The sequence below is a fragment of the Sciscionella sediminilitoris genome, from assembly GCF_000737195.2.
Classification (GTDB): domain Bacteria; phylum Actinomycetota; class Actinomycetes; order Mycobacteriales; family Pseudonocardiaceae; genus Sciscionella; species Sciscionella sediminilitoris.
The window spans coordinates 1-51,565 of the sequence record NZ_JALM01000048.1 but is presented as its reverse complement, the minus strand read 5'-3'; the positions used below and the strand labels follow the sequence as shown (position 1 = coordinate 51,565).

56 protein-coding genes are annotated in these 51,565 nt (G+C 67.8%); 29 read left to right on the top strand and 27 right to left on the bottom strand.

Annotated elements, in window-relative coordinates; genetic code table 11:
- The 6 genes from AD72_RS20315 to AD72_RS20290 all read left to right on the top strand — a co-directional run.
- On the top strand, positions 1–730 hold a 730-nt coding region (locus AD72_RS20315; RefSeq protein ID WP_156365289.1), incomplete at its 5' end, for a xanthine dehydrogenase family protein molybdopterin-binding subunit.
- Positions 712–1,197, top strand: coding sequence for a (2Fe-2S)-binding protein (locus tag AD72_RS20310; RefSeq protein ID WP_031468116.1), 486 nt, complete (start codon positions 712–714; stop codon positions 1,195–1,197). The genes AD72_RS20315 and AD72_RS20310, both read left to right, overlap by 19 nt.
- Positions 1,194–3,461 (top strand): xanthine dehydrogenase family protein molybdopterin-binding subunit, encoded by a 2,268-nt coding sequence (locus AD72_RS20305; protein WP_031468115.1) that lies wholly within the window; start codon positions 1,194–1,196, stop codon positions 3,459–3,461. The genes AD72_RS20310 and AD72_RS20305 overlap by 4 nt, the downstream gene beginning before the upstream one ends.
- On the top strand, positions 3,448–4,821 hold the full coding sequence (locus tag AD72_RS20300) for an MFS transporter (protein ID WP_031468114.1): 1,374 nt from the start codon (positions 3,448–3,450) through the stop codon (positions 4,819–4,821). Before AD72_RS20305 ends, AD72_RS20300 begins: the two co-directional genes overlap by 14 nt.
- Positions 4,822–4,840: 19 nt before the next feature.
- Positions 4,841–5,425 (top strand): GntR family transcriptional regulator, encoded by a 585-nt coding sequence (locus AD72_RS20295; RefSeq protein WP_051898813.1) that lies wholly within the window; start codon positions 4,841–4,843, stop codon positions 5,423–5,425.
- Between the two features lie 81 nt (positions 5,426–5,506).
- A complete protein-coding gene (locus AD72_RS20290; protein WP_031468112.1) occupies positions 5,507–7,561 on the top strand; it encodes an elongation factor G-like protein EF-G2 in 2,055 nt (684 codons plus the stop codon).
- A gap of 154 nt (positions 7,562–7,715) precedes the next feature.
- Here AD72_RS20290 and AD72_RS20285 read toward each other — a convergent pair whose 3' ends face one another.
- Together AD72_RS20285 and AD72_RS20280 are read right to left on the bottom strand one after the other, a co-directional pair.
- Positions 7,716–8,156, bottom strand: coding sequence for a GNAT family N-acetyltransferase (locus tag AD72_RS20285; protein WP_031468111.1), 441 nt, complete (start codon positions 8,154–8,156; stop codon positions 7,716–7,718).
- A gap of 31 nt (positions 8,157–8,187) precedes the next feature.
- Positions 8,188–9,105 (bottom strand): LysR family transcriptional regulator, encoded by a 918-nt coding sequence (locus tag AD72_RS20280; protein WP_051898812.1) that lies wholly within the window; start codon positions 9,103–9,105, stop codon positions 8,188–8,190.
- A gap of 88 nt (positions 9,106–9,193) precedes the next feature.
- On the opposite strand from AD72_RS20280, the gene AD72_RS20275 reads away from it, so the two are divergent.
- Positions 9,194–10,306 carry a diaminopropionate ammonia-lyase gene (locus AD72_RS20275; RefSeq protein WP_231644908.1) on the top strand — a complete coding sequence of 371 codons (1,113 nt, stop codon included), beginning with the start codon at positions 9,194–9,196 and terminating at the stop codon, positions 10,304–10,306.
- Here AD72_RS20275 and AD72_RS20270 read toward each other — a convergent pair.
- The gene (locus AD72_RS20270) at positions 10,303–11,460 is read right to left on the bottom strand and encodes a pyridoxal phosphate-dependent aminotransferase (protein ID WP_031468108.1); all 1,158 of its coding nucleotides are present in this window, start codon (positions 11,458–11,460) and stop codon (positions 10,303–10,305) included. The two genes, AD72_RS20275 and AD72_RS20270, sit on opposite strands and share 4 nt — an antisense overlap.
- A 42-nt stretch (positions 11,461–11,502) precedes the next feature.
- Here AD72_RS20270 and AD72_RS20265 point away from each other — a divergent pair, with 42 nt between their 5' ends.
- Positions 11,503–12,060: a helix-turn-helix domain-containing protein gene (locus AD72_RS20265; protein WP_231644909.1), complete on the top strand. Its 558-nt coding sequence runs from the start codon at positions 11,503–11,505 to the stop codon at positions 12,058–12,060.
- A gap of 61 nt (positions 12,061–12,121) precedes the next feature.
- Positions 12,122–12,550, top strand: a complete 429-nt coding sequence (locus AD72_RS20260; RefSeq protein ID WP_031468106.1) for a cupin domain-containing protein — start codon at positions 12,122–12,124, stop codon at positions 12,548–12,550.
- A 24-nt stretch (positions 12,551–12,574) separates the two neighbouring features.
- Here AD72_RS20260 and rpsR read toward each other — a convergent pair whose 3' ends face one another.
- The gene (gene rpsR, locus AD72_RS20255) at positions 12,575–12,802 is read right to left on the bottom strand and encodes a 30S ribosomal protein S18 (protein ID WP_020494851.1); all 228 of its coding nucleotides are present in this window, start codon (positions 12,800–12,802) and stop codon (positions 12,575–12,577) included.
- Positions 12,803–12,816: 14 nt separating this feature from the next.
- Complete coding sequence (rpsN, locus tag AD72_RS20250) at positions 12,817–13,122, bottom strand: 30S ribosomal protein S14 (RefSeq protein ID WP_031468105.1); 306 nt, start codon at positions 13,120–13,122, stop codon at positions 12,817–12,819.
- 73 nt (positions 13,123–13,195) lie between these two features.
- On the opposite strand from rpsN, the gene AD72_RS20245 reads away from it, so the two are divergent.
- From AD72_RS20245 to AD72_RS20235, 3 genes are read left to right on the top strand one after another with little or no spacing between them, the layout of a single operon-like run.
- Positions 13,196–13,456: a type B 50S ribosomal protein L31 gene (locus AD72_RS20245; RefSeq protein ID WP_020494849.1), complete on the top strand. Its 261-nt coding sequence runs from the start codon at positions 13,196–13,198 to the stop codon at positions 13,454–13,456.
- Positions 13,453–13,575, top strand: a complete 123-nt coding sequence (gene ykgO / locus AD72_RS20240; protein ID WP_020494848.1) for a type B 50S ribosomal protein L36 — start codon at positions 13,453–13,455, stop codon at positions 13,573–13,575. Before AD72_RS20245 ends, ykgO begins: the two co-directional genes overlap by 4 nt.
- A gap of 16 nt (positions 13,576–13,591) precedes the next feature.
- Positions 13,592–14,368 carry an alpha/beta fold hydrolase gene (locus AD72_RS20235; RefSeq protein WP_031468104.1) on the top strand — a complete coding sequence of 259 codons (777 nt, stop codon included), beginning with the start codon at positions 13,592–13,594 and terminating at the stop codon, positions 14,366–14,368.
- Here AD72_RS20235 and AD72_RS20230 read toward each other — a convergent pair.
- The 3 genes from AD72_RS20230 to AD72_RS20220 are packed head-to-tail and all read right to left on the bottom strand — an operon-like array spanning position 14,365 to position 17,414.
- Entirely contained in the window at positions 14,365–15,405 is a 1,041-nt protein-coding gene (locus AD72_RS20230) for a zinc-dependent alcohol dehydrogenase family protein (RefSeq protein ID WP_031468103.1), read from the bottom strand. The genes AD72_RS20235 and AD72_RS20230 overlap by 4 nt on opposite strands.
- Entirely contained in the window at positions 15,402–16,394 is a 993-nt protein-coding gene (locus tag AD72_RS20225; RefSeq protein WP_031468102.1) for a DUF2891 family protein, read from the bottom strand. The genes AD72_RS20230 and AD72_RS20225 overlap by 4 nt, the downstream gene beginning before the upstream one ends.
- Before the next feature lie 33 nt (positions 16,395–16,427).
- Positions 16,428–17,414, bottom strand: coding sequence for an LLM class flavin-dependent oxidoreductase (locus AD72_RS20220; RefSeq protein WP_031468101.1), 987 nt, complete (start codon positions 17,412–17,414; stop codon positions 16,428–16,430).
- A 214-nt stretch (positions 17,415–17,628) separates the two neighbouring features.
- Here AD72_RS20220 and AD72_RS20215 point away from each other — a divergent pair, with 214 nt between their 5' ends.
- The 8 genes from AD72_RS20215 to AD72_RS20180 all read left to right on the top strand — a co-directional run bounded on the left by AD72_RS20215 (position 17,629) and on the right by AD72_RS20180 (position 25,811).
- A complete protein-coding gene (locus AD72_RS20215; protein WP_051898815.1) occupies positions 17,629–18,438 on the top strand; it encodes a TetR/AcrR family transcriptional regulator in 810 nt (269 codons plus the stop codon).
- 70 nt (positions 18,439–18,508) lie between these two features.
- Positions 18,509–19,399, top strand: coding sequence for a beta-keto acid cleavage family enzyme (locus tag AD72_RS20210; RefSeq protein WP_031468099.1), 891 nt, complete (start codon positions 18,509–18,511; stop codon positions 19,397–19,399).
- Positions 19,392–20,336, top strand: a complete 945-nt coding sequence (locus tag AD72_RS20205; RefSeq protein ID WP_031468098.1) for a 3-hydroxyacyl-CoA dehydrogenase NAD-binding domain-containing protein — start codon at positions 19,392–19,394, stop codon at positions 20,334–20,336. The genes AD72_RS20210 and AD72_RS20205 overlap by 8 nt, the downstream gene beginning before the upstream one ends.
- Positions 20,323–20,763 carry a thioesterase family protein gene (locus AD72_RS20200; protein ID WP_031468097.1) on the top strand — a complete coding sequence of 147 codons (441 nt, stop codon included), beginning with the start codon at positions 20,323–20,325 and terminating at the stop codon, positions 20,761–20,763. The genes AD72_RS20205 and AD72_RS20200 overlap by 14 nt, the downstream gene beginning before the upstream one ends.
- Positions 20,764–20,873: 110 nt before the next feature.
- Positions 20,874–22,454, top strand: a complete 1,581-nt coding sequence (locus tag AD72_RS20195; protein ID WP_031468096.1) for an ABC transporter substrate-binding protein — start codon at positions 20,874–20,876, stop codon at positions 22,452–22,454.
- Entirely contained in the window at positions 22,451–23,407 is a 957-nt protein-coding gene (locus AD72_RS20190; RefSeq protein ID WP_031468095.1) for an ABC transporter permease, read from the top strand. Before AD72_RS20195 ends, AD72_RS20190 begins: the two co-directional genes overlap by 4 nt.
- Positions 23,404–24,243: an ABC transporter permease gene (locus tag AD72_RS20185; RefSeq protein ID WP_031468094.1), complete on the top strand. Its 840-nt coding sequence runs from the start codon at positions 23,404–23,406 to the stop codon at positions 24,241–24,243. The genes AD72_RS20190 and AD72_RS20185 overlap by 4 nt, the downstream gene beginning before the upstream one ends.
- Entirely contained in the window at positions 24,240–25,811 is a 1,572-nt protein-coding gene (locus tag AD72_RS20180; RefSeq protein WP_031468093.1) for a dipeptide ABC transporter ATP-binding protein, read from the top strand. The genes AD72_RS20185 and AD72_RS20180 overlap by 4 nt, the downstream gene beginning before the upstream one ends.
- A gap of 21 nt (positions 25,812–25,832) precedes the next feature.
- Here the strand turns inward: AD72_RS20180 and AD72_RS20175 are convergent, their stop codons facing one another.
- The 3 genes from AD72_RS20175 to AD72_RS20165 are packed head-to-tail and all read right to left on the bottom strand — an operon-like array spanning position 25,833 to position 29,792.
- The gene (locus tag AD72_RS20175) at positions 25,833–27,455 is read right to left on the bottom strand and encodes a thiamine pyrophosphate-binding protein (RefSeq protein WP_031468092.1); all 1,623 of its coding nucleotides are present in this window, start codon (positions 27,453–27,455) and stop codon (positions 25,833–25,835) included.
- A complete protein-coding gene (speB, locus tag AD72_RS20170) occupies positions 27,448–28,395 on the bottom strand; it encodes an agmatinase (RefSeq protein WP_031468091.1) in 948 nt (315 codons plus the stop codon). Before speB ends, AD72_RS20175 begins: the two co-directional genes overlap by 8 nt.
- Complete coding sequence (locus tag AD72_RS20165) at positions 28,392–29,792, bottom strand: sodium:solute symporter family transporter (RefSeq protein ID WP_031468090.1); 1,401 nt, start codon at positions 29,790–29,792, stop codon at positions 28,392–28,394. The genes speB and AD72_RS20165 overlap by 4 nt, the downstream gene beginning before the upstream one ends.
- Positions 29,793–29,893: 101 nt before the next feature.
- Between AD72_RS20165 and AD72_RS20160 the strand changes: the two genes are divergently transcribed.
- Entirely contained in the window at positions 29,894–31,315 is a 1,422-nt protein-coding gene (locus tag AD72_RS20160) for a PucR family transcriptional regulator (protein WP_031468089.1), read from the top strand.
- On the opposite strand, the gene AD72_RS20155 is transcribed toward AD72_RS20160, so the two are convergent.
- The 4 genes from AD72_RS20155 to AD72_RS20140 all read right to left on the bottom strand — a co-directional run bounded on the left by AD72_RS20155 (position 31,312) and on the right by AD72_RS20140 (position 35,711).
- Entirely contained in the window at positions 31,312–32,763 is a 1,452-nt protein-coding gene (locus AD72_RS20155) for an amidase (RefSeq protein ID WP_031468088.1), read from the bottom strand. The two genes, AD72_RS20160 and AD72_RS20155, sit on opposite strands and share 4 nt — an antisense overlap.
- A 233-nt stretch (positions 32,764–32,996) precedes the next feature.
- Positions 32,997–33,704 (bottom strand): VOC family protein, encoded by a 708-nt coding sequence (locus tag AD72_RS36710; RefSeq protein WP_156365288.1) that lies wholly within the window; start codon positions 33,702–33,704, stop codon positions 32,997–32,999.
- A gap of 164 nt (positions 33,705–33,868) precedes the next feature.
- The gene (locus tag AD72_RS20145) at positions 33,869–34,648 is read right to left on the bottom strand and encodes an ESX secretion-associated protein EspG (protein WP_031468086.1); all 780 of its coding nucleotides are present in this window, start codon (positions 34,646–34,648) and stop codon (positions 33,869–33,871) included.
- A gap of 7 nt (positions 34,649–34,655) precedes the next feature.
- On the bottom strand, positions 34,656–35,711 hold the full coding sequence (locus tag AD72_RS20140) for a hypothetical protein (protein ID WP_156365287.1): 1,056 nt from the start codon (positions 35,709–35,711) through the stop codon (positions 34,656–34,658).
- Positions 35,712–35,735: 24 nt separating this feature from the next.
- Here AD72_RS20140 and AD72_RS36705 point away from each other — a divergent pair, with 24 nt between their 5' ends.
- Positions 35,736–36,062, top strand: coding sequence for a hypothetical protein (locus tag AD72_RS36705; protein ID WP_156365286.1), 327 nt, complete (start codon positions 35,736–35,738; stop codon positions 36,060–36,062).
- Here the strand turns inward: AD72_RS36705 and AD72_RS35825 are convergent.
- Complete coding sequence (locus AD72_RS35825) at positions 36,035–36,634, bottom strand: DUF3558 family protein (RefSeq protein WP_082469052.1); 600 nt, start codon at positions 36,632–36,634, stop codon at positions 36,035–36,037. The genes AD72_RS36705 and AD72_RS35825 overlap by 28 nt on opposite strands.
- The gene (locus tag AD72_RS36700) at positions 36,631–37,182 is read right to left on the bottom strand and encodes a hypothetical protein (RefSeq protein ID WP_156365285.1); all 552 of its coding nucleotides are present in this window, start codon (positions 37,180–37,182) and stop codon (positions 36,631–36,633) included. The genes AD72_RS35825 and AD72_RS36700 overlap by 4 nt, the downstream gene beginning before the upstream one ends.
- Before the next feature lie 212 nt (positions 37,183–37,394).
- Between AD72_RS36700 and AD72_RS20130 the strand changes: the two genes are divergently transcribed.
- On the top strand, positions 37,395–37,763 hold the full coding sequence (locus tag AD72_RS20130) for a hypothetical protein (RefSeq protein ID WP_156365284.1): 369 nt from the start codon (positions 37,395–37,397) through the stop codon (positions 37,761–37,763).
- Here AD72_RS20130 and AD72_RS20125 read toward each other — a convergent pair whose 3' ends face one another.
- Genes AD72_RS20125 through AD72_RS20115 form a run of 3 tightly spaced genes read right to left on the bottom strand, consistent with a single transcriptional unit; the run spans position 37,764 to position 38,548 of the window.
- Positions 37,764–38,051, bottom strand: coding sequence for a ClpX C4-type zinc finger protein (locus AD72_RS20125; RefSeq protein WP_031468082.1), 288 nt, complete (start codon positions 38,049–38,051; stop codon positions 37,764–37,766). It abuts the gene before it with no gap.
- On the bottom strand, positions 38,038–38,277 hold the full coding sequence (locus AD72_RS20120; RefSeq protein WP_031468081.1) for a hypothetical protein: 240 nt from the start codon (positions 38,275–38,277) through the stop codon (positions 38,038–38,040). Before AD72_RS20120 ends, AD72_RS20125 begins: the two co-directional genes overlap by 14 nt.
- A 1-nt stretch (position 38,278) precedes the next feature.
- On the bottom strand, positions 38,279–38,548 hold the full coding sequence (locus AD72_RS20115; protein ID WP_051898811.1) for a hypothetical protein: 270 nt from the start codon (positions 38,546–38,548) through the stop codon (positions 38,279–38,281).
- Positions 38,549–38,802: 254 nt separating this feature from the next.
- Between AD72_RS20115 and AD72_RS20110 the strand changes: the two genes are divergently transcribed.
- Positions 38,803–40,335, top strand: coding sequence for a helix-turn-helix transcriptional regulator (locus tag AD72_RS20110; protein WP_231644907.1), 1,533 nt, complete (start codon positions 38,803–38,805; stop codon positions 40,333–40,335).
- Here AD72_RS20110 and AD72_RS36695 read toward each other — a convergent pair.
- Complete coding sequence (locus tag AD72_RS36695) at positions 40,313–40,519, bottom strand: hypothetical protein (RefSeq protein WP_156365283.1); 207 nt, start codon at positions 40,517–40,519, stop codon at positions 40,313–40,315. The two genes, AD72_RS20110 and AD72_RS36695, sit on opposite strands and share 23 nt — an antisense overlap.
- 221 nt (positions 40,520–40,740) lie before the next feature.
- On the opposite strand from AD72_RS36695, the gene AD72_RS36690 reads away from it, so the two are divergent.
- Positions 40,741–41,427 (top strand): hypothetical protein, encoded by a 687-nt coding sequence (locus tag AD72_RS36690; RefSeq protein WP_156365282.1) that lies wholly within the window; start codon positions 40,741–40,743, stop codon positions 41,425–41,427.
- A gap of 43 nt (positions 41,428–41,470) precedes the next feature.
- Here the strand turns inward: AD72_RS36690 and AD72_RS35820 are convergent, their stop codons facing one another.
- From AD72_RS35820 to AD72_RS20095, 4 genes are all read right to left on the bottom strand, one after another.
- Positions 41,471–42,199, bottom strand: coding sequence for an SDH family Clp fold serine proteinase (locus AD72_RS35820; RefSeq protein ID WP_231644906.1), 729 nt, complete (start codon positions 42,197–42,199; stop codon positions 41,471–41,473).
- Positions 42,200–42,686: 487 nt separating this feature from the next.
- The gene (locus AD72_RS20105; protein WP_031468078.1) at positions 42,687–43,055 is read right to left on the bottom strand and encodes a hypothetical protein; all 369 of its coding nucleotides are present in this window, start codon (positions 43,053–43,055) and stop codon (positions 42,687–42,689) included.
- On the bottom strand, positions 43,049–44,599 hold the full coding sequence (locus tag AD72_RS20100; RefSeq protein ID WP_031468077.1) for a hypothetical protein: 1,551 nt from the start codon (positions 44,597–44,599) through the stop codon (positions 43,049–43,051). The genes AD72_RS20105 and AD72_RS20100 overlap by 7 nt, the downstream gene beginning before the upstream one ends.
- A gap of 131 nt (positions 44,600–44,730) precedes the next feature.
- On the bottom strand, positions 44,731–45,114 hold the full coding sequence (locus tag AD72_RS20095) for a helix-turn-helix domain-containing protein (RefSeq protein WP_031468076.1): 384 nt from the start codon (positions 45,112–45,114) through the stop codon (positions 44,731–44,733).
- 354 nt (positions 45,115–45,468) lie between these two features.
- Here AD72_RS20095 and AD72_RS20090 point away from each other — a divergent pair, with 354 nt between their 5' ends.
- From AD72_RS20090 to AD72_RS20075, 4 genes are read left to right on the top strand one after another with little or no spacing between them, the layout of a single operon-like run.
- Positions 45,469–45,816, top strand: a complete 348-nt coding sequence (locus tag AD72_RS20090) for a WhiB family transcriptional regulator (RefSeq protein WP_051898810.1) — start codon at positions 45,469–45,471, stop codon at positions 45,814–45,816.
- Positions 45,816–46,160 (top strand): hypothetical protein, encoded by a 345-nt coding sequence (locus AD72_RS20085; protein ID WP_031468074.1) that lies wholly within the window; start codon positions 45,816–45,818, stop codon positions 46,158–46,160. Before AD72_RS20090 ends, AD72_RS20085 begins: the two co-directional genes overlap by 1 nt.
- A complete protein-coding gene (locus AD72_RS20080) occupies positions 46,157–46,810 on the top strand; it encodes a hypothetical protein (RefSeq protein WP_031468073.1) in 654 nt (217 codons plus the stop codon). The genes AD72_RS20085 and AD72_RS20080 overlap by 4 nt, the downstream gene beginning before the upstream one ends.
- A complete protein-coding gene (locus tag AD72_RS20075; protein WP_082469050.1) occupies positions 46,807–49,218 on the top strand; it encodes an FtsK/SpoIIIE domain-containing protein in 2,412 nt (803 codons plus the stop codon). The genes AD72_RS20080 and AD72_RS20075 overlap by 4 nt, the downstream gene beginning before the upstream one ends.
- Positions 49,219–49,667: 449 nt before the next feature.
- Here AD72_RS20075 and AD72_RS20070 read toward each other — a convergent pair whose 3' ends face one another.
- Both AD72_RS20070 and AD72_RS35810 read right to left on the bottom strand, forming a co-directional pair.
- Positions 49,668–51,197: a recombinase family protein gene (locus AD72_RS20070; RefSeq protein WP_082469049.1), complete on the bottom strand. Its 1,530-nt coding sequence runs from the start codon at positions 51,195–51,197 to the stop codon at positions 49,668–49,670.
- Positions 51,190–51,565, bottom strand: a 376-nt coding sequence (locus tag AD72_RS35810; RefSeq protein ID WP_156365281.1) for an HNH endonuclease signature motif containing protein, incomplete at its 5' end; no start/stop codon positions are given. The genes AD72_RS20070 and AD72_RS35810, both read right to left, overlap by 8 nt.

Below are 51,565 nucleotides of genomic sequence, written 5' to 3'. Positions count from 1 at the left end.
CAGCCGCTCGGCGATGATCGGCGGCAGCGCGGTGCGACTGGCCGCGGACCGGCTCGCCGAACGCATCCGGCGGATCGCCGCACACCTGCTCGAGGTCACCGAGGAGGAGATCGAGCTCGATCAGGGAAGCGCCCGGGCTCGCGGTAAGGCCATCACACTCGCCGATCTGGCCCGGTTGAGCCATTTTCAGGCGCACCGCTTGCCCAAGGGCGTGGAGTTCGGCCTCGAGGTGCAGGCCGGTTTCGACGTTTCCGGTTCGGGCACCTTCTCCAATGCCACGCACGGGGTCGTGGTGGAGCTCGATCCGGAGACCGGTGCGGTGCGCATCCCGCGCTATGTGGTGGTCGAGGACTGCGGAACCGTGCTCAATCCATCCATTGTGGACGGTCAGGTGCGCGGCGGGGTGGCGCAGGGGATCGGGGCCGCGCTCTACGAACGGCTGCACTACGAGGAAAACGGTCAGCCGGGGGTGGCGAGCCTGATGGACTACCTCGCCCCGACCGCGCAGGAGATCCCGGACATCGAGATCCACCATCTGGAGACCCCGTGCCTGTTCAACGAGACCGGGGCGAAGGGAATGGGGGAGGGCGGCACGATCGGCGCGCCCGCCGCGGTGCTGAACGCGGTGAACGACGCGCTGTCGCACACCGGGGTGCGGATCACCGAGATCCCCATCCGGGCCGAGACGATCCGGCGAGCACTGGAGGGCGCATGCACGATCCGCACCTGATCACGATCACCGTCAACGGCACCGAGCACGAGGTGCTGGCCGAATCCCGGCGCACCCTCGTCGATCTGCTGCGCGAGCTCGGCTACACCGGCACCCATCTGGGCTGTGAGCACGGCATCTGCGGGGCGTGCACGGTGCTCGTGGACGGTGCGCCCGCGCGCGGCTGCCTGGTGTTCGGCGTGCAGGCGGACGGCCGCGAGGTGCGCACGGTCGAGGGGCTCGCCGATGGCGGGGAACTCTCCGATCTGCAGCGGGCCTTCGCCGAGCACCACGGGCTGCAGTGCGGTTTCTGCACCCCGGGATTCCTGATGCTCGCCGAGGCGTTCCTCGCGGAGAATCCGGCGCCGACCAGAGCCGAGATCCGGGAGGTCGTCGCCTCGAACCTGTGCCGCTGCACCGGATATCAGGGCATCGTGGACGCGATCGAGGACGTGGCCGGGAAACGGGCGGGGTCGGGGCGGCCATGACGGTCACGACGGGAAAGCCGACGGGCATCGGTGCCCGGGCCGGGCGGCACGAGGACACCCGGCTGCTCACCGGGCGCGGCCGGTTCGCCGATGATGTGCGCCGGGCGGGTGCGCTGCACGTGCGCATGGTGCGCGCACCGGTGGCGCACGCGCGGATCGAGGCGATCGATGCCCGCGAAGCGCTCGGCACACCGGGCGTGCACGCGGTACTGACCGGGGCGGACTGCGCGGAGCTCGGTCCGATCCCGATCCGCCTGCCGCGCGGGGACGAGCCCACCGCGGCGCTGCAGCCGGTGCTGCCTGCCGAGTCCGTACGCTATGTCGGCCAGCCGGTCGCCGCGGTGGTCGCCGAGGACGCCTACACCGCGGAGGATGCCGCCGAACTGGTGCGCGTGGAGTACGCGGAGCTGCCCGCGGTACTCGATGCCCGGGAATGCCAGCCGGTCGGCGCGATCGAGATCGGCTACGGCGAGGTGGACGCCGCCTTCGCGGGCGCGGCGCACGTGGTGCGCGCCCGCCTCGATGTGGGGCGGCACGCCGCGGTGCCCCTGGAACCGCGCGGGCTCACCGCCGAATACGAGCCGGGCACCGGGAAGCTCGAGATCTGGGGCGCCACCAAGGTTCCGGTGTTCAACCGGGGCGTGCTCGCGCGCATGCTCGGGCTTCCCGAGGAACGGATCCACCTGCACGCCATGGACACCGGCGGCGGATTCGGTGCGCGCGGGGAGTTCTACCCCGAGGACGCCATCGTCGCGCTGCTGGCCACCCGGCTGCGCGCGCCGGTCACCTGGACCGAGGACCGCGCGGAGAACCTGGTGGCGCTGAACCATTCGCGGCAACAGGAGCACCGGATCGCCGCGGCCTTCGACGCCGAAGGGGTGCTGCTCGCGCTCACCGACGAGGTGTGCCACGACAACGGTGCCTATCTGCGCACGCACGGTTTCATGGTCCCGGAGCTGACCGTGACCATGCTTCCCGGTCCCTATCGCATTCCCGCCTTCCACGCGCGCATCGCGGTCGCGCTGACCAACAAGACCCCGTGCGGCACCTATCGGGGACCGGGCCGCTACGAGGGAACCTTCGCCCGCGAACACCTCTTCGACATCGCCGCGGACCGGATCGGCGTCGACCGCGCCGAACTGCGCAGGCGGAACCTGTTGCATGCCGGGGAGATCCCGCACCGGCGGCCCTATTCCGCGCTGAACACCGAGATGGTGCTGGACGCGGGCGACTACCCGGCCCTGCTGGAGAACGCCCTGGCGCACACCGAGGACTGGCGCGCGGAACGGGACCGGCTGCGCGCCGAGGGCCGGGTCAGCGGCTACGGGTTCGCCTACTTCCTGGAGAAGAGCGGCCTCGGCCCGCACGAGACGGCCGATGTGCTGCTGCATCCCTCCGGCCGGGTCACCGTGCACTCCGGGGCGACCTCGCTCGGCCAGGGGGTGGAGACCGTGCTCGCCCAGATCGCCGCGGAACGGTTGTCGCTGCCGGACACCGTGGTCACGGTGATCAACGGGGACACCGATCTGCAACCCTTCGGACTGGGCTCCTGGGCGAGCCGGTCCACCGTGGTCGCCGGTTCCGCGGTGCGCCTGGCCGCCGATGCGGTCGCCGAGAAGGCGCGCGGGATCGCCGCCACACTGCTCGGCTGCGCGCCGGACGAACTGTGTCTCGATGCGGGAACCCTTGCGGTGCCGGGGTTCCCGGAGCGTTCGGTCACCCTGGCCGAGGTGGCGGCCGAGGCAGGGCGGGACGCGCTCGAGCCGGGGCTGGCCGCGCGCAGGCGGTTCACCGTGGACCACATGACCTATCCGTACGGCATGCACGTGGCGCTGGTGGAGGTGGACACCGGAACCGGTGCGGTGCGGGTGCTGCGCTATCTGGTCGCCTACGAGGTGGGCAGGGCGATCAACCCGGACCTGGTCGAGGGGCAGTTGCTCGGCGGGGTCGCGCAGGGCATCGGCGGGGCGCTGTACGAGCAGTTCCGCTACGACGAGGCGGGCCAGCCGCAGGCGACCACCTTCATGGACTATCTGCTGCCCACCGCCGAGGAGGTGCCGGACCGAGTGCAGACGCTGATCACCGAGGACGCCCCGTCCCCGGACAATCCGCTCGGTGCCAAGGGAGCGGGCGAGGGCGGGATCACCGCGGCGGGCGGGGCGATCGCCAACGCGGTGCGCGATGCCCTCGGGGTGCCGGGCGATCTGGGCGGGCTGCCGCTGACCCCGGGGCGGATCGTGGAGCTGGCCGATGCGCACCGGTGAGCAGGTGGTCGCGGACCTGCCATGGCGCTGGCGGGTGCAGGGCAAGATCTTCCTGCTCGGCGGTCTCGGTTTCGGTTTCGACGCCTGGGATGTCTCGCTCACCGGTTATCTGCTCCCGCTGCTCGAACGGCAGTGGCGGCTCGGGGCGACCGAACTCGGCCTGTTCGCCACCGCCGGGTTCGCGGGTATGGCGATCGGCGCCTTCGGCTGGGGCAGCCTCGCCGACGGGATCGGTCGCAAACGCGCGTTCAGTCTCACCCTGCTCGGTTTCGCGCTGTGCTCCGGGCTGGGCGCGCTCGCCCCGAACTACCCGATCCTGCTGGTGACCCGGTTCCTCGCCGGGCTCGCGCTCGGTGGCTGTGTCCCGGTGGACTACGCGATGGTCGCCGAGTTCACCCCGCGTGCGGTGCGCGGCAGGGTGCTCACCGCGCTGAACCTGTGGTGGCCGATCGGGGCGAGCCTGTGCGGACTGGTCAGCAGCGCCCTGGTCACCGTGGTCAGCTGGCGGGTGCTGCTGGCGCTGATGGTGGTCCCCGCGCTGCTGGTGTTCTTCGTGCGCCGCGGGGTGCCGGAATCCCCGCTGTTCCTGGCGCACAAGGGACGCGCGCGCGAGGCGAGCACGGTGATCGAGGGCCTGGTGCGTGCCACGGGCGCGAACCCCGGTCCATGGCGGGTCGCGCCGAATCCCGGCCGTGCCACGGAAAGCGTGCGCGACCTGCTCGCCCGGTTCACCGCGATCTGGCGGTTCGACTGGAAACTCACCCTCGCCGCCTGGCTGCTGTTCGTCGCGGTGCTGCTGGAGTACTACGGCACGATCACCTGGCTGCCGAGCCTGCTGTCGCGCAACGGGGCGGGCACGGTCGCCGCGTTCCTCGGCGCCACGGCCATGACCGCGGTCGGGATCGCGGGCACCGCGCTGTCCGCCTGGCTGGTGGATGTGCTCGGCCGCAAACCGGTGATCCTGGTCAGCGGGGCGCTCGCGGCCTTCGCACTGGTCGGTTTCGCCGTCGCGTTCACCGCCGAGGGGCCCGCGCTGCCCTGGCTGATCGGCTTCGGCTTCGCGATCGAGTTCACCATCCCCGCGATGCAGTGCTACGTGCCCGAGCTGTACCCGACCAGCCTGCGCGGCACCGGTTTCGGCTGGGCATCCGCGGCGAGCAGGGTGACGGCGGCCGTGGTTCCGCTCGTGTTCGGCAGCCTGCTCTGGCCGGTGCTCGGGCTGACCGTTACCTTCATCGTCACCGGCGCGTTCGTGCTGCTCGCACTCGGCTGGCTGGCCTGCTTCGGGCCGGAGACCAGGGGACGGGTGCTGGACGAGCGGGAAACGGGAGGAAAACGTGCAACCGCAGTACACTTCTAAATCCGAACTGGTCACGAGCATGCTGCGGGAGCTGATCCTGACCGGGGAGCTCACCGCGGGCCAGCCGCTGCGCCAGCGCGACCTGGCCGCGCGGCTGAACGTGAGCCAGACCCCGGTGCGCGAAGCCCTGCGCCGCCTGGAATCCGAGGGACTGGTGCGTTCCGATACGCACCGCGGGGCCACGGTCGCCGAGTCCGCGCTGGACGCCACCGAGGAGAACTACCTGATCCGGGCCGCGCTGGAATCCCTCGGCGCGGAGCTGGCCGCCGAACGGGTCACCGAGGTGGAGCTCGCCGAGATCGAACGGATCAACACCGAGATCGCCGGACTCGCCGACGACGATCCGCGCTACGGCGGGCTCAACCGGGATTTCCACTTCCACATCTACTCCGCGGCGCGCAGCCCGATGCTCACCTCGCTGATGCGGCTGCTGTGGCAGTCCATGCCGGACGGGCCGAAGGTGGTCCGCCCGCACGCCGAATCCGCCGCACAGCACGCCGAGATCCTGGCCGCGCTGCGGGCGCGGGACGGCAAGACCGCGAGCGCGCTGACCTACCGGCACATCGTCGGAAGCGAACACCTGGCCACCGAACGGAGGGGATGAACCGGGCCGGGCACTTGGCCGATCGCCCCGGCGGGAGCACAGTAGTAGTCGCGGACAACGACGTCAGCGAAAGGTGCGGCAATGGGTACGAAGAACGGCGGTGCGGCGGCCGCCCAGTTGGGCGCCGCGGTCGACGATCCGGGGCGGATACGGAACGTGGTGCTCGTCGGTCCCTCAGGGGCGGGCAAGACCACGCTCGTGGAGGCGCTGCTCGCGGCGAAGGGAGCGGTGCCGAGGCTGGGTTCGGTCCCGGATGGGACCACGGTCTGTGACCACGATCCGGCCGCGGTACGCCAGCAGCATTCGGTCGGACTCGCGGTGGCCTCGCTGCACCACGAGGACATCAAGGTCAACCTGATCGATACACCCGGCTATGCCGACTTCACCGGGGAACTGCGCGCCGGGCTGCGGGCCGCGGACGCCGCGCTGTTCGTGGTCGGCGCCGGTGAGGGCTTCGACGAGGCGACGGCGGCGCTGTGGCAGGAATGCGCCGAGGTGGGGATGCCGCGCGCGGTCGTGCTCGCCCGGCTGGACCACCCGCGCGCGGACTTCGCCGGTCAGCTCGAGGCCTGCGCCCGTGCCTTCGGCGGGACGACCGCGCTGCACCTGCTGGACGGGGAGAACCTGGTGGACCTGCTCACCGAGGAGCGCGCGGAATTCGGCGAGGCGCGCGCGGAACTGATCGAGGCGATCATCGAGCAGAGCGAGGACCAGACCCTGATGGACCGGTACCTGGACGGCGCGCCGGTGGATCACGAGCTGCTGGTCGCCGATCTGGAGAAGGCCATCGCGCGTGGTTCCTTCTATCCGGTGCTCGGCGCCTGCGCGGCCACCGGTGCGGGCATCGAGGCCCTGCTCGACCTGCTCACCAGGGGATTCCCCTCTCCGCTCGAGCACCCGCTTCCCGAGGTGACCGATCCGGAAGGTGCGGTGCACCAGCCGGTCGCCGCCGACCCGTCCGGACCACTGACCGCCGAGGTCGTGCACACCACGGTGGACGCCTATGTCGGCCGGGTCTCCCTGGTGCGGGTGTTCTCCGGGACGCTGCGCCCGGACGGCGCGGTGCACGTCTGCGGGCACGGCCTGGCCGAGCGCGGGCATTCCGATCACGATGTCGACGAACGGATCACCCACATCTACAGCCCGTTCGGGGCGCACCTCACCGAGATCCCGTACTGCGTCGCCGGGGACCTGTGCGCGCTGACCAAGGTGGCCAGCGCGGAGACCGGGGACACCGTCTCCGCGCCCGAGGACCCCATCCGCATGGCGCCGTGGCCGATGCCCGAGCCGCTGCTCCCGGTCGCCGTCGCCGCGAAGACGCGCAGCGATGAGGATGCCTTGGCACGCAACCTTTCCCGGCTCGCGGCCAGTGATCCGACGCTGCGCCTGGAACGCAATGCCGAGACCCATCAGCTGGTGCTGTGGTGCATGGGGGAGTCGCACGCGGATGTGGTGCTCGGCAGGCTGCGTTCGGGCGGGGCCGAGGTGGAGACCGAACCGGTGCGGGTGGCCACCAGGGAGACCTTCGCCGCCGCGGCCAGCGGGCACGGCAAGCATGTCAAGCAGTCCGGCGGGCACGGCCAGTACGCGGTCTGCGATATCGAGGTGCAGCCACTGGAACGCGGAGCCGGTTTCGAGTTCCTGGACCGGGTGGTCGGCGGGGCGGTGCCGCGCCAGTTCGTGCCGAGCGTGGAGAAGGGCGTGCGCGCCCAGATGGAGTCCGGGATCGCGGGCTCACCGCTGGTGGACATCCGGGTCACCCTGGTGGACGGCAAGGCGCACAGCGTGGACTCCTCGGACGCGGCCTTCCAGACCGCGGGCGCGCTCGCGCTCAAGGCGGCCGCGGAGACCGCGGGCATCACCGCGCTCGAACCCCTGGACGAGGTGACAATCACCGTCGGCGAGGACTACCTCGGCACGATCCTCGGCGACCTGTCCTCCCGCCGGGCGCGGGTGCTCGGCACCGAACCGGGGGAGTCCGGGCAGACGGTGATCACCGCCGAGATCCCGGCGAGCGAACTGGTGCGGTACGCGACCGAACTGCGCTCCATGACCGCGGGCACCGGGTGGTTCCGCAGGCGCTTCGTCCGTTACGAGACCGCGCCCGAACACGTGCCCGCCCCGCGCGGCGGCTGATCAGGAGCCCGTCACCCGCAGCACCTCGTCGACCGCGCGTTCTCCCGCCGGGCGACAACCTCCGGGGCCGGATCGAGCACCAATCACGGGCATCGGTCGCGCGGTGAGCAGTGCCGCCTCGGCCGCCGTCGCCTTGCCCGCCGCGCCGACCCGGTCAGCAGGGGGACGGCGGGCACTGCCGCGGCCGTTCCCGGTAGGTGCGGTCCGGCTCGGCGAAACCGAACTTCGCGTACAACTCGTGCGCATCGTCGGTGTGCAGCAGCCAGCGGAACCAGTGCCCGGGGCCGCGCTCGATCATCGCGTCCACCAGCGCGACGCCGAGTCCGTTGCCCCGCGCCGGTTTCGCGATGAACACATCGGCCAGATAGGCGAGCGCCACCCCGTCCGAGATCGCGCGGGCGAACCCGACCGTGGCCCCGCTCGCGCGCTCGTAGACGCCGACCACCCGCCAGGCGGCCGTGATCTGCGCGTCCACATCGGCGCGCGAACGCCACCGCGCCCAGTACGCCTCGGTGGAGAGGAACGCCCAGATCGCGTCCCGGTCCAGGCGGGCCGGATCGTCGTCGAGCTCGTATTCGCCGTGTTCGATGCGCATCGGGCGAGTCTGGGGTACCGACCGGCCGGATTCAACCGGTTTGGCCGCCGGGCGTGTGCCGCGCTCGGGGCTGGTTCTCGGCCAGCGCGGCACGGAAGGCGCGCACGGCCGGATGTTCGCCCATTCCCGGCCGGGTCGCGGTGAACAGGGTGCGGGCGTGGCCACCGCCGGGGATCGGGTGCATGGCGAGTTCGGGCGCCGCGTTCGCGGTGAACAGTTCCGGAAGCAGGGCGACGGCGTGCCCGCGTGCGACGAGCTGCGCCTGCACCAGCAGGTCGTCGGTCTCGAAGGGCACATCGGGTTCGAATCCGGCGTCCCGGCACAGCGCCGTCGCCCAGGACCGGGAGGCCGTGCCGCGCGGTTCCATCACCCACGACAGCCCGGCGAGCCGGGACAGCGAGCGCACCCGTTTCGCTCCCGGCGCCCGTGCGAGCAGGATCGGGTCCCTGCGCAGTTCGACCCGTTCCACCTCGGCGCCGCGCGGCTGGGGATGACCGGGGTACTCCTCGGCGAGCACCAGGTCCACATCGTGTGCCAGCAGACCGGGCAGCGCGACCTCGGGTTCGGCCTGGGTGACCTCGACCCGCAGTTCGGGATGGGCGGTGCGTAGCGCGCTCAGTGCCGCCGGGAGCAGGGTCAGGGCCGCGGTCTGGAAGATGGCCACACGCAGGGTGCCGGTCAGATCCTCGAGCGAGCGCGCGATCTCCGCGGCCGCGGTCTCCAGCCGGTCGAGCACGGCCCCGGTGTGCTCGACGAGGATCCGGGCCTGCGCGGTGAGCCGGACCCGCCTGCCGACCTGTTCGAGCAGCGGGACACCCACCTCACTCTCCAGAATGGACAGTTGCTGGGAGACCGTGGACGGGCTGTAGGACAACGCGGCGGCCACCGAGGCGAGCGTGCCCCGGTGACTGAGCTCGCGGAGCAGCCGCAGCCGGTGCAGGTCGAACACGTGCCCACCAATCGTTCGGTTTTCCCCACCAATATACGTCGAAAACCTTCGCTTTACCGAACTGCTGGACATGCGGCACCGTGGAACCATGCCCTCTCCGACGAGCACCGCGAGCCGGTCCTGGTACCGCACCGCCGGGCCATCGACGCTGCACTGCCCGCCCGCGCCGCGGGAGGTGGCCGCGTTCCACGCCGCGCTGCCGCAGTACGCGCCGACACCGCTGACCGAGCTGCCCGCGCTCGCCGCGGAACTCGGGGTGCGCCGGGTGTTCGTCAAGGACGAGTCCGCCCGGCTCGGACTGCCCGCGTTCAAGGCGCTCGGGGCCTTCTATGCGATCCACCGCACGATCGCCGAATGGGTGGGCGAACCGGTCCCGGGCACACCCGAGGGAATGCGGGACCGGCTCACCGGCCGGATTCCGCCGCGGTTGTGCACGGCGACCGACGGCAACCACGGGCGGGCCGTGGCCCGGATGGCAGCGCTGCTCGGGATTCCGGCCGTGGTCTTCGTCCCCGCCACCCTGGACACCGCGGCGATCGCGGCGATCGAGGCCGAGGGCGCGGTGGTGCACACCGTGGCCGCGGAGTACGACGAGGTGGTGCGCGCCGCGGCCGGGTTCGCCGCGGCCGATCCGGGGACCGAACTGGTGCAGGACACCGCGTGGCCCGGATACGAGCGGGTGCCCGGCTGGATCGTGGACGGCTACTCGACCCTGTTCACCGAGGTGGACGAACAGCTCACCGCGGCGGGGGCGAGTCCGGACCTGGTCGCCGTCCCGGTCGGGGTCGGCTCGCTCGCCCAGGCCGCGGTGCGGCACTACCGGGGGACCGCCGCGGCCCGTCCGCGACTGCTCGCCGTGGAACCGGAGACCGCGGCCTGCCTCACCGACAACCTGCATGCCGGGCAGCGGCGCAGCATCCGGCCGGGGCCCACGATCATGGCCGGGCTGCACTGCGGCACCGTTTCGGCGCTGGCCTGGCCGTATCTGCGGGACGGGCTGGACGCCGCGGTCACCGTGACCGACGAGGCCGCGGCGGACGCTTCCGCCGGACTGGCCGCGCTCGGTGTCTCCTCCGGACCCTGTGGCGCCGCGAGCCTGGCCGCCATGCGGTTCCTCGTGGCGGACAACGAGTCCTCGTGCACGTCCGGACCGGAGAGCACGCTCGTGCTGCTGAGCACCGAACACCGGGCCGCGCGCTAGAACGCGGCCGCGAACCGGGAACGCAGATCGCCGAGCCGGTCGAGCGGTTCATTGGCGAACACGAACCGCAGATAACGGTCCCCGCTCGGACCCCAGCCGCGCATCGGGGTGGCCGCGATCCTGCCCCGTTCGAACAGCCGCGCCGAAGCGGTCTCCGGGTCCAGGCCGAGTTGCGCCGTGTCCAGCAACAGCGACCAGCCGCCGTCCGGTGCCACGAGCGGATAATCGCCGAGCTGGTCGAGGATGTGCGCACAGCGGCCGTGCCAGATCTCGGTCGCCCTGGCCACATCCTGATCCGCGTCGGGTGCGTCGAGCGCGGCGGCGACCCCGGCCTGGGCGATGCCGACCTGACAGACCACATTGGCCATGCCGACGAGCCGGATGTCGGCGAGGATCTCGCGCGGAGCGAGCACCCAGCCGACCCGCCAGCCGATCAGGCGCAGTTCCTTGGACGCCGAACCGATGGTGATGGTGCGCTCGGCGAGTCCGGGATGCGCGGCGGGATGGGGCACCGGCAGCTCGTCGAAACGGATGCGTTCCATGGCCGCGTCGTAGAGCAGCCAGGCCCCGGTGCGCTCCAGCACCGGGGCGAGCGCGTCCCAGTGCTCGGTGCCGAGCACCAGTCCGGTGGGCATCGCGGGTCCCATGGCGAGCACCGCGGCGGTCCGTGGCCCGACCGCCTCGGCGAGCCGCTGCGGATCGACCCGCCAGCCGTGCGGACCCGCGGTCGCCGCGACGAACCGGGGCACACCACCGGCGAGCCGGATCCGGTTGACCAGCCCGGCATAGATCGGATCGCAGATCACCACCTCCGCGCCGGGTTCCACGGTGGCCAGCAGCGCGTTGAGCACGCCGTTGAGCCCGCCGGCCACGCTCACGCACTCGGTGTCCGGATCGTAGGTGCGCCCGGCGATCCGGCCGACGTGCGCGGCCGCCGCGGCCCGCAGTCCGCGATGCCCCTGGAAGGGCAGATAGCTGTTCGCGGAGTCCTGGTCCAGCGCCGCGCGGGTGACCTCGACGGCCCGGCTCGGCGGGCGCACATCGGTGTCGAGGTTCTCCAAGCGAAGCAGTTCCGGATCCGCGGCCGCGTCCGCCGCGTCGCCGATGATGTCCACTCCGATACCGGGGATCTCCCGCAGCCGGGATACCGACATGCCGCCACATCCTTCGTCATACTGATACACGGTTCAAGTATGATGGTACGCGTGGATTGGGCACGGATCGTCGGCAGGAACATTCACCGCCTGCGCGGTTCGGCGGGCTTGTCGCTGGCCGAACTCGCCGAGGCGGGCGGAATCAGCAAGACCACCCTGCACGGAATCGAGCAGGGCGCGGGAAATCCGACGCTGTCCACCCTGTGGGCGCTGGCCACCGCGCTGCAGGTGCCGCTCGGTGAACTGCTCGAACAGCACGGCGCCCCGGCCGAGGTGACCCGTGCCGGGCAGGGGCCCCGGGTGGACGGGGACGCGGTGCACGCGCGGCTGCTGCATCGCATCCGGCTGCGCGGCACGGTGGAGGTGTACGACATCGAACTGGACGAGGCGCACCAGCACTCGGCGGCGCACGCGCCCGGGGTCCGGGAATGCCTGGTGCTCACCGAAGGCACGGCGCTGGCCGGTCCGGAGGAATCCGCGGCCGAACTCGCCGCCGGTGACTCGATCCGGTTCGACGCCGACACCCCGCACGTCTACGCCGGGCGCGGGGAACGCAACCGCGCGGTGCTGCTGATGCTGCACGAGGACGCGGGAGGCTAGCCCGCGTTACGCTCGTTCCGCGGTGTTCCCGAACCCGAAGCCGAGCCGGAAGCAGGCGGTCATGACCGAATTCGTCCCGCAAACCGACAACCGACGGCAGATCTTCGATGTGTTCGACGAGCTCGAACAGCTCCCGGAGCGGTCCGATTCGATGCTGGCGGACATCTACTTCAGCGATTTCCCGGAAGCCAGCAGCCGTGTCTTCCGTGTCTACCGCCCGCTGCCGCTGCACTATCACAACGAGTGCGACGAGTTCCTGTATGTCGTGCGCGGCGAGGCGGTCTTCCATCTCGCGGGTTCGGAGAGCTCCGCCCGCCCCGGTGTGTTCCTCCGGTTCGGCCGTGGGCAGGTGCACGGGATTCCGCGCATCACCGAACACCCGTTCGTCGTGCTGTCGGTCGATGTGCCGCGGCGCCGGCCGGACGACATCGTGTTCGTCGATTCCGAAGACGGCGACGCGAAGGATTTCATGGACCGCAACAACGACTAGCAGGGCGGGCGGGCTCCGCCGGTCTCAGCCGCGTGCCGGTCCGGGGTAGGGCAGCAGCGCCATCTCGCGGGCGTTCTTGATCGCCGTGGCGACCTGGTTCTGCTGCTTCGGGGTCAGTCCCGTTACCCGGCGTGCCCGGATCTTGCCTCGGTCCGAGATGAACTTGCGCAGCAGCTCCACATCCTTGTAGTCCACTTCGGACACTCCGCGCTCGGCGAGCAGATTGCGTTTGCGTTTCGGTCGGCCCTGCATGCGGCCCGCTCCCTTCACCAGCTGGACTTCGAGACGCCGGGCAGTTCGCCGCGGTGGGCCATCTCGCGCAACCGCACCCTGGAGAGCCCGAACTTGCGGAAGTGGCCGCGCGGGCGCCCGTCGACCGCGTCCCGATTGCGTACCCGGGTGGGGCTCGCGTCGCGGGGGAGGGCCTGCAGTGCGGATACCGCCTCCGCCTTCTGCTCCGGGCTCGACCGCGGGGAGCGCACCGTCTCCTTGAGCGCGGCGCGCCGGTCCGCGTACTTGGCCACGGTTGCCTTGCGTTTCTCGTTCTTGACGATCTTGGACTTCTTCGCCACGACCCTCTCCAAAGTTGCTAATGATTATCGTTTTCAGTAGACTAGCATGGCCGAAGACGAAGGAGAACGACAGGTGAAACCGAACATCCATCCCGACTACCACCCCGTGGTGTTCCGCGACAACGCGACCGGGGACGCCTTCCTCACCCGGTCCACGATCACCTCGCGGGAGACCGTGGACTGGTCGGACGGGAACACCTATCCGCTCGTGCGCGTGGATGTGAGCGCGTGGTCGCACCCGTTCTGGACGGGAAACCGCCGGATCATGGACACCGAGGGCCAGGTGGAGAAGTTCCGCAGGCGCTACGGGCAGCGCAAGGGGGCGCGGTCATGAAGGTACGGAATTCCTTGCGGGCCTTGAAGAACAAGCCGGGATCCCAGGTGGTCCGGCGCAAGGGCAGGGTGTATGTGATCAACAAGAAGAACCCGAGGCTCAAGGCCCGTCAGGGCTGAATGGTTATCATCGGGCGTGCCTTACGCGCTCGCTTCCGACCAGACCGCCATTCACTACCAGGTGCACGGGGAAGGCGCGCCCACTCTGCTGCTGCTTGCCGGGCAGGCGAATTCCCGGCACTGGTGGGATCCGGTGCTCGAGGACTTCTCCGCGGTCTTCCGCACCGTGACCCTCGACTACCGGGGTACCGGGTGCAGTGCGAAGCCGGACACGGATTCCTACAGCACGAGGGGTTTCGCCGAGGACGTCCGCGCGGTGCTCGATCATCTCGGGGCCGCGCGGGCGCACGTGTACGGCACCTCGATGGGCGGGCGGGTCGCGCAGTGGTTCGCCGTCGACCATCCGGACCGGCTCGACCGGCTGGTGCTCGGCTGCACCTCTCCCGGCGATGCGCACGGTGTGCCACGGGATCCCGCGATCACCGAGCAGCTGACCAGGCCGGGCGGTCTCGCCGAGCTGATGTACAGCCCGGATTGGCTCGCCACGCATCCGGGACCGCACAGCACGCTCGGGGATCCCGGGATGCCCGGCTATGCCCGCCGCAGGCACCGGTTCGCCAGCGCGCGGCACGACAGCTGGGCGGTGCTCGACCAGATCGCCGCGCCGACCCTGATCCTGCACGGCACCGAGGATGTGTTCAACCCAGCCGCGAACGCGAAACTGCTCGCCGAACGGATCCCGCGGGCCAGGCTGGAGCTCATCGAGGGCGCACGGCATGCCTACTTCGAGGAGTTCCGGGCGCGGGCGAGCCGCTTGGTGCTGGACTTCCTCGCGGAATCTCCCGGCATCTAGCCCGCGAGCGAAACCACCGTCATCCCCGCGGTTCCGGGTTCGTCGACCCCGGCAAGGGCAGCGCCCGCCTCGGCGAGCCCGATCACCGAGCCGACGAGCAGTTCCGGGCGCAGGCTGCCTTCGGCGAGCAGCCCGAGCATCGCCGGGTATTCGTGCGCCGCCATCCCGTGCGAGCCGTGGATCTCCAGTTCGTGCGCGATCACCGTGTCCATCGGCAACGGCGGCCGCGCCGCATCCCCGAACAGCAGCCCGACCTGGATGTGGCGTCCGCGCCTGCGCAGGCAGTGCACCGAGGCGGCCGCGGTCGTCGCGGAACCGAGCGCGTCGAGTGACACGTGCGCCCCGCCGCCGGTGAGTTCGTGGATGGCCGCGGCGGTGTCCGGACAGTCACCGGCGTCCACGGTGTGTTCCACGCCGAGTGCCCGTGCTTTCTCCAGTGCCCGCGCGGAAACGTCCACGGCGAGCACCCGGGCACCGAGTGCCACCCCGATCTGCACCGCGGACAGCCCCACCCCGCCGCAGCCGTGCACCGTCAGCCAGTTCCCCTCGCGCACCCGCCCGTGCGCGTGCACGGCGCGGAACGCGGTGGCGAACCGGCAGCCGAGCGAGGCGGCCGCGATATCGTCCACGGAATCGCTCAGCCCGACCAGATTCGTGTCCGCGGCGTGCACCGCGACCCGTTCGGCGAAGGAACCGGGACCGGTGAATCCCGGTTGTGTCTGCTGTGGACAGACCTGCGGATCGCCCGCCGCGCAGTAGGCACAGGTTCCGCAGCCGCACACGAACGGCACCGTGACCCGGTCCCCGGCACGCCACCGCCGCACCCCGGAGCCGGTCTCGCGGATCACCCCGGCGAACTCGTGCCCGGGAATATGGGGCAGGGCAACGGGATCGTGTCCGCGCCAGGCGTGCCAGTCGGAGCGGCACACCCCGGTCGCGGTCACCTCGACGATCACCCCGCCGTCCGGGCAGACCGGTTCGGGTACCTCGGTGAGCGCGGGTGTCCCGCCGTATTCGGTGTACACCACGGCTTTCATGATTGTGCTCCTTCGGCGAGCAGGGCGAACGATACCAGCCAGTGCGTCGCGTGGAAGTTTCCCGCCGTGACGACCGGAAGCGCCGATGCGAACTGGGTGTTCGCGGCGGCCCGGACGCTCGCGGCGCGTTCGGCGGGCAGGTGTGCCGCGAGCGCGCGCAACTGCCAGGCGCGGGACAGCGCGAGGCCGTAGAGGTGGCCCTGCTGACCGTCGGCGGGATCGTCCACCTGGGGCGCGGTGAGCAGTGTGCGGTGGCTTTCCCCGCCGAGCCCGGGGAGGAACCGGTCGAGCCAGGCGGTGCGCTCCCCGGCGGGCAGCACCACGCACATCAGCTCGGCCTCGGTGAGCGCGGGGGAGAGGAACTCGTTCCCGGACGGTTCGAACCGAGTGTCGTATCCGGTGTCCGCGGCGAACAGGCGCAGCGCCGTTTCCCGTGCCGTATCGGCGATTTCGTGGCCCAGCCCGGTGCCCGCGCGGTACAGAGTGGACAGTGCGAAGGCGGTACTGGCGTGCGTGCCGTGCCGGACGGGATAGCGCAACCCGGCGAGCCAGCCACCGAGCAGTTCGGCGACCGTGTCCACCAGCGGACCGGTCACCGCCGCGAATCCGCGGGTCGGCGCGCCGCGCGGCAGTTCGGCACACAGCAGCAGCGCCCACACCAGTCCGTACGGCCGCTCGAACCCCGGATGCGTGCGCAGGTAACGGACCTCGGCGTCCAGATTCTCCGCCCGCAACCGTTCGGCGAGCAGCCACCTGGCCCGGAACGCGGTCTCCCTGTCGAGCCCGCCACGGCCCAGCAAGGTGACCAGGGACCACTGCATGTGCACGCTGGAATGCCAGTCATAGGCGCCGTGGAAGGCCGGATGCAGCCGGGCCGGTTCGATGTCCAGGTCGCCGGGGCCGGTGGCGAGATGTCCGCAGCCGTAGGGATAGCGCGTCTCGAGCACCTCGCAGGCGATGCGTGCCCATTCCTCGTCGTGCTGTGTCACCGGCTCCCCGTCTCGACCGTCGATGCCCCCACTCTAGGGCAGGTCGAGTTCGGCGAGCCGGGTGTAGGAGTCCAGCATCTCGGCGCGGTCGAAGGTGCTCATGGTGATCAGCAGTTCCTCGGCCCCGGTGCGGGCCAGGAGTTCGCGCAGCCGCTCGCCGACTTCGAGCGGGGTGCCGTAGATCTGCTGGCCGAGGGTCTCCTCGATGCTCGCTCGCTGCCGTTCGGACCAGGACCGGGCCAGTACGGTATCGGCCGGTTCGAGCGGGCCGAACACCCCGTGGGTGCGGGAATAGGCGGTCGACCAGGCTTCGGGGAGCAGCAGCCGACGCGCCGCCGCGGTGGTCTCGGCGACCGCTACCGATGTGGACAGAAGTACATAAGGAGCGGACAGTCGCGCGGAGGGCACGAAGGCCGTGCGGTATTCGGCGATCCGCTCGAGCAGCTGCTCGGTTCCCCGCACCGGCGCGATGACCAGGGCGAGCCCGAGCCGGGCCGCGAGCTGTGCCCCGGAGCCGGTGGCCAGCAGGAAGACCGGGGGATGGGCACCCTCCGCGGGGAAGGCGTGCACCCCGGGATAGGGCCCGCTCGCCGCGTCGAAGTAGCCGAGCAGTTCGGTGACCCGCTGTTCGAAGTCCGTGGTGGCCTCGGCCCCGAGTGCCGCGCGCACCCCTCCGGTGAACCCGAGCGAGCGGCCGATGCCGAGGTCGATCCGCCCCGGATGCAGCGCTTCGAGCACCCCGAACTGTTCGGCGACCACCAGCGGACGGTGGTTGGGCAGCATCACCCCGCCGGTGCCGACCCGGATCCGTTCGGTCGCATCGGCGATGGCGGTGGCGAGCACTGTCGGCGCGGAACCGGCCACCCCGGGCACGCTGTGGTGTTCGGAGACCCAGAAGCGTTGGTAGCCAAGCGATTCAGCCTGTCGTGCGAACCGGACCGTGTCCCGGATGGCGGCGGCACGGTCCTGCTCGCCGCGGATGCTCGAGCGGTCGAGTACGGAGAGCGCGATGGAACCCACGAGCGGTACAACGCGGCGGACGGGTATCGAATTCCACACCCTCGGTATTGATCAGTCAGTTAGATCCATAGAAATTCGCAGGTCAGAACATTAAATTGCGATGCGAGCTTGCGATTATCGCAATTGCTGACTAACCTGCCTTCCCGTGACTTCCCCGGCAGGATCGAGTTCGTCGAACGGCGTGGCCGGGCGTGTCCGTGGTCTCGTCAAGGCGATGCCCGGAGTGCAGCGGGATTTCGCCAAGGCGATCGGCCTCGACGAGTCGAAGCTGTCCAAGGCGCTCGTCGGCAAGCGGCAGTTCGCCGCACACGAACTGGTGCGGATCGCCGAGCACTGCGGAGTGACGGTCAACTGGTTGCTCAATGGGAGCGACGAGGCGAAAACGGTGGCCGCGGTACCGGCGATCCTGGCGCGCGCGGACACCAAGGAGGAGCCACGGCGGCGGATCCTGGAAAAGGCCTGGGAGCTCATCGCCGTGCGCGGGTACCACAAGGTCCGGATCGCGGACATCGCGAAGGCCTGTGGCACGAGCACGGCACGGATCCACTACTACTTCCCGACCAAGGACGATGTGCTCAACGATGCCTTGCGGCGCAACGTGAAACTCGCGTTCGACCGCCAGGTCGCCGAGCTGCACGCCATCGAGTGCGCGGACGAACGGCTGTACCGGCTGGTCGAGCTGCAGCTGCCGCTCGAGGGCCTGCTGCACGCGGAATGGTCGGTGTGGTTGCAGGTGTGGAACGAGAGCGCCCTCAACCCGGCACTGCGTTCGCTGTACTGGGACTCCTACGACCGGCGCTACCGCACCATCGCGATGACCATCCGGAGCGGCCAGGAGCAAGGGCTGTTCCGCTCCGGTGACCCGGACCGGTTGGCCACCGCGCTGACCGCGCTGATCGACGGGCTCGGCGTGCAGGTGCTCACCGGGCACCCGAACAGTTCCGTCGAGGCGATGCGCAGCCAGCTGCGGGAGTACATCGAGCACAACATCCTCGGCGGCCCCGAGGAGAAAGGTAAGGAATGAGCGAGCTCGCGAGCGAATCATCAATACAGCGTTTCCGTGAAGCGCCGAGCTCCCGAAGGGAAGGAGTGCGATGAGCAGCACCATCATCACCTGCGCGGTGACCGGAGCGGGCGATACGGTCGGCAAGAGCGACCGGGTACCGGTCACCCCGCGCCAGATCGCGGATTCGGCGATCGAGGCGGCCAATGCGGGCGCGGCGGTCGTGCACATTCACGTTCGCGACATCGAGACCGGGCAGGGCAGCAGGGATGTCGCGCTGTACCGCGAAACCGCCCGCCTGGTGCGGGAAAGCGGCGTGGACGTGGTGCTCAACCTGACCGCGGGCATGGGCGGGGACCTGTTCATCGACGCGGAGGACCCGCTCAAGCCGGTCGACGGCACCGATCTGGTCAACGGACTGCAGCGGCTGCCGCACGTGGAGGAACTGCTTCCGGACATCTGCACCATCGACTGCGGTTCGCTGAACTTCGGCGAGGGCAGCCAGCTCTACATCTCCACCCCGGACATGCTCCGCGCCGGTGCCGCGCGCATCCAGGAACTCGGCGTGAAGCCCGAGATGGAGATCTTCGACACCGGCCAGCTCTGGTTCGCCAAGCAGATGGTGGCCGAGGGGCTGATCGATCCGCCGCCGCTTTTCCAGCTGTGCATGGGGATTCCGTATGGCGCACCCGCGGAACCCGCACTGCTGCAGACCATGGTCGAGCTCCTTCCGGAGAACGCGCAGTGGGCCTCGTTCGCGATCGGGCGCAACCAGATGCGCTGGGTCGCCCAGTCGGTGCTGCTCGGCGGGCACGTGCGGGTCGGTCTCGAGGACAACCTGTACCTGTCCAAGGGAGTCAAGGCGAGCAACGGACAGCTCGTGGAGCGCGCCGTGGAGATCGTCGAGGACCTCGGCGCCACCGTGGCCACCGCGGCGGAAGCACGCGAACAGCTCGGACTGAAGGGAACCAATCGTGGCTGAACCGCAGCAGGCGCGCACCATCGCGTGCATCGGGGCCGGGGTGATCGGTGGCGGCTGGGCCGCGCACTTCCTGGCCAAGGGATTCGACGTGCTCGCCTGGGATCCGGGTGAGGGGTCCGAGGAACGCCTGCGGCTGCTCGTGCAGCGCGCCTGGCCCGCGCTGACCGAGCTCGGCCTCGCGGAGGGAGCCTCGCAGGACCGGCTGCGGTTCACCGCGACGCTCGCCGAGGCCGTCGAAGGTGCGGACTTCGTCCAGGAGAGCGGGCCCGAGGAACTCGAGCTGAAGCGGCAGCTGCTCGCCGATATCGACGCGGCCACGCCCGAGGGCATCGTGATCGGTTCCTCCACCTCCGGGTACGGCATGACCGAGATGCAGACCAAGGCGGCGAACCCGGGCAGGCTCGTGGTCGGCCACCCGTTCAACCCGCCGTACCTGATCCCGCTCGTCGAGGTGGTCGGCGGGGAGAAATCCGAGCGCTGGGCCGTGGACTGGGCCTCGGAGTTCTACCGCCAGGTCGGCAAATCCGTGATCACCATGGATCGCGAGCTGCCCGGATTCATCGCGAACCGGCTACAGGAGGCGCTGTGGCGGGAGGCGCTGCACATGGTGGCCAACGGGGAGGCCACGGTCGAGCAGATCGACACCGCGATCACCGAGGGCCCCGGGCTGCGCTGGCCGGTGCAGGGCCCGTGCCTGACCTTCCATCTCGCGGGCGGGGACGGCGGAATGGCCCACATGCTCGACCATTTCGGCCCCTCGCTGAAATCCCCGTGGACCCGGCTGGACGCGCCCGAACTCACCACGGAACTGCGGGACCGGATGGTGGACGGCTGCCTCGAGGAGGCGGACGGGCGGTCGATCGCGGAGCTGATCGCGGAACGCGACCGCGCCGTGATCGCCATGCGGCGAGCGATTGGTGGTGATGCCCGTGGGTAGTCTCGAGTATTCCGCGCGGGTTCGCGAGGAATGGATCGACTACAACGGTCATCTCTCCGAACCGTATTACGTCCTGATCTTCGGCGATGCGACGACGGCCATGATGGACGTCGTCGGCATCGACGCCGAGTACCGGTCCGCGACGGACTCCTCGCTGTACACCGTCGAGGCGCACGTCCGGTACCTGCGCGAGGTCGGCCGGGATGCCGAGGTTCGCGTGCACACCACCGTCCTTTCCGTCTCGGGCAAGAAGCTGCGCCTCTGCCACGAGATGTTCCATGAGAGATCACTGGTCGCCACCGAGGAACTGCTCGCGCTGCACGTGTCGGCGGGCAAGGCGACGGCATTCCCCGAGCACATCGCCGCGCGGCTGGAGTGCCACATCGGAAAGGCCCCTGATTACGCGGGCCGCGCCATCTACACTTAGCTTTTCGGCTCCCCGTCTTTCGATTCTCACCGAGTCGATCGAATTTATTCACCGAATTCATCGAATTCGAACAACAGCCGAATTGTATCCTCGTGTCTCGGACAACTCTCATGAATCCCTCATCGAAATACCACCGGATCGGCCGCCGTGGTTTCCTCGGCCTCGCCGCCGGACTGGCCGCCGTTCCCGTGCTCTCGGGCTGCGGCGGCGCCGCGGATGCCGAGGCCAGCGCGCCGACCGGGCCGCCGAAGCGCGGCGGCACGCTGCGCGTCGGGGTCACCGGTGGCGGTTCCTCGGACACCCTCGATCCGCATATCCCGGCCACCAATCCGGATATCGCCCGCACGATCAATCTCTACGAGGCGCTGCTCTACCGGGACAGCAAGTACCGGTTGCGCCCGCTGGTCGCGGAATCGGTGGTGAGCTCGCCGGACGCGACGGTGTGGACCGCGACCATCCGCAAGGGCATCAAGTTCCACGACGGACGCCCGGTCACGCCCAGGGACGTGGTGGCCACCTTCCGCCGGATCACCGATCCGGACGATCCGAAGACCGGGGCGGCCAGCCTCTCGATGCTGGACTCCGTGGTGCCGACCGGGGACCGTACGGTCGAGTTCCGGCTCTCCCAGGCCACCGCCGGTTTCGACGACTACCTCGGGCAGTACTCGCTCGGGATCGTTCCCGCGGACTTCGACGTCAAGAAACCGATCGGCACCGGGCCGTTCCGGATGGGCACCTTCGACGCCGGCTTGCAGAGCACCTTCCTGCGCAATGAGCACTACTGGGTGCCGGGGCAGCCCTACCTCGACAAGCTGGTGCTCACCAACTTCACCGAGGACGACGCCCGCATCAACGCACTGCTCTCCTCCCAGGTGGACGTGATCGACCAGGTGCCCGTCGCACTGATCGACGTGCTGCGCAGCGATGAACGGATCCGGATCCTCAACTCGCAGACCGGAACCTGGCAGCCGTTCACCATGCGGGTCGACCGTCCGCCGTTCGACGATGTGCGGGTGCGCCAGGCACTGCGGCTGGTGATCGACCGCGAGCAGATGATCAACCAGGTGCTCTCCGGTCAGGGACGGGTGGCCAATGATCTGTACGCGCCCTACGATCCGGCTTACGATTCCACGCTCCCGCAACGACGCCGCGATCTGCGCAAGGTGCGGGAACTGCTCGCCGCCGCCGGTAAGCCGAACCTCGAGGTGGAACTGACCACCGCGCCCATTCAGGCGGGGGCGGTGGAGGCGGCGCAGGTTTTCCAGCGTCAGGCCAAGGACGCCGGGATCACCATCCGGCTGCACAAGGTGGACACCACCACCTTCTTCGGCGAGAACTACAAGAACTGGGATTTCGCCCAGTCGTTCTGGTACACCCGCAATTACCTGCCGCAGGTGAACAACGGGGCGCTGCCGAACTCGCCGATCAACGAAACGCATTTCGCCGATCCGGAGTTCACCGCGATCATCGCGAAGGCGCAGGGCACCGTCGACACGGCGGAGCGAACCAAGCTGCTGCACCAGGCCCAGCGCATCGAGTACGAGCGCGGCGGCGACATCATCTGGGCGTTCCCCAACCAGGTCGACGCCTATCAGGTGTACGTGGCCGGGCTCGTCCCGGACCGCACCGGAATCCCGCTTTCCGGTTACCAGTTCCGTAATGCCTGGCTCGGGCAGGGAGGTGGAGCATGATCCGGATGATCCTGCGCCGCCTGCTGATCAGCGTGCTGGTGCTGCTGGTGGTCTCGATACTCGTGTTCGTGGCGACGCTGCTGCTGCCCGGTGACCCCGCGCGGGCCATTCTCGGTACCCAGGCGACCCCGGAACGCATCGCGGCACTGCAGGAGCACATGCACCTGAACGTGCCGGTGTGGCAACGGTATTTCGACTGGCTCTCCGGCGTGCTCACCGGGGACCTCGGGTTCTCCACCTCCACCCAGGGCTCGGTGAACACCCTGCTCGCCGACCGGATCGGGGCCTCGCTGGTGCTGCTGATCGCCTCGGCGGTGATCAGCGCACCGATCGGGCTGGTGGTCGGCACCTGGAGCGCGATCCGCGCGGGGCGCACCAGTGACCACGTGGTCTCCGGGTTCAGCCTGGTGATCGCCGCCCTGCCGGAGTTCGTGATCGGTGTGGCGCTCGTGGTGCTGTTCTCCACCTCGGTGTTCAAGCTCCTGCCCTCGGTCACGCTTTCCCCGCCGGGCACCCCGGTCTGGGAGCGGCCCGCGCAGCTGGTGCTTCCGGTGCTGACCCTGGTGCTCGTGGTGACCCCGTACATCGTGCGCATGATGCGGGCCACGATGATCGAGGTGCTGGCCAGTGGTTCGGTGGAAATGGCGCGGCTGAAGGGAATCCCGGAGCGGATCGTGCTGTTCCGGCACGCCCTGCCGCAGGCGATCGGGCCGGTGGCGCAGGTGATCGCGATCCAGCTGGCCTGGCTGGCCGGCGGGGTGGTCGTGGTCGAGTTCCTGTTCCGCTATCCGGGGATCGGCGCGGCACTGATCGACGCGGTGAACAACCGGGATGTCCAGGTGGTGCAGGCCATCACGCTGCTGATCGCCGGGGTCTACGTGGTGGTGAACCTGCTGGCCGATGTGGTCGGCATCGTCACCAATCCGCGGCTGCGTTCGGAGGTGGCGAAATGAGCGGCGGACTGCTGCGGCGCGCGCTCGGGCTGCGCCAGGCCAAGATCGGGCTCACCCTCACCGGACTCGTCGTGGTGCTCGCGGTGGCTGGTGCCCTTTTCGGCAGCGCGATCACCGGGTACCAGCCCGATGACTTCTCCGGAAAACCGTTCCACGCCAACGGAATGGCGGGAACCGACGGGGTCGGCCGGGATGTGCTGACCCGGTTCCTGGAAGGCGGGCTCGAGCTGCTCGGCTACGGCCTGGCCGCCACCGCGATCGGGGTGTTGCTCGGTGCGGTGCTCGGCATGCTCGCCGGGTACACCGGCGGCTGGCTGGACGGGCTGATCATGCGCGGCTCGGATGTGCTCCTTTCCATCCCGCAACTGGTGTTCGCCCTGCTGGCGATCGCCATGATCGGGCCGAAGGGCTGGCTGCTGATCCTGGTCATCGGCATCACGCACGCCCCGCGGGTGGCCAGGGTGGCACGCCAGGCCACGGTCGGGGTGATCGGGCAGGACTACATCAAGGCCGCGCAGCTCTACGGCATGCCGCGCAGGCGGATCCTGGTGCGTGAGGTGCTGCCGAACATCACCGGCCCGCTCATGGTCGAGCTCGGGCTACGGCTGACCTACTCGATCGGCTATGTGGCCTCGCTTTCCTTCCTGGGACTGGGAATCCAGCCACCGGCGGCGGACTGGGGCCTGATGATCAACGAGAACCGGATCGCGCTCGTGGTGCAGCCATGGGGCGTGGTGCTCCCGGTGCTCGCCATCGCGGTGCTGACCGTGGGGACCAACCTGATCACCGATTCGCTCGCCGCGGCCGCGGCCCGACGTACGACGGAGGAATCGTGACCGCGCTCGATGTCACCGACCTGCACGTGTCCACTGTGGACGACACGCCGGTGCTGCGCGGCGTCTCGTACTCCATCGAACCGGGGGAGATCCTCGCGCTCGTCGGGGAATCCGGCTCCGGCAAGACCACGGCCGGACTCGCCGCGCTCGGGCACTTCCGTACCGGGCTCAAGGCGGTCTCCGGCTCGGTGCTGGCCCGCTCCTGTGGTGGCGAGCCCTCGGATGTGCTCGCACTGCCGGAAAAACAGCGCAGGGCGCTGCGTGGCAGGGTGATCTCCTACATTCCGCAGGATCCGGCGCTCTCGCTCAACCACAGCCTGCGGATCGGCAAGCAGATCGCCGAGGTGCTCGAGGTGCACGGCTATCCCGGTTCGGTCGAGGACCGGGTGCGCGAGACGCTCACCGAGGTCGGCCTGCCCTCCGATACCGAGTATCAGCGCCGGTACCCGCACCAGCTCTCCGGTGGCCAGCAGCAGCGGGTCGGGATCGCCATGGCGTTCGCCTGGAAACCGAGCGTCGTGGTGCTCGACGAACCGACCACCGGACTGGATGTCACCACCCAGGCGCTGATTCTGGAGACCGTGGCCAAACTCTCCGCCGAACAGGACACCGCCGCCCTCTACATCACCCACGATCTGGCCGTTGTCGCCCAGATCGCGCACCGGGTCGCGGTGATGTACTCCGGTGAGATCGTGGAATCCGGTGCGGCGCAACAGGTCCTGCACGAACCACGGCACTCCTACACCCGGGCCCTGATGGCCGCCGTCCCCGGAATCGAAGGGCCGGAGGACCGCGCCGAACCCGAGGAACCGGACGAGGACGTGGTGCTGCGCGCCGAACGCATCGAAGTGTCCTATGCGGACACCAAGGTGCTGCGCGGGGTGGACCTCGCGGTGCGGCGCGGGGAATCGGTGCTGCTGCTCGGCGAGTCCGGATCGGGCAAGACCACGCTGTCCCGCAGCCTGTGCGGCCTGATCGAGAAGTGCACCGGAACCGTGACCCTGGACGGGAATCCGCTCTCCGCCTCGGCCCGCAAGCGCAGCAGCGCACAGCTGCGCGATGTGCAGTACGTGTTCCAGAGCCCGTTCTCCTCGCTCAATCCGCGCAAGACGATCGCCGAATCGGTCGAGGTTCCGCTGCGCCAGCTCACCGATCTGGACAGGGATCAGCGCCGCAGGCGGGTGGCCGAGGTACTCGAGCAGGTGCGGCTCGACCCCGAGTACGCCGACCGGCTTCCCGGCGGGCTCTCCGGAGGGCAACGCCAGCGCGCCGCGATCGCGCGGGCACTGGCCACCACCCCGAAGGTGCTCGTCTGCGATGAGGTCACCTCGGCACTGGACGTCTCGGTACAGGCCACCATCCTCGAACTGCTCGGCGAACTGCGCACCCAACTGGGCATGTCGATCCTGTTCGTCACGCACAACATCGCGCTCGCCCGGCATGTCGCCGACCGGATCGCGGTGCTGCGCGAGGGGCTCATCGTCGAACAGGGCCCGGTGGACCGGGTGCTCGACGCGCCGGAACACGAGTACACCAGGGAGCTCCTGGCCAACACCCCGAAGCTGTAGTCCTCGCCAGGTCTCGGCGCCTCAGCTCGGGGCGAACAGGCGCGGGCGGGCGGAGAGCAGGAGCACGCCCGGGCCCGGGGTGGCGAGTTCGGCGGCCAGATCGGTGCTGAGCCGGTCGGGTCCGGTGCGGGTGGCGCGGACACTGAAAGAGCGGGCCAGCGCGAGAAAATCCGGCCGGGCGAGATCCACCGCGGGGCCGTGCGCGGCCTCCCGGCCGAACGCGCCGTCGAGGTATTCCCGCAGGATGCCGTACCCGCCGTCGTCCACGATCAGCCAGGTGACGTCCAGCTGGTGCTGTGCCGCCGTGGCCAGCTCCGCGATCCCGTACATCGCGCCGCCGTCCCCGGAGACCGCGAGCACGGGGGAGCCGGTGGCCGCGGCGGCACCGAGCGCTGCGGGGAACGCGTAGCCGAGCCCGCCGGTGCCCTGGGCCGAATGCATCCGTCCCGGCCAGGCCGACCAGGCCCAGTAGGCCAGGATGGTCATGTCCCAGAAGCTCGGCACGTGGTCCCCGGTTCCCTCGCGCACCGCGTCGAGCAACGCCCGCTCGGCTTCGAGGCCCTGACTGTCGAGGCGCTCCCGCACGGCGGCGAGCAGGGCGGTGACCGCCCCCTCGGCGCGTCCGTCCGGGGCGCGTCCGGTGACTGCGGCGGCCAGCCCGGCGAGCGCTTCGCGGGCATCGGCGTGCACCGGCAGCACGGGCAGGTTCGCGGCGAGTTTCCCGGCGTCCGCCTCGATCTGCACGACTGTCCCTTGTGGACGGAGGCTGTGGTAGTTGCTGGACAGTTCGCCGAGCCCGGAACCGGCCACGAGCAGGACATCGGCGGTGGCGAGGAAATCGGTGGTGTGCCGGTCCTCCAGCCAGGAGCCGCAGGAGAGCGGATGCCGTGCGGGGAACACGCCTTTGCCGCCGAAGGTGCTCACCACCGGTGCGCGTAACCGTTCGGCGAGGGCGCGCAGTTCCGGTTCCGCGCAGGCCCGCGCGACCCCGCCACCGGCAAGGATCACCGGGTTGCGGGCGCCGTCGAGCAGCCGGGTTACCTCGTCGAGCGGCCCCGGTTCCGGGGCGGCGGGCCGGATCGGGAGCTCGCGCACCGTGCCGAGATTCGCGGGCGCGAGCAGCACATCCTGGGGGATCTCCACCCAGGTGGGTCCGTAGGGCGGGCTCGCCGCGTCCTGCCAGGCCTGGCGCAGCACGGCGGGAATCTGCTCGGCGCGGTGCACGGTGCGTGCCGATTTCACCACCCCGGCGGCGATGGCGCGCTGATCCGCGAGTTCGTGCAGATAACCGCGGCGCGCCCCGCCGAGCCCGTCGCTGGGGATCTGGCTGGCGACCACGAGCAGCGGAACCGAGGCGGCGAACGCCTCCTGCAGGGCGGGAAGGGCGAGCAGCGCGCCCGGCCCGGTCGAGACGGCCACGGGGGTGACCGGAACCGGATCGTCGCGGCGCAGCCGTACCCGCGCCATGCCGTCCGCCGCGAACCCCGCGTTGTGTTCCATCCGGTAGGTGAGGGTGCGCATTTCGTTGCGGCGCAGGCCTTCGAACAGGCCGAGCGCGTGCTGCCCGGGCAGGCCGTGCACGGTGTCCGCGCCGAGCGCCCGCAGTGATTCGGCGACCAGGTCCCCGCCGATGCGCTCAGCCACGGCCGGCCCGCAGCGCGTAGAGGCCGAGCAGGTCGTAGGCGACGTGTGCGGCGGCGATCGCGGTGATCTCGGCGTGGTCGTAGGCGGGGGCGACCTCGACCACGTCCGCGCCGATGAGCCTGGCCGGGCGGAGACCGCGCAGGATCTCCAGCAGTTCGCGGCTGGTCATCCCACCGGCTTCCGGGGTTCCGGTACCCGGTGCGTGCGCCGGATCCAGGACGTCGATGTCGATCGAGATGTACAGGGGCCGATCGGCGATCCGGTCCAGTAGTGCGGAGACGATCTCGTCCGGGCCTCTGCGGAGTACATCCGCGGAGGTGATGATGCCGAACCCGAGCCGCTGGTCCTCCTCGAGATCCGCCCTGCCGTACAGCGGGCCCCGGGTGCCGACGTGGCAGGCGCTCGCGGTGTCCAGCAGTCCTTCCTCCGCGGCCCTGCGGAACGGGGTGCCGTGCGTGTAGGGCTCGCCGAAGTAGGTGTCCCAGGTGTCCAGGTGCGCGTCGAAGTGCAGCAGGGCGACCGGACCGTGCCGGCGCGCGGCGGCTCGCAGCAGCGGCAGGGCGATCGTGTGGTCCCCGCCGACGGTGACCAGTTTCGTGCCGCGGTCCCCGTATCCGGCGGCGACCCGTTCCAGTTCCTCGATCGCCTCGTGGATGGCGAACGGATTCAGTGCCATGTCCCCGGCATCCGCGACCTGCATCGCCGCGAACGGTGCCACATCGAGTCCGGGGTGGTAGGGGCGGAGCAGTCGGCTTCCCTCGCGCACCGCGGACGGGCCGAACCGGGCCCCGGGGCGGTAGGAAACCCCGGAGTCGAACGGCGCACCGAGGATAGCCACCTCGGCATGATCGACATCCTCGAGCCGGGGCAGCCGGGCGAAGGTGCCGAAGCCGCCGAACCGGGGCATGGCCGCGGGATCGAGGGGACCGGTGGTGCTCATGATGTCGCTCCTTCGTGCATGCGCCGCCGCCATCCGGCGAGGACGTCCCGGTCGGTGCGCCGGGTCGCGAGGCTGACCGTCACATAGGCCAGCAGGCTCACGCCGAGCCCGTAGTAGATCGGTTCGTCGGCGAGTACGCCCTTGACGATCATGGTGACCACGACCGTCGCCGAACCGGCCAGAATTCCGGCGATCGCCCCGGCCGCGGTGGCCCGTGGCCACACCAGGGCGCCGAGAATCGCCACGAGCAGGCCGCCGACGAGCAGGTTGTAGGCGATGTTGAGGGAACCGACCACGCTGCCGATGCTCAGCGCGAGCCCGATCATCAGCACCCCCATGGCCAGGGTGACCATCCGGATACCGGGCACTCGGGTGCGCAGCCGGGGGAGCAGGTCGTTGCTCGCCACGGTGGCGCAGGCCAGCAGTGCCCCGCTGGAGGTGGACATCAGCGCGGAAAGCGCGGCCGCGAGCACCAGTCCGCGCAGCCCGGTCGGCAGCAGGTTCTCCACGAGCACGGCGAAGGCGTCGTCGGCCTTGCCCAGCTTCGGGTAGAGCACATGCCCCGCGGCGCCGATCACCGCACCGGCGATCGCGTACAGCAGGCAGTAGGTGCCCGAGATCAGCCCGCCGGTGGTGGCGACCTTCGGGCTGCGCGCGGTGAACGCCCGCTGCCAGATGTCCTGCCCGATGAGCAGGCCGAGCGCGTAGGTGAGCAGGTAGCTGCCGATGGCCGCGCCGCCGATGCCGACCGGGTCGAGGAACTGTTCGCCGAGCCGCGCGCCGATCCCGCTCAGCCCGCCCGCGCTGGTCAGGGCGATCGGCAGCAGGATCACGAAGATGCCGATCGTCTTGAGGCCGAACTGTACGATGTCGGTGATCGTGATCGACCACATCCCGCCGAGCGTCGAGTACAGCACCACGATCGCCCCGCCGAGCGCGATCGCCGCCGCCGAGGGGAGCGCGAACAGCACCGCGAACACGGTGGCGAAGGACAGCACCGAGGTGACCGCGACCATCAGCGTGTAGGCCCACATCACGATCGCGGTGAGCAGTTCCACCACGTGCCCGTACCGGATCCGCAGCATCTCGGCGACCGTGTACACCCGGAGCCGGACGATGCGCCGCACGAACACCGCGTGCAGCAGGAGCAGCCCGAGCCCGATGGCGATCACCAGCCAGGCACCGGAGATCCCGTACGTATAGCCGAGACCGATGCTGCCGATCGTGGAGGCCCCGCCGAGCACCACCGCGGCCATCGTCCCGGAGTACATCGTGGTGCCGAGCCGCCGCCCGGCCACGATGAAGTCGCTGCGGGTGCGCGCCAGCCTGGTGCCCAGCCAGCCGATGGCGAGCATGCCGAGGATGTACAGCGCGATCACGAGATAGTCGACACCCATGGCTGACCTCCGGCGGTTGCGGCTGGGTTCGAACGGTAGGCCCGCCGGGGACCGCGCGGAATGGGATGATCCGGCCCGTTCGCGGGTTAGCATTGGGCACAATGACCAGTTTCGCCGAAGCCGAGGTCTCGTTGCGCGAGCTGCTCGCCGTTCGCGAACTCGACCTGGAGGTGCGGGCAGCTTCGGCGGATGTGCCGATCCGCGGGGCGCATCCGTGCGAGCTGCCCGATCCACGGCCCTATCTGCTCGGCGGGGAACTGCTGCTCACCGCCGGGGTGGATCTCGTCCCCGAGGCCGGGCCCATGCGGGACTACGTGGCGCGTCTCGTGGCGGCCGGGGTCGGTGCGCTCGGTTTCGGTCTCGAGCCGGTGTTCCATACCGTGCCGGAGGAACTCGAGCGAGCCTGTGCGCGGCAGGGGCTGGCGCTGCTGCTCGTTCCGGGCTCGACCCCGTTCATCGCGGTGTGCCGCGCGGTGGCCGAACTGCAGGCGGACCGGGCCGAGGCCGGGCGGCGCCGGCTCACCGAAGCCCAGCGCGCGCTGAGCACCGCGCTCACCGGGGACCGGCCCCGCGAGGCACTGCTTGCCGTGCTCGCCGAAGCGCTCGGCGGCTGGGTGGTGCTGCTCGACGCGCATGGCGCGGTCCTTGCCGGGCACCGGTTTCCCGATCCGCTTCCCGCGGAGTTGCGCATCCTCGCCGAGCGGACGGGGACCAGTGACATCGCCGCGACCGAGACCGCGGACGGCGTCCGGCTACTGGCTCAGCCGGTGGGCGGACGCAGCCGGGAGGTGCTCGGTGTCGGCCTCGCGCGGCGACCGGACGACAGCGATCGTGCGATCATCGCGGTGGCGCTGGCCCTGCTCGGGGCGAGCGTGCCGCGGAACACCTTCGCCGAGCTTTCCGCGCTCGCCACCCGGGCCCTGCTCGGTGAGCCCGCCGAGCTCGCCGCCCTGTTCGGTACCGATGGCCCGTACCGGATCGTGCGCGGGGCGGCCAGCACACCCGAACCGCGCCCGGTCGAGCTCGACACCCCGTTGTGCGCTGTGCACGGGGGCGAATTCCTCGCGGTGCTCGATCGCGATGTGGCTGCCGCGGAACTGGCCGCGCTGCACCGGGGCGGGTGGCTGGCCGTGACCAGTGAGGCGAGCGGGGCCGGGCAGCTCGCCGAGGCGGCACGGCGGACCCGGGCCTTGCTGCGCAGGGCACGCGCCCTGGGCAGGCCGGTGCACGCCGAGGAGATGGCGGCGGCAGGTGTGCGTGGCCTCGTTTCCCCGGACCAGGCGCATCGTTTCGCCGAGGACTGGTTGCGCCCGCTCGCCGGGACCGATCTGGAGGCGAGCTTGCGTGTCTGGCTGGCCAATCACGGCAACTGGGAGGCCACCGCGGCGCAGCTCGGCGTGCATCGCAACACGCTGCGGCACCGGATCGAACGGGTGCGGCGGTTGCTCGGTGTCGATCTCGCGGATGCGGAGGTGCGTATGCAGTTGTGGTTCGCGCTCGGCTGGGACGAGCTGGACGGCTAGCGCGCGGTCGGCGGGGCGCCGATTCGCTGTTCGAGCAGTTCGGCCAGCCGCAGTGTGCTGCGGTCTTCGAACATCGGGCCGATGAGCTGCACTCCCACCGGCAGCCCTTCGGGGGAGCGCCCTGTCGGTATCGCCGTCGCGGGAAGGCCGGGCATGGTGGCCAGTCCGGCCCAGACGAGCTGGTCGAAGTACGGGTACTCGTCTCCGTCGATGTCGAGCCGACGCTGCATGGGGTCGGGATTGTGGTCGTGCGGGAACGCGGGGGTCGGCGTGATCGGGCACAGCACGGCATCGAACTCGGTGAACAGCTGACGCCAGCCGTGGCGGTGGATCTCGCGACGGTTGGTCACCTCGAGCCAATCGCGGTGACTCGACACCATCGCGCGCAGCCGTGTGGCATCGAGGCTGTGGTCGTTCGCGCTCAGTCCGGCTGCACGATCGCGGAGCTGCTCGTACTCTTCGATGGGAAAGCGTGCCACGGAGCCGGAAACCAGCAACCGCATGTACAGCGACGCGGCTTCGGTCAGATCGGGAAGCAGCGGACTGTGCCGTTCGACGCGGGCACCTTCGGCGGCGAGCGCGTCGGCCACCCGGTTCACTCCCGCCCGGACCGCGGCCCCGGTCGGGAGGAGCGGGTGATCCTCGAGGACCAGGACCCGGAAGTCACCGAGTGTTTCGTGGCGCGCGGGCGGCAGTGTCACTTGATGGGCGAGGCCGAGAGTCAACGGGTCCGGCCCGATCATCACGTCGAGCAGCAGACCGAGGTCAGCGGCGGTGCGCGCCATCGGGCCGACCACGGCGAGGTCGGCCTCGGTCGGCAGGGCCGGTCCGGGTGGCGGGCTCATGCCGCGGATCGCGGCCAGTCCGACGGTCGGTTTGTGCGCGTGGACACCGCAGAAATGTGCCGGGGTGCGTAGCGAACCGGCGAGGTCGGAGCCGATGGACAGCGCGCCGAATCCGCAGGCGAGCGCGGCCGCAGATCCGCCGGAGGAACCACCCGAGGTGCGAGCGGGGTCCCACGGATTGTTGGTGGTGCCGTAGATCTCGTTGAAACTCTGGATGTCCTGCAGCCCCAGGGGAACGTTGGTCTTGCCGAGCACCACCGCGCCCGCGGCTTTCAGCCGGGACACCTGTACCGCATCCTCGGCCGGTTGGAAGTCCCGATGCTGGGGCATGCCCCATGTTGTGGGCATTCCGACCATGTTGTAGGACTCCTTGACCGTCACCGGAATACCCAGCAGCGGCCGATCCTCGCCCCGGGCGCGTGCCTGATCGGCGTTTCGCGCAGCTGTCCGTGCGCGATCGAAGTCGGGCACACAGATGGCGTTGATCGCCCCGTCATCCCGTTCGATCCCGGCGATCGCCGCCTCGGTCAATTCCGCCGAGGACACGTCGCCGGCACGTAGCGCGGCCGCCAGTTCACCGGCCGACCGGAAATTCCATTCCATGACTGCGACGCTAGCGGCCCTGCGCCGAGGTCACAAAATGCCGTTTTCCGCAATGGAACGGCCGGTATTCGGGTGGGGTGAATTCTGGTTTGCCGTTGTGGATTCGGACCTTCCACGCTGTGTTGTGGATCAGAGTGTGGTCAAGCATTACATTAGCAACAGTCATGAGCTGGTCTGTTATCACTAACGGTTCAGCGCAGTCTAGAGGCTGTGTGTTGCTTGACCAGAGGTCGCTACGTGAGGCCGCGTACCTGGTATCGGGCGTTGGCAAGGTTGATGTGACCGGGGCGTGCGCCGGTCACATCAACCCGGACGGGATGCGCTTCGGCGGGTCGGCCGGTTGGCAGCCATCCACGGCCGGGGGTGGCGAGGATCAGGGTGTGGGCTTGTCGTCCCAGAAATGCCAGCTTGTCACTGCGGTGCAGCTCGCCTTGCCAGACTGTGAGTCCAAGGGTTTCATCGAGGGCACGCGCGGCCTGGGGCTTGTCGGGAGTGACCAGTCCGATTTCCGAGACGCCAACGAGTTCGTCAGCGGAGAATGCAGCGTCGGGTGTCGCTGACTCGGCGATCCCACGGTGTGCGATCAGCTCGACAATGTTGCCAGCGGGGTCGTGAAAGTAGCAGGCCTGAGCGTTCAATGACGCGAAGTCGATCACCGTATTCTGGGAGTCAATTTCGGCAAGGATTTCGACTCGATCGGCTAGCCATGAGTACGCTGCGGCGAATCGGTTTCCAGGCACGAGGAAAGCGAAGTGATAGAATGGATCTCGCTCTGCGGTGACTGGGTGGAAAATGATGGTGCCGTGGCCGATCTGTAGTCGTAGCCGAGAATCATCGTATACGACCGGAATGTGTAGTTGTGTCCGATAGAACGTTTCGAGGTCTTCAAGTAGAACTTCGGGGGCCGCGAGCTCGACCTTGTCAATCTTCATGCCTGCCATCGCTGACACCATCCAGATTCTGTACGGTCGCTGACCCTATGAAGCTAGGACTTCGACCACGGTCGAGGTCAACAAGGTCACGCACATACGCTTGTGTTGATTCAGAGGAAATAGGCGCGGTGCAGGGACGCGTTATGGCGCTGTTGGTCCTTCCGGCGCCGAGCTCATGAGTTCTGGATTGTCACGATGGCTTGTTCGTGGAGTACGTCGAGTTGTTCAGCGAACGCGTCTGGGGTGGCGGGGAGGCAGAATAGGTAGCGGTCGCCGTGGTGGTTGGTGTGCAGGGTGTTGAGCCAGGTGCCGTGGTTTCCGGTGACCACACCGAGGGCGGTGGGTGATTCGCGGACACGGCCGCTGCGGTCGCGGGTTTGTACGAAGACTTCGCCGCCGCCGTCGCGGCTGGTGACGAGGGTGTGGATGAGGTCTAGGTCGTCTTCGGTGCGGGTGTAGTTGTTGTCCACGAAAATGTCCCCGATCGCGGGTTCGGGCACGGGTTTGTCGAGTGGGTACCAGATGGGGGCGAACTCGGCCGGTTCTCCGAGCGGTAGTTCCGCGTCCAGTGCCTTGATCAGCCCGTCGGGGTTGATTTGGCGAATGTAGATCCCGCCTTTTGCGTAGGCGGCGAGCACGGCCTCAGGGCCGCGTCGGGCCGCTATCGCGTTCCACTGCTCGCCGCCGACAGCGAACCACCCGAAATAGGCCAGCTCGGGCTGACACAGCGCCTCCAGTGTGACTGTCACGTCCCGGTCAAGGCGCCCGTTGGGTTCGAGTAGCCCGGCTTTGTCCAGGGTTTCCAGGGAGGCACGCGTCGCCGCGCGGTCCTCCCCGGTGTCGCGCCATACGGGTGTGCCGCGTAGCACGCGGGGCAGTTCACCGACACCGAAGTGCGCGACCGCGCGTTCAAGGTCAGCACCGACGCACAGTAGTTCCCCTGTGGGAAGCACGATCGGTCTATTCCTTCTTTTCCTGTGGTTTCGGGTCTTCCCCGATCACCGGCGCAATGGTCGGGGGCAGTTCCCCGACAATCTCGTTACCGTTCTCCCGCGTGATCAGGAAGTCCTTGCGCTGGTGCTCCTTGTCCTCCTGCTTACCCCGCCCCGCACCGGACATCGGCATTCCACTCGACCCAGAACGCCCGGTCGCGCCGGTCGTGCCGCGACTGCCCGACGCGCTCGGTTCTTCGGTTAGACCGGCCCCGGAACGCGGTCCCGCACCCTTCGGTCCGCTACCGGCCGCACCCCGCCCACCAGGACCGGAACCGCTGCCGCTACGCGGGCCGGTGCCTTCCCCGAACCCGGCACCACGTGGACCGCTGCCGCTGCGCGGGGAACCGGTGGTGTTGTAGCCCCCGCCGTAGCCACCGAGGAACCCGCCACCACCGCCATACGAGCCGCCCTGATAACCCGCACCAGTCCCGGTTCCGGCGTACGGGCTCGTCCCCGCCCCGGTACCTGTACCGGGGCCGGTGTATCCCGGTTCGACCGGTGGTGCATACCCAGCGGTGTTCGTGCCCGCCGACGGCCCCGAACCGGCACCCACCGAGGGAGGCTGTGCGACCGCTCCCTGATTGTCGGGAGAAGCGTGTCCACCAGGCGGCGCGCTCCCGCCCCCGGTACCGCCGACATGCGGGGTGGGGCTGACGCGCGCGGACTGTCCACCCGATCCCGACGCGGACGCCACCGAGCCCGAGCCACTACCGCCACCGCCTGTGGACGGGGGCCGCACCGTGACCGGGTGTCCGCCTGTGGATTTCAGTTGCGGGTCCCCGACCCCGATTTTCCCGCCCTCGGCCTGCTGCGGGCCGTACTGTTTCGGCAGGTTCGACGTGTTGTAGTCCGTCGCGTTCGCCAGGTTCGTGTAGTGGTGCACGTTGTTGGCCCCGGCATCCGCCGATGCCTTGATCGCCTCGTTGTAGTTCGAGACGGCACTACCCGGAATCAGCCCACCCCCGAACGCGGCATCGCCCGCGAGCGCGAGATTTCCCAAACCGGTAGGCGCGGCGGGCATGGGAGGGACGGGTTTGATACGTGGGTGGACCTCATCGAAGGTCTGGGCCTGAGCGCGCGTCAGGTCTTGGGCGTGCTCGACTTTCGGGGCTGCCGTTTCGAATACCACCGCCAACGGCCCCAAACCCCGCGAGGCCGCCGAACCGGCCTTACCCTGAAAGCCGGACTCGACTTCGGCGGCGAGCTTGTGTACCTCGTCCTTGATCGCGTGGAACTCGCGGACAGCGGCAAACACCGCGTCTTTGCTGTTCAGCCACGACTCAGACCCGAGTTTCTGCTCTACCAGCCACTGGTAGATCTGCTGCCCATCCGCACCCGCCACGACTACCTCCCCCCACTCTTCGCCTGTTGAACAACCGCCTTTGCCACCGTTTCCGCGATTTTCTTCGCGTTTTCCAGGCTAGAAGTATCATTCGCCTGAATCAGAGCCATTTGATTGTCACTCAGACCCAGGTCAAGGTTATAGACGCCATTCTGTGATTCCTTGCCACCTTCAAAATGCAAGGCCGGATACCCATTAATGGTGGTTGGCTCGAACTTCTTGAACGTCTCCGGAATCAACGCCTTGTTCTGATACTGAGCCTTCAGTCCCTGCCCCAGAAGACCAATGCCGAGCGCTTTTCTGCCGGAGTTCCAGTTGCACATTCGAACGTTCTTCCCGTCGGCGCCTTTGACCTGGTCGGCTGGCTGGCCTGGCTTTGTGAACCCTAGGGAAGAAAGAGCGCCTGTCGGGACCATTCCGCATGGGTTCATGCGATATCGATCAACGGTCAAGGGAGTCTGTACGCGCGGGGCTCCGTAATCTTTAGGCGCGCTGCTTGTCGAGGCTGGCGGTGGGGTCGCGTCCGGGAAGGTGCTTCCGCAACCGGCAATGACCAGTGCGGCGATCGCGCTACCGGCGATTGCGATAGGTGCCCGCTTCACGCTTCGTCCCTTTTGAAGTTCCGCGCGTTCTCGTGTTCGTTACGCTCGTAATCGGCCTTCGCTTTCTTCATGCTGTCCACCCAGTCATCGGCAAACTGTGCTCCTCCGCCCATTTCATCGATGACGACTTGCAAAGAGTCCTTCCAAGCTTTGTTATACTCCCGGCTTTTCGGGTCGGGAGCTGCTGGCTTCGCAAGGCCCTGCGCGTACTCAAGATTCTGAGCGAGGCGCTTGATTCGTTCGGCGACGGCTTCGGCCCGAGTGATGTAGCCCTGCATCTGACTCGGTGAGTACATGTACCCGTCGTTGGGTCCCGGTGGCGCTACCGGGTCGGGTGGTAGGCCCGCGTTGTGCAGGTAGGCAGCGCGCTTGTACTGCTCTTCGGGGGTGCCGGGGTTGTTCGGGTCGAACCCTGCCGTGCCGCTGGGCAGCGTGCCGTGCTGGATCGCCTCTATCTGCTCGCCGAACGGGGTCAGCGGTGTCGCCCCTGGCGTACCGGGCAGTGGCAGCCCCTCGGGTTGGTCTTGCCCCGGCCCTGGTGTACTCATCGGCGCTCCCCTTCACGTCATGTCGAACCCGCAGCCCATCGTAGCCGTGCGACGCCACCATGTGCGCGGTATGACGCAACTCCACCGACACCCGGTTCCCAGCCAGGCGAGCATCACTCACATGGTCTAACCGCGATGAGTGAGTATGGCGCTGACCTGCCGAATCTCGGTATTGTCGCGGCACCCACGATTCCGGGGAGAGGGTGTCTGACGTGGCTGACTCTGCCGAGGATTGGCAGTTCGATGAGCAGGGCGTGCCCGAGTTCGTGAAGAACCTCCCGCCCGAGCAACGGCACGAAATCATGGACCTGGCGCGCCAGTCCCAAGCCCTGAATGCCGATTTGGCCGAATTGTTCGATTCGATGGCCGATAGTCACCTTGCCGCCTCGGATGGCAGTCAGGCGTGTACGGATCACACGACGAGCATGGCGTTGATGGCCGAAGCCGCCCGCGCCACACGGCGTGGCGAGTTCTCCCGCAGCCGCGAACTTCAGGAATCTGCGCAGCGCTACTACCGGCCCGATGTGCGCTACACGTTCACCGACCCGCAGCGTGACGACAAACCACAGCCGGACCAGTGATCAGCGGGTTTCCCCGCGTCCGAGCTCAATCACTGTGCCCTGTGGTGCCGCGTGATGCCCGGCGATCAGGTGTGCGGCTTCGGTGACGCACTGGTCGCACATGTAGGTCTCGTGATCGCCTGCCGAGATCATCAGGTGCCGGTATTCGGCGTAGGTGCCGCAGAATGAGCACGGGGCGCGGAAGCGCTTGTAGATCTTGCGCACGGACTCGGGTAGTCGTTCGGGGTTGTACCGGGTGCTGTCCGCGTGTTCCGGCCCGAACTCGGGGTGCTGATCATCGGGCGACATAGGTGCTGTCCGGTTGCGGGGCGGTTTGTTCGGAGTCTCGTTCGTGACGGCGGAGCCGGAACGGTTCGCAGACACCTTGCGCGCGTGCGGCACGGTTCACGGCTTCGCGCACGGCGGGGTCGAACCAGTCCCCCTTGATCGGCGCGCGGCTGGTGATCGCGCGCACCGTGGCCGCGCCGGTCCGTGGCCGGTGTCGTCCGCCATGGAGTGTGTGGCGTCCGGTCATGTCAGACTCCAGCCGGTGGTGGCGGCGGGAGGTTCGGCGCGACCGGCAGCGGCACGGCGACCAGGCACGCGAAACACGGGAAACTCTTGTTCGCGCTGTCCAGGTAGTCGACATCCGCGCGGGCGAGCTCTGCACCGCAATAGGCCGTGAGGGTGTCGCTTTCGGGTATGGCCGCGTCGGGGGCCGGGACGACGTGCACGACACGTTCACGTTCACCGACAACGCCTTGCCGCAGGCGAACAAACATGACATAGGTGTCATACGGATTCATCACAGAGGTTTCCTTGCCAAGGGGTGGAACCCAGCGGGAACGGGGAGGGTAGGGACGTGGACACATCCCGTTCCCGCCGGGGGCTTGCGGGTCCCCGGTCACCGTGAATCAAGCGGTCGCCGCTCCGGTACCGGGGTGTCGAGGTCCATTGGACCTGTCCGGCAATGGTCAGCCCAGGGCGAAAAGGTCGAAATTTCCCGGCAGAAATGTCGCACTAAAGGGTTTGAACTGGGGAAACCTGGTACCGTCTAGTAATGGCTGTCGCACATCGGCGCGCGTTCGCCACGGCCCGCAAGGCCGCTGGGCATACCCAGGAAAGCCTTGCCGGAATGCTGCACATCGACCGTTCGACGGTGATCCGGTGGGAGGCGGGGGAAACCACGCCAGTGGCGTACCTGTGGCCGAAACTCGCTCACTCGCTCGGGGTCTCGCACGAGCGGTTACAAGACTTGCTTGCTGCGCCACGTCGTGATGAGGGACCACTGTCCGGCGTGGCGTCGGTGTGCGCGTGGATCGATACCCAAACTGGGTGGAAAGCTGGTACGGCGCGGGGAAAGGTCGCGGATCGATGGTCGCGGCTGGACGTGACCACGGTGTACGAACGCAGCGCACATCGAACGGGAACCAGTCGCGAGGCCGTGGTGCGGATACTCGCCGAGTACTATGGTGCCGACGCGCTCTACCGGGCCAGTTTCGGTGGAAAGAATATCGTGACCACGATCGCGACGCGACCGGAATGGCTCAATGGAGCGCCAACCACGGCGCAGTACGAGGCGACAGGCGATGCTCGCCGTGTCTCGCTGGATGGCACGGCGGCACGCGCGGCCGTTGAACGGCTGGCCGAGGGGCTTGTGCTCGACATCCGGTTCACCGATGCACAGATCTACCGCCTACTCGGGATCGAGGATGAAGCGGTGTTCGGCCCCGCCCGCTTCGCTGAATACGCCGTTACCAGTGATCTGCTTGAGGCTGAGCTCGCGGATTCCCTGGCACGCAACGGAAAGATGCCACTACGCGACCGTTGGCTACCAGACCTGGCAAGTGTGTTCGATCTGCCCGGGCGTCTGTGCGCAGGCGGTGTGGCCACCTTGTGCGCGTTCGCCCGCCCCGCCGATGCGCGCCGCCCCGAGCCCGACTATGCCCTTGTTGTCCAGAAGCGTTCCGGACGTGTGCTCAACGCGACCGGAAAGCTTGCGGTGGTCCCGAAAGGTTTCCATCAGCCGATGACCGATCCGCGGGCAGACGTCGCGATCGAAGAGACGGTACGCCGCGAGCTCGAAGAAGAACTGTTCGCACGCACCGACGTGGACAACACACTCGGCGAAACCCGCGCGGCCGACCCCATGCACCCGTCCCGCCTCTCCGCCCCCATGCGGTGGCTGACCGAACATGACGCCCTGCGCATCGAACACACAGGCGTCGGCATCAACCTCGTCAGCGGCAACTATGAGTTCGCCACCCTCGCCGTGGTTGACGATCCGACGTTCTGGACCCGATACGGCGGGGCCATCGAAGCCAACTGGGAAGCCGACGGCCTCCAGCTCCATTCGACCTGTAACCGCGCCGCCCTCGCCGAGCTGGTCGCGGACGAGTCATGGAGCAACGAAGGGCTTTTCGCCCTGCTGCAAGGCGTTCAACATCTCAGTGGCAGAAACAGAACCTGTGTGCGCGAGACGCCAAGATCACGCCGATCGCCAGTTGACAACGAGCTTGGTATCCGTACCAGCGGCCAATCGGAGAACACGGCTGCTGCCGAACCTGAGCTCAATCCGCACGGCGCTTCGTAAAACGGCGGTGTTTGCTCGCCATGTGGCGCACCACGGCAGCTTCTACTTCTTCGTGTGCCTCGCGCATACGTGAGGTACGACGCTCCGAGAAGTAAGCATCTGGGTCATCGAGCAGTTCATCCACGGCTTTCGCAACATCTGGGTCGGCGCTGGGAACCTTGTGTAGTTGGTAACGCTCGGTCATGTGCCTCACCCATCTCCCCGACTCGTGCTCTTAACCAGTGTAGGCCCATCAAGCCTCTCGGTCACTCACCTATTTGACTCGCCGGATACTCCGTATGTCGGATGCGCGTCGGGACCTATCCAGTACGGTCAGTGCTTGTGTTTCGCGGACTGTATCTCCTGCGTTGGTGGGTGGGACCGCTAGTCGCGGGCGGTTTTGCTGCTGCGGCTTATGTGGTTCAAGTGGAGCTCAGTGAGCGGCTTCCGGGCTGGGCACACTGGACGCTGCTCGGTATAGGAGCCCTCGCAACCGTGCTGGCCTTAGTGTTCCCGGCCCGGACAGCAAGGAAGGAAACGATCCATCGGCAGGCAGCCATGCAGGTCGCGGACGAACAGGTAGCACGGTACCGAACAGGTCTGCACGACGTACTGCTGCCATTAAGTGAACTCCTCGACCGAGTAATCAGCGCGAAGCGAGCGTCCGATCGCAAAGCGGCGCAAAACCGGCTTACGCAAGCGGTGGTCGACCTCGCTGCAAGGCATTTGGGGCAGGAACGAACTCGTGCGTGCTACTTCGAATTGGAGCATGGCCCCCCTCGTCGTCTCATCTGTCATGGTATTTACTCTGGTCGTGATCGCGGTCCCGTCACTGTCTTCGATGAAACTACCGACGATGGGTCACACGTGTTCGCGAATATCATCGACCAACTGAGCTCGGAGTTTCAGCCTGCGGTTCCGAGCCTCGATGCGCTTGCTCATAGAGACGCGCGTCCATATCAGACCTACATAGCCTGCGCAGTTTCATCAGGTGAGGCAGCGAGTGGAATGCTCACCGTGGATGCACCTGAGAAAGGGGACCTAGCCGATCAAGACGAGGCGTTCATTCGCTTATTAGCTCAAGTCCTTGGCACCGCGCTCGCCGTCCATTGAACTATTTGAGCCCCCATGCACCGGGAGAGAAAAGTGCCGTAAGTCATTCTTTGAGGCGATGTACCTGGGAGGCCAGGCCACTCTCATATACTCGAACCGGCCCCAGCGCAAAGTAACGTGTCCAGATAGCCCAAATCTGTCGCCAATATGGGTCATGTGGAAGCAAAGACTGGACAGGAAGACCACAGCGCTCTGCTTCGGCTGCTCCAATGACAGCGGTATGAGAACGGGGGCCGTCAATGAGAAGACTTTTGATCTGCTCAACTAACTCGTTCACTTGCTCCGGTGTACGGTCTGGGTTGCCTTCGATCGCTTGTCGGGCCATCTCCCCAGTACGTGCAAGCGCGGACCGCGCGTACTGGACGGCAGTCGAGTCAATGCCGCCTAGCAGCGCGGCATGAAGGGGATAGGTGTCGGATCGTCGTGACACGTCATCCAGTGCCTCCTCCACAGCCTGAACAAGATCCTTAGCGCCTACAAATCCTCTCCCCCGTACCGATACCTGAGGGTCGATCGGGCCCAAATCCGAGCTTGGTCCCATCACGATTCGATGGGCAGCCAGGGCCATGATCGTGGCTGCGCTCTTGGCGTCTTCAGGAACGACTACGGTGAAATCGCGGCACGCAGCTTGCGCCATACGGCCTAACCGAACTGCAGTTTCTCCGTCACCGCCAGGTGAACACAACATGAGATGTAGGTCTTGTGACTCTTCAACGTCGTGCAGCAACTCCGCAAAGTAGGTCACGCTCTCCAGGGTGATCTCGTCGATCATCACCACTAGACGACAGTGGTGAACATCTTCGTACTGCCGGATTAGGCTTCGACGTTGGTAACGATCCTCGTGTTGTGCTTCAAACAGTGGCGTATACCTGAAGCCCTTGACTATCGACGGTTCCCCTTCTTCGACTCGGGGGTCGAACGGCGTGGGTGCGGCTGCGTCTTTGCCTTCCCCATCTCCCATGCTGCGATCGCTACCTTTCGTTTGTGTTCCCAGTCGTCCTTGCTCCCCGATCCAGGCATCGGGAGCGCTGGCTGATCCTCCTGCTCGGACGCTCCTGTCATGCTTTCACCTCCTCGTGCATGATGCTCTGTGCTTATTATGAAGCGCCTCTCTGACAGTTTCGGGGCGAGGCAGATATGCCGCAACTCACACGCTCAGACGTCGCAGCGCCGATAGCTATCTGTAGCCAAGTGAAGAAGCATCTGGCTCGGGGCCCCCGAGCCAGATGCCTCAATCGACAGGTGAGCTTAGTGAGCCTTCACGCTGGGCTGCGTTCACCGGATGGCCATCGGACCGTCATGATGGTGGTGTCTTCGAGGGCTTCCCAGGAGTGGTCGATGCCCGGTCCCCACAGTACGTAGTCGCCTTGTTCGGTGAGGGTGACGCTTTGGGTGGTGAGGTCGAGGCGGAAGTGGCCGGAGATGAGCAGGAGGAGGGTGGTGCGCTGGTCGTCGGTGGTCCACTCGGCGCGCTTGTCGCCCGCAGGGTGGTTGAACCACTTGACCTCTACGTCTGTGGAGTGGCGAACGCCTTCGGCCGGGTCGATGAAGTGGCCGAGAATCCAGCCGCGCGTATCCTGCCCATCCTTCGCGGCGTTGCCGCTGTGCCAGTTGGCACCGGTCACCATAGCTCCCATTCGATCGCCGGTATGTCGACTCGTTCACCGCCGATTTGCGCGAGTCTGCGCAGGCCTTGCAGGTAGGCGAAGAGTCCTTCGTTGCTCCACGCTATATCACTGGCCAGGTCGGTGAGGTGGTCGCGGTCGAGAGTGGAGACCTGCCGGAGCCCGGATGCTTCCCAGTTCGCTTCGAGCTGGCCGCCGTATCGGTTCCAGAAGTCCTCGTCATCGATGATGATCAATCCGGGGAACTCGTAGTTGCCGCTGATCAGGTTGTACCCGAACCCGGTGCATTCGAGTCGCACCGCGCTGGACTCGGTGAGCCAACGCATGGGTTCAGACAGCCGCGAGGGATGCATGGGATCGGCATGCCGGTCCTGCGTGACGGTGTTGTCGATGTCATCGCGGCCGAATAGTTCTTCTTCCATCTCGCGTAGCAGGGTCGCACCGAGACGAGCATCGGAACGGTAATCGGTCAGGGGCTGGTGAAAGCCTTTCGGGATCACTGCGAGGCGGCGTGCGGCGTTGAGGACTCGGCCCGAGCGTTCCTGGATGAGTAGTACGTAGTCGGCTGCCGGTCGAAGCAGTGTCGCGGGGCGTGCGATGGCGCACAGGGCCAGGGCACCGCCCACGCAGAGCCGATTGGTCGTGTCGAGCACGTTCGCGAGCTCGGGTAGATAGCGGTCTCGAAGAGGGAGCGAGCCGGGCTGTGTACGGCGCCCTTCCGCGATCGCGTCCACGATCTCGGCTTCGAGAAGGTCCATGGTCAGTGCGTAGTGCCCGAACCGGTCTATGCCGAACCGGCCCGCCAGAGTGCCCGGTTGGACGTTGTGCTGGTCGAGCCGGTAGAGCGGCATGTCAACCAGTTGCACATCGGTGGCGAGCACTCCGGCCAACCGTGTTACCGCTTGTTCGGCGGCTGCCTCGTCCATGATGAGGTCCGGACCGGAGCCGGTCGACGCGGCAAACCGGTCGGCCGCGCCGAGCAGTGGCGCGGCAAGGTCGAGCCATGGAGCGCTGGTCAGAATGGATGTCACGGCTTGGTGTTCGCCGCACCATGCGCCATAGCGACCGTAACCGTTCGGCGGGTTGCCGTAGAAGCGAGCCAGCGCCCATGCCAGCGCCGACTGTTCGACTCGCGCGCGGTGTCGTCCCCGGTAGGTAAGGGCTTGGGGATCGATCTCGGCCAGACGCACGGCGACCCGAGCGCGCGCGGTTCCGGTCGGCCAGCGCACCGCCCGGTCGAGCCATTCCAGAACATCCGCCAGCTCGGCATCGAGCGCGCGACCTGTCCCGGTCGCGCCGGCACCACCTGCCGGCCCTGTCTGCCCGGTGGACTTGGTGAACGCATCCCGAACGCTGGGCTTGGCATCTTCGAGCGCGTTGTCCAGGGCTTCCTGGATTTTCGAATTGGGCACTATATGGGGCTTCTTGTGCCAATCGTTGACCGTGCGCAGACCGACCTTGAGGTGTTCGGCGAACCTGCTATTGCTCAGCTTCAGCGCTTCTTGCAGCTGCGTCGCTGTACGGGCCGTCCACTTCTCGCTATTCACGAGCGCCGCCGGTTTCCAAGCCAACCCCGATTTCCGCGCTGATCCGCACTAGTTCCGCATCGGAACCGCCGAAGATTCTCGGTTGAATCAATGGCATGGAAAACGTCAACCGAACCGGCCGGGCCGCGCCGCTAGTCATCGGCCCTCACGCGTTTGACCACAGTCGAAACGTCGGACTGGAGGCTGTCGAGCCGTTCGACAACCTGGTCGAGCTGGATCTGCATCGCATCCAACCTCGCCGAGAGCGTCGTTGCCTCATCGGTGCCCGGATCGTCAACGGCCGGAGGATTCTCGTTGCGCAGCACGGCAAGCAAGTGCCGCGGATGCCACCCGAGAGCAGCCGACAGCGACTCCAGGGTCCGGTCGCTGCGGTGACGCTCAACCGTGTGGTGCTGGATCTCGCGCACCGTCGCCTGCGAGACGCGGGAGCGCTCGGCGAGCTCGCGCTGCCGCCACCCCAGCTCGTCAACGCGCGCTCTTATGGCCCGCGCGACCGCCGCCCAGTCTTCCGACACGCATCCCTCCGTGCTCCGCCTACGCGCCGAGATTAGCGGGAAATGCTTGAAATGTGTCGCCAATAGGGCCGCGTTTTGCGCCACACGGGACACCTCTCGCGCAATTAGCGCTGAAATAAACATTATAGTCTTGAAATAAGCTCTTCTTGTTCAAAGGAATTCTTCCATGGGCACTCCTATGTCTTCTTCAAGTTCTCGGACTTACACGATTCGCCAAGCCGCATGGCTGCTCGGGATCGATATCAACACCACGTGCCACGCGGTGCGATGCGGTTCCATTCGAACTGTGCGACGGCGTTCGCGCCTGGTCATCCCCGCTCACGAGATCACCCGCGTGCTGAGTGGGGGTGGTCGATGATGGAGCACCAGGACAGGTTGCGCAGTATCGCGGATCGGTTGGACCGGTTCGCGGAGGTGGAAACGGACAAGCTCGCTGAGGTGGTGGGGGCTGAGGGTGCGTGCATGGTCGCGATGACCGAGCCCGAGCCGCCCGTGTTGACCGGCGAGGCGGTGACTGATCGGAACCTTGCCGAGCGGGTGTGTTCGGGATGCCAGTTCCAGACGGCCTGTCTTGAGCTGGAATTGCGCTGGTCAGGCCCCTACCAGGTGGGTGTGTTCGGTGCGTTGCCGGATGAGGATCGGCGGGACCTGTATCCGATCTGGCGGGCACGCCGCGCGGAGCAGTGGGGCGGTGATCGGTGATGGTGATCAGTCTGTCTCCGCTGGAGATCCTGGTCGGGCTCGGTGTGCTGGTCGTGGTGGTGTTGGTGTGGCGCTCCAGTGTCCGCCGCGCGAAACGGATCGCTACGGCGGCGCGGGAGAGCGCGAAGCTGGCCACCTTGTCGGGCCGGGTCGCGCTTGCCGGGGCCGTGTTCGGCGGGGTCCAGTGGGTGTTGATCGCGTACTCGGCGAACACCTATCTCTTGGTTGGCGCGCTGGGTATTCCTGACCTGTTGGCGGGGTTGGTGTTGGCGCGGGCGTTGACCGTGACCACTGTCGACGGCGCGTCTGGCTCCCGTGGTCGTCGGGGTGGTGGTCGCCGATGAGCAGCGAGCGTGTGGAGCAGGTTCGGCGGCAAGTGGATCGGCTGTGCTGGGCAGGTATTGGGCTCGGTTTGGCGTTCACGATGACCAACGTGCAGCAGTTCGCCGCGAACGGTGCTGCACTGTGGTCGCTGGGTTGGTTCGCGGCGTGGCTGCTCGATCCGATGGTGTCGCTGGTGCTGCTGGCCGTGCTGCGTGCTGAGCAGACCACCGCGCGCTATCGGATCGGGATGGGCGGCTGGGTTCGGGTGGCGAAGTGGTTCACGCTCGCCGCGACGTATGTCATGAACACCTGGGCCGCCTATGCGTCCGGGAGTGCGGCGCGGGTGGTGCTGCACTCGGTCCCACCGCTGGTGGTGTTCGTCGCCGCCGAAGCGGTCACGGTGTTGCGCGACAAGCTCACCGAAGCCGCCACCAGCGAAGAACCACGGGTGGTCGAGGCGGTGAACGCCGTGCCGGTCGTGAACGGCAGGCGTTCGCGACGTAGCTTCGCCGACTACCTCGCCGTCGCCGAAGCCGCCTGGACACCGGAAGTCGAAGTGACCCCGGCCTGGGTGCGGGAAGTGACCGGATGCTCGCGCGGTCTGTCCTCACGGCTGGCCGCCGAGCTGCGGGAGCGCGCCACCACCACTGCGAAGGGGGTGCGTTCATGAACCCCCACGAGCACAACCAGAACAGCCCGAACAGCCACGAGGGCACCGAGCTGGAAGTGAAGGTGTTCGACGGCGAACTGGTCACCGGACAGCACGAACCTGACCAGGTTGTCGCGCGGGCGCGGGTGGCGGGGTGGTCTCGGGTGCCGATCGAGTGCACGGCGCGCATCATCGGGCGAGTGCGCGAGTCCGACCGATACGCGCGCGTGCGCTCGGTACTCGGCTACCGGCTCCGAAAAGCACCGGTCGATGTGGCGCGGCTGGTGTGGTTCCTGCTGCGCGGTCACGGCCGGTGGATCAGGAAAGCCTGGACGTGGGTCACGCATGCCGATCTGCGCGCCGACGCCCGAGCCGCACGGCTCTCCGGTGATCCCGAAGCACGCCGCGAGGCACAGGAGACGATTCGAGCGGACGCCCGTGCACGCTGGGCGAAACTCGGCATCGTCCTACGGCGCACCGTGATCAGCACCGCTGCCGGTGTGACGCTGCTCGTGGTTCTCGCACTGTTGAACAAGATCGTGGACCGGGCCGACATGCCCGCCTGGCTCGCCACCATCTACGACATCCGCGACATCCTCGGCACCGTGCTGGCGACCATGGCCCGCTATCTGGTGATCCTCGGCCCGATCGGCTGGGCCGTCGCCGCGATCTGGGAAGGACGCGACCGCACACCCGGTGCGGGATGGCTGACCCAACCAGACCGAGACGACGCGGACTCGTGGGTGGACGAACGCATGATCTCCCGCGCACTCGCACATCTGGGTGTGGCCCCGCTGAACGCGTTCTTCAAAAACGGTGGCGAACTCGTATACCTGACCCCGCCGCGTATGGATGGAGACGGAACCTTCGCCCGGGTGCGGCTGCCGCTCGGTGCCACGGCCGACATGGTCGCCGACCGGCGATCAACCCTGGCCGCGAATTTGGGGCGGGCGTCGTTGGAGACGTGGCCGACCAAGGCCGACGAAGACGGCGTCTTGGATCTCTGGATCGCCGACAAAGGCAAACTCGGCGGCGGCGCGGGCGACTGGCCGCTGTTGTGGGACGGCGCGGTGGATGTGTTCGAGGGTGTCCCGTTTGGACTGACTCAGCGCGGCCTGATCATCAACGCACCGCTTTTGGAGTCCAACTATCTGATCGGTGGCCGCCCTGGACAGGGCAAAACCTCAGCGATGCGCACCTTGTTGTTGGGTGCCTGCCTTGATCCCACGGTGGAGTTGCGGGTGTTCGTGATGGGAGAAAGCCCCGACTTCGCACCCCTGGCACCCCGGTTATCGCAATACAGGATGGGCATGGACGATCAGGTTGCCGCCGACGCGGTGACCGCGCTAGCCGCACTACTGGACGAGATGGAGCGACGCGGGCAAACCCTGTCGGCACAACCGGGGCAGCCACCGAAAGTGTCGCGCAAACTCGCTGACCGTAAGAGTCTCGGGTTGCATCCGCTGATTCTCGCGATTGATGAGTGTCACGAACTGTTCCAGCACCGCAAGTATGGGAAGCAGGCCGAAGAACTGGCGGTGCGGTTGATCAAGCGGGGCCGCAAGTACGGCATCATCCTGATTCTCGCGACGCAGTCGCCCACAAAGGACAGTATTCCGAAAGAGGTCACGCGGAACGTGTCGTGTGGGGTGGCGTTCGCGGTGTCGGATCACATCGCCAACGACGGCCTCCTCGGTGCCGGGCGGTATCGGGCGGGTATTCGGGCTACCGAGCTGCGCATGAAAGCCGATCGGGGCACCTGCGTCGCGGTCGGGGTCACCGACGCCCCGTGGGAACTCGTCCGGACGTTCTATGTGCCGTTCGAGGACGGCACCGACCTCGTCACCCCGGTGGTTGCGCGCGCTCTCGGGTTGATCACCGAGGCGGGCCGCGAGCTGATCACCGCACCCGAGGCACACGAGGACGAGACGGCGCGGGTTGATCACCTGGCCGATATCGCGCACGTGCTCGACGGCGAGGCCCAGGTACGGACTCAGGTCGTGCTCTCTCGGCTGTCCGCGCACAACCCGGACGAGTACGAGTCATGGACCGCGCGGGACCTGCGCGCCGCGCTACTCGAACACGGGCAGCGTCCCCGCAAGCTACACGGCGGACAGATGCACGTGGTCGCTACCGACGTGACCCGAGCCCTCGCCGACCGCGCCCACCACACCGAAACCAACACCCAACCAGACAGGGCAAAAGGCGGGGAGGAAGCCGGGGAATCACCGGGGAAGCGGGGAGTTTTCCCCGCCACCTCCCCGCACCATCCTCCCCAAACTGACCAGGCAAAACAGCCAGCGGGGAGGCGGGGAAGCACCAACCGCGGAACACCGGAAACCCCCCAAAAATGGGGTTCGACACCACCACCCGGTGCCTCCCTCCCCGCCGAAAACAACGACCGTCTTGGGGGCGCTGATGGCCCCTAGACGCACCACCCCAACCGGCACCCACAAGACCAGCAAACGATGCGAAAAGCGAGGAAACCATGACTACCACGACACCGGAGACGCAAGCACCCTGGACACCGACAACGCGAACGACTCGGCTGACACGGACTCGGACGGTTCGGCCGACGATGTGGCCGAGCACGCGGTGTCGGGGTCCCGACCAGGGACCCCCGCGCGCGGTGCGCAGCCCACTATAGCGCGGTCGGGCAGTCGTCGGTCACCGTCCCCGCTTCCGAGTGGTTCGCGAGGGGAGGTGATACCAGCCAGTCCCCGGCGCGACGACGGTCCAGGCTATACGTACCGGATGGAGTTGAATCCGGTACCGGGGCAGCCGTTGACCGAGCAGCAGCGGAAATGGATACGTGAATCGGTGCAAGCCTTACCGGCACCGACCGAGGAGGAGATTCAGGGATGGTGCGACATCATTGTCAACGCCCGCGCCCGCCGCGAGGAGAAGAGGCGGCGCGAAGAGTCTTCCCGTCCCAATCGAACCGATTAACAGAGTGGTCTCGGGCCTGTTTCTGCGGATGCAGGGCCAGACGCGGGAAAGCGCGGCGCACCATGGAACGCATGGCGTCCAGGTCGCCCTGTTCGGCGGCACGGTCCCACTCGGCGATAACGTCGCCGGTGGCCGTGCCGCCGCTCTCGTTCTGGTCGTCCAATTCGGCCAGCTCTGTCTTGATCTCGTCTATCCGCGCCAGGATGGGTGTCATCGCCTTGTCGACCCGCTCGGTGCCCCACTTAGCGGTCTTCTGCGAGAGGCTGTCTGCGTCCTCGTTCAACCGCTGCATTTCTGCGTTCAGTTTCTCCCGCTTCTTCGAGGTGCGCGCGACCCGTTTGGCGACCTGTTCGGCGCGCTGCGGATCGGCAAGGCGTGCCTTGGTCGCATCGGCAACGGCTTCGTCGGCGATCTTGCCGTCGATGTAGCACTGTCCGCAGGCATCCGGTCGATCCACGACCCGCAGACACCTGTACTCGTATTTCTTCGTGCCATCCGGGTATGGGGGAAGCGCACGTCGATACATGCCCACCATCGGTAGACCACACCCGGCACACCGCACCAGTCCGGCCAACAGGTGCACCCGCCCGGCCGGGCGTCCCCGTCGTCGTGCCTCGAAGATCGCGCAGAGTCGTTCCCACTCCTGCCGGGACACAATCGGGGTCACGTCTTTTTGCTCACCAATGATCTCGCCGTTGTGCGCGCGCAACCCCGCGACCACCGGGCGACGCAACGTGTTCACCAAAGTGGTTCGCTGCCACCGGTAGCCTTTCAAGGTACGTAGACCGCGCTCGTTCAAGTCCTGCACCACTGCGGACACGGTCTCCCCGGCCAGCAAACGCCGGTAGCACTCACGAATAACTTCCCGCTCGGCTTCCACCTGTTCATCGGGGACCCACTCGCGGGGGTCTCCGGGCTCCCACCCCTCGGGCACGGGGGCCATTCCCGGTATTCCGTAGCCGCGCAGACCACCGGGGCGGCGTCCGCGTCGTGCTCCGCGTAGGTGGCCGCGCTTGACGCGTTCGCTGATCTTGTCCGACTCCCCAGCCGCAGCGACCATGGCCTCACGGAAATGCCGCCGCCCATCAGCGGTAGTCAAGTCATAGACACCCGAGAGTGACCACACCAGGACACCGCGCGCCGCGAGGTCGATGAGCCGTTCGCCTTCCATCACCTTGCGGGAAAAACGCGTCAAGTCCAGGACCATCACGCCATCGGATTCCCCAGCCTCCAGACGGGTCATCAACCGATTCCAGTCCGGGCGCACCACCTTCGGATCCCACGCCGACAGCGAGTTGTCCTTAAACACCTCACCCACCGAGCCGCCGCGCTCGTGTACCTCCTCGGTGCACCACTCGACTTGATCATCAACGTTGATCGTGTCCCCGCCCTCGGCGAAACTCAACCGCGCATACACGTCCAGCACCGGGCTATCCTGGGACTTCGCGCCTTTACCCATACCCAGATGTTACTAAATCAACCCTCCAATGGTGGTGGGCGCACAGGAGCACCATGTTTTCTTCGGTGGTGAGTCCGCCGTTGGCGTGGTGCTGAATGTGGTGGGCTTGGGTGAGTGCTGGCTGGTGATCGCAGTCGGGGTGGGCACACCCTTGGTCGCGGGCGATGAGTCTGCGGCGGAGTTTGGGTGGTGCGGTGCGGTCCCGGCAGCCCATGTCCAGTACTTCGCCGTCTGATCCGAGGACTGTTGGGATGATTCCCGCGTCGCAGGCGATTCTGCGTAGTTGGGTGGCGGGGATGGTGCTGCCGTCCATGGTGGTGGCCTGGCCGATACCGTCGCGCAGGGCTTGTTCGGTCATGGTGACCATG

What these genes read in the sequence shown, in the direction of transcription:
- AD72_RS20300 (WP_031468114.1), top strand. Translation starts at nt 3,448, where the DNA reads ATGCGCACCGGTGAGCAGGTGGTCGCGGACCTGCCATGGCGCTGGCGG.
- speB (WP_031468091.1), bottom strand. Translation starts at nt 28,395, where the DNA reads ATGAGCACCACCGGTCCCCTCGATCCCGCGGCCATGCCCCGGTTCGGC.
- rpsR (WP_020494851.1), bottom strand. Translation starts at nt 12,802, where the DNA reads ATGCAGGGCCGACCGAAACGCAAACGCAATCTGCTCGCCGAGCGCGGA.
- AD72_RS20160 (WP_031468089.1), top strand. Translation starts at nt 29,894, where the DNA reads ATGACCAGTTTCGCCGAAGCCGAGGTCTCGTTGCGCGAGCTGCTCGCC.
- AD72_RS20120 (WP_031468081.1), bottom strand. Translation starts at nt 38,277, where the DNA reads ATGACCGGACGCCACACACTCCATGGCGGACGACACCGGCCACGGACC.
- AD72_RS20310 (WP_031468116.1), top strand. Translation starts at nt 712, where the DNA reads ATGCACGATCCGCACCTGATCACGATCACCGTCAACGGCACCGAGCAC.
- AD72_RS20155 (WP_031468088.1), bottom strand. Translation starts at nt 32,763, where the DNA reads ATGGAATGGAATTTCCGGTCGGCCGGTGAACTGGCGGCCGCGCTACGT.
- AD72_RS20285 (WP_031468111.1), bottom strand. Translation starts at nt 8,156, where the DNA reads ATGCGCATCGAACACGGCGAATACGAGCTCGACGACGATCCGGCCCGC.
- AD72_RS20305 (WP_031468115.1), top strand. Translation starts at nt 1,194, where the DNA reads ATGACGGTCACGACGGGAAAGCCGACGGGCATCGGTGCCCGGGCCGGG.
- AD72_RS20140 (WP_156365287.1), bottom strand. Translation starts at nt 35,711, where the DNA reads ATGCCCGCCGCGCCTACCGGTTTGGGAAATCTCGCGCTCGCGGGCGAT.
- AD72_RS20195 (WP_031468096.1), top strand. Translation starts at nt 20,874, where the DNA reads ATGAATCCCTCATCGAAATACCACCGGATCGGCCGCCGTGGTTTCCTC.
- AD72_RS20085 (WP_031468074.1), top strand. Translation starts at nt 45,816, where the DNA reads ATGGTGATCAGTCTGTCTCCGCTGGAGATCCTGGTCGGGCTCGGTGTG.
- AD72_RS20190 (WP_031468095.1), top strand. Translation starts at nt 22,451, where the DNA reads ATGATCCGGATGATCCTGCGCCGCCTGCTGATCAGCGTGCTGGTGCTG.
- AD72_RS20185 (WP_031468094.1), top strand. Translation starts at nt 23,404, where the DNA reads ATGAGCGGCGGACTGCTGCGGCGCGCGCTCGGGCTGCGCCAGGCCAAG.
- AD72_RS20125 (WP_031468082.1), bottom strand. Translation starts at nt 38,051, where the DNA reads ATGTCGCCCGATGATCAGCACCCCGAGTTCGGGCCGGAACACGCGGAC.
- AD72_RS20270 (WP_031468108.1), bottom strand. Translation starts at nt 11,460, where the DNA reads ATGTCGGTATCCCGGCTGCGGGAGATCCCCGGTATCGGAGTGGACATC.
- AD72_RS20290 (WP_031468112.1), top strand. Translation starts at nt 5,507, where the DNA reads ATGGGTACGAAGAACGGCGGTGCGGCGGCCGCCCAGTTGGGCGCCGCG.
- AD72_RS20090 (WP_051898810.1), top strand. Translation starts at nt 45,469, where the DNA reads ATGATGGAGCACCAGGACAGGTTGCGCAGTATCGCGGATCGGTTGGAC.
- AD72_RS20230 (WP_031468103.1), bottom strand. Translation starts at nt 15,405, where the DNA reads ATGAAAGCCGTGGTGTACACCGAATACGGCGGGACACCCGCGCTCACC.
- AD72_RS20210 (WP_031468099.1), top strand. Translation starts at nt 18,509, where the DNA reads ATGAGCAGCACCATCATCACCTGCGCGGTGACCGGAGCGGGCGATACG.
- AD72_RS20105 (WP_031468078.1), bottom strand. Translation starts at nt 43,055, where the DNA reads ATGGTGACCGGTGCCAACTGGCACAGCGGCAACGCCGCGAAGGATGGG.
- AD72_RS20260 (WP_031468106.1), top strand. Translation starts at nt 12,122, where the DNA reads ATGACCGAATTCGTCCCGCAAACCGACAACCGACGGCAGATCTTCGAT.
- AD72_RS20165 (WP_031468090.1), bottom strand. Translation starts at nt 29,792, where the DNA reads ATGGGTGTCGACTATCTCGTGATCGCGCTGTACATCCTCGGCATGCTC.
- AD72_RS20295 (WP_051898813.1), top strand. Translation starts at nt 4,841, where the DNA reads ATGCTGCGGGAGCTGATCCTGACCGGGGAGCTCACCGCGGGCCAGCCG.
- AD72_RS20080 (WP_031468073.1), top strand. Translation starts at nt 46,157, where the DNA reads ATGAGCAGCGAGCGTGTGGAGCAGGTTCGGCGGCAAGTGGATCGGCTG.
- AD72_RS20070 (WP_082469049.1), bottom strand. Translation starts at nt 51,197, where the DNA reads ATGGGTAAAGGCGCGAAGTCCCAGGATAGCCCGGTGCTGGACGTGTAT.
- AD72_RS36700 (WP_156365285.1), bottom strand. Translation starts at nt 37,182, where the DNA reads ATGAGTACACCAGGGCCGGGGCAAGACCAACCCGAGGGGCTGCCACTG.
- AD72_RS20265 (WP_231644909.1), top strand. Translation starts at nt 11,503, where the DNA reads ATGGTACGCGTGGATTGGGCACGGATCGTCGGCAGGAACATTCACCGC.
- AD72_RS20115 (WP_051898811.1), bottom strand. Translation starts at nt 38,548, where the DNA reads ATGAATCCGTATGACACCTATGTCATGTTTGTTCGCCTGCGGCAAGGC.
- AD72_RS36710 (WP_156365288.1), bottom strand. Translation starts at nt 33,704, where the DNA reads ATGGCAGGCATGAAGATTGACAAGGTCGAGCTCGCGGCCCCCGAAGTT.
- AD72_RS20200 (WP_031468097.1), top strand. Translation starts at nt 20,323, where the DNA reads ATGCCCGTGGGTAGTCTCGAGTATTCCGCGCGGGTTCGCGAGGAATGG.
- AD72_RS36695 (WP_156365283.1), bottom strand. Translation starts at nt 40,519, where the DNA reads ATGACCGAGCGTTACCAACTACACAAGGTTCCCAGCGCCGACCCAGAT.
- ykgO (WP_020494848.1), top strand. Translation starts at nt 13,453, where the DNA reads ATGAAGGTACGGAATTCCTTGCGGGCCTTGAAGAACAAGCCGGGATCC.
- AD72_RS20275 (WP_231644908.1), top strand. Translation starts at nt 9,194, where the DNA reads ATGCCCTCTCCGACGAGCACCGCGAGCCGGTCCTGGTACCGCACCGCC.
- AD72_RS20215 (WP_051898815.1), top strand. Translation starts at nt 17,629, where the DNA reads ATGCCCGGAGTGCAGCGGGATTTCGCCAAGGCGATCGGCCTCGACGAG.
- AD72_RS35820 (WP_231644906.1), bottom strand. Translation starts at nt 42,199, where the DNA reads ATGATCGACGAGATCACCCTGGAGAGCGTGACCTACTTTGCGGAGTTG.
- AD72_RS20110 (WP_231644907.1), top strand. Translation starts at nt 38,803, where the DNA reads ATGGCTGTCGCACATCGGCGCGCGTTCGCCACGGCCCGCAAGGCCGCT.
- AD72_RS20075 (WP_082469050.1), top strand. Translation starts at nt 46,807, where the DNA reads ATGAACCCCCACGAGCACAACCAGAACAGCCCGAACAGCCACGAGGGC.